At 59.6% G+C, this 50,854-nt stretch carries 51 protein-coding genes; 22 read left to right on the top strand and 29 right to left on the bottom strand.

Features of this window, described 5'->3' with window-relative positions:
* Positions 1-141: 141 nt before the first annotated feature.
* From AC07YV_RS23210 to AC07YV_RS23200, 3 genes are read right to left on the bottom strand one after another with little or no spacing between them, the layout of a single operon-like run.
* Positions 142-915 (bottom strand): MetQ/NlpA family ABC transporter substrate-binding protein, encoded by a 774-nt coding sequence (locus tag AC07YV_RS23210; protein WP_102701562.1) that lies wholly within the window; start codon positions 913-915, stop codon positions 142-144.
* Between the two features lie 60 nt (positions 916-975).
* A complete protein-coding gene (locus AC07YV_RS23205) occupies positions 976-1,650 on the bottom strand; it encodes a methionine ABC transporter permease (protein WP_008018443.1) in 675 nt (224 codons plus the stop codon).
* Positions 1,650-2,657, bottom strand: coding sequence for a methionine ABC transporter ATP-binding protein (locus AC07YV_RS23200; protein WP_102701561.1), 1,008 nt, complete (start codon positions 2,655-2,657; stop codon positions 1,650-1,652). The genes AC07YV_RS23205 and AC07YV_RS23200 overlap by 1 nt, the downstream gene beginning before the upstream one ends.
* A gap of 210 nt (positions 2,658-2,867) precedes the next feature.
* Here AC07YV_RS23200 and katE point away from each other — a divergent pair, with 210 nt between their 5' ends.
* The gene (katE, locus tag AC07YV_RS23195; RefSeq protein ID WP_102701560.1) at positions 2,868-5,006 is read left to right on the top strand and encodes a catalase HPII; all 2,139 of its coding nucleotides are present in this window, start codon (positions 2,868-2,870) and stop codon (positions 5,004-5,006) included.
* 103 nt (positions 5,007-5,109) lie between these two features.
* Here the strand turns inward: katE and AC07YV_RS23190 are convergent, their stop codons facing one another.
* Genes AC07YV_RS23190 through zur form a run of 4 tightly spaced genes read right to left on the bottom strand, consistent with a single transcriptional unit; the run spans position 5,110 to position 7,912 of the window.
* A complete protein-coding gene (locus AC07YV_RS23190; RefSeq protein WP_102701559.1) occupies positions 5,110-5,826 on the bottom strand; it encodes a PA5502 family lipoprotein in 717 nt (238 codons plus the stop codon).
* 37 nt (positions 5,827-5,863) lie between these two features.
* Positions 5,864-6,652: a zinc ABC transporter permease subunit ZnuB gene (gene znuB, locus AC07YV_RS23185; protein ID WP_015092904.1), complete on the bottom strand. Its 789-nt coding sequence runs from the start codon at positions 6,650-6,652 to the stop codon at positions 5,864-5,866.
* Positions 6,645-7,430, bottom strand: coding sequence for a zinc ABC transporter ATP-binding protein ZnuC (gene znuC / locus AC07YV_RS23180; protein ID WP_095967855.1), 786 nt, complete (start codon positions 7,428-7,430; stop codon positions 6,645-6,647). The genes znuB and znuC overlap by 8 nt, the downstream gene beginning before the upstream one ends.
* Complete coding sequence (gene zur, locus AC07YV_RS23175; RefSeq protein ID WP_007969799.1) at positions 7,430-7,912, bottom strand: zinc uptake transcriptional repressor Zur; 483 nt, start codon at positions 7,910-7,912, stop codon at positions 7,430-7,432. The genes znuC and zur overlap by 1 nt, the downstream gene beginning before the upstream one ends.
* A 66-nt stretch (positions 7,913-7,978) precedes the next feature.
* Between zur and AC07YV_RS23170 the strand changes: the two genes are divergently transcribed.
* Complete coding sequence (locus AC07YV_RS23170) at positions 7,979-8,899, top strand: zinc ABC transporter substrate-binding protein (protein ID WP_173900845.1); 921 nt, start codon at positions 7,979-7,981, stop codon at positions 8,897-8,899.
* An 83-nt stretch (positions 8,900-8,982) separates the two neighbouring features.
* Here AC07YV_RS23170 and AC07YV_RS23165 read toward each other — a convergent pair whose 3' ends face one another.
* Together AC07YV_RS23165 and AC07YV_RS23160 are read right to left on the bottom strand one after the other, a co-directional pair.
* Complete coding sequence (locus AC07YV_RS23165) at positions 8,983-9,933, bottom strand: homoserine kinase (protein ID WP_102701557.1); 951 nt, start codon at positions 9,931-9,933, stop codon at positions 8,983-8,985.
* 60 nt (positions 9,934-9,993) lie between these two features.
* Entirely contained in the window at positions 9,994-10,281 is a 288-nt protein-coding gene (locus AC07YV_RS23160; protein WP_102701556.1) for a DUF2782 domain-containing protein, read from the bottom strand.
* Between the two features lie 74 nt (positions 10,282-10,355).
* On the opposite strand from AC07YV_RS23160, the gene polA reads away from it, so the two are divergent.
* The gene (gene polA, locus AC07YV_RS23155) at positions 10,356-13,160 is read left to right on the top strand and encodes a DNA polymerase I (RefSeq protein WP_102701555.1); all 2,805 of its coding nucleotides are present in this window, start codon (positions 10,356-10,358) and stop codon (positions 13,158-13,160) included.
* A gap of 347 nt (positions 13,161-13,507) precedes the next feature.
* Here polA and yihA read toward each other — a convergent pair whose 3' ends face one another.
* The gene (gene yihA, locus AC07YV_RS23150; protein ID WP_102674491.1) at positions 13,508-14,152 is read right to left on the bottom strand and encodes a ribosome biogenesis GTP-binding protein YihA/YsxC; all 645 of its coding nucleotides are present in this window, start codon (positions 14,150-14,152) and stop codon (positions 13,508-13,510) included.
* 191 nt (positions 14,153-14,343) lie between these two features.
* On the opposite strand from yihA, the gene AC07YV_RS23145 reads away from it, so the two are divergent.
* The 7 genes from AC07YV_RS23145 to AC07YV_RS23115 all read left to right on the top strand — a co-directional run bounded on the left by AC07YV_RS23145 (position 14,344) and on the right by AC07YV_RS23115 (position 21,622).
* Complete coding sequence (locus AC07YV_RS23145; protein ID WP_102701554.1) at positions 14,344-14,634, top strand: c-type cytochrome; 291 nt, start codon at positions 14,344-14,346, stop codon at positions 14,632-14,634.
* A gap of 45 nt (positions 14,635-14,679) precedes the next feature.
* Positions 14,680-15,309, top strand: coding sequence for a c-type cytochrome (locus AC07YV_RS23140; RefSeq protein ID WP_102701553.1), 630 nt, complete (start codon positions 14,680-14,682; stop codon positions 15,307-15,309).
* A 199-nt stretch (positions 15,310-15,508) separates the two neighbouring features.
* On the top strand, positions 15,509-16,150 hold the full coding sequence (dsbA, locus tag AC07YV_RS23135) for a thiol:disulfide interchange protein DsbA (protein ID WP_095967849.1): 642 nt from the start codon (positions 15,509-15,511) through the stop codon (positions 16,148-16,150).
* 14 nt (positions 16,151-16,164) lie between these two features.
* Positions 16,165-17,043 carry an endonuclease/exonuclease/phosphatase family protein gene (locus tag AC07YV_RS23130; protein ID WP_102701551.1) on the top strand — a complete coding sequence of 293 codons (879 nt, stop codon included), beginning with the start codon at positions 16,165-16,167 and terminating at the stop codon, positions 17,041-17,043.
* Positions 17,040-19,049, top strand: coding sequence for a GGDEF domain-containing protein (locus tag AC07YV_RS23125; protein WP_102701550.1), 2,010 nt, complete (start codon positions 17,040-17,042; stop codon positions 19,047-19,049). Before AC07YV_RS23130 ends, AC07YV_RS23125 begins: the two co-directional genes overlap by 4 nt.
* A 100-nt stretch (positions 19,050-19,149) precedes the next feature.
* Entirely contained in the window at positions 19,150-19,929 is a 780-nt protein-coding gene (locus AC07YV_RS23120) for an N-acetylmuramoyl-L-alanine amidase (RefSeq protein WP_102701549.1), read from the top strand.
* 76 nt (positions 19,930-20,005) lie between these two features.
* Positions 20,006-21,622 carry an EAL domain-containing protein gene (locus AC07YV_RS23115; protein ID WP_102701548.1) on the top strand — a complete coding sequence of 539 codons (1,617 nt, stop codon included), beginning with the start codon at positions 20,006-20,008 and terminating at the stop codon, positions 21,620-21,622.
* A gap of 7 nt (positions 21,623-21,629) precedes the next feature.
* On the opposite strand, the gene AC07YV_RS23110 is transcribed toward AC07YV_RS23115, so the two are convergent.
* Both AC07YV_RS23110 and algB read right to left on the bottom strand, forming a co-directional pair.
* Entirely contained in the window at positions 21,630-23,420 is a 1,791-nt protein-coding gene (locus tag AC07YV_RS23110) for an ATP-binding protein (protein ID WP_102701547.1), read from the bottom strand.
* A 10-nt stretch (positions 23,421-23,430) separates the two neighbouring features.
* The gene (gene algB / locus AC07YV_RS23105) at positions 23,431-24,777 is read right to left on the bottom strand and encodes a sigma-54-dependent response regulator transcription factor AlgB (protein WP_007969783.1); all 1,347 of its coding nucleotides are present in this window, start codon (positions 24,775-24,777) and stop codon (positions 23,431-23,433) included.
* A 438-nt stretch (positions 24,778-25,215) separates the two neighbouring features.
* Between algB and AC07YV_RS23100 the strand changes: the two genes are divergently transcribed.
* The 4 genes from AC07YV_RS23100 to AC07YV_RS23085 all read left to right on the top strand — a co-directional run bounded on the left by AC07YV_RS23100 (position 25,216) and on the right by AC07YV_RS23085 (position 29,343).
* The gene (locus AC07YV_RS23100) at positions 25,216-25,503 is read left to right on the top strand and encodes a hypothetical protein (protein ID WP_102701546.1); all 288 of its coding nucleotides are present in this window, start codon (positions 25,216-25,218) and stop codon (positions 25,501-25,503) included.
* Positions 25,504-25,575: 72 nt separating this feature from the next.
* Positions 25,576-25,740 (top strand): DUF1328 domain-containing protein, encoded by a 165-nt coding sequence (locus AC07YV_RS23095; protein WP_003177151.1) that lies wholly within the window; start codon positions 25,576-25,578, stop codon positions 25,738-25,740.
* A gap of 840 nt (positions 25,741-26,580) precedes the next feature.
* The gene (gene gltP, locus AC07YV_RS23090) at positions 26,581-27,912 is read left to right on the top strand and encodes a glutamate/aspartate:proton symporter GltP (protein ID WP_057712586.1); all 1,332 of its coding nucleotides are present in this window, start codon (positions 26,581-26,583) and stop codon (positions 27,910-27,912) included.
* A gap of 201 nt (positions 27,913-28,113) precedes the next feature.
* Positions 28,114-29,343 carry a nucleoside recognition domain-containing protein gene (locus AC07YV_RS23085; RefSeq protein WP_102701545.1) on the top strand — a complete coding sequence of 410 codons (1,230 nt, stop codon included), beginning with the start codon at positions 28,114-28,116 and terminating at the stop codon, positions 29,341-29,343.
* Here the strand turns inward: AC07YV_RS23085 and AC07YV_RS23080 are convergent.
* Positions 29,325-30,422, bottom strand: coding sequence for an aminopeptidase (locus AC07YV_RS23080; protein ID WP_102701544.1), 1,098 nt, complete (start codon positions 30,420-30,422; stop codon positions 29,325-29,327). The two genes, AC07YV_RS23085 and AC07YV_RS23080, sit on opposite strands and share 19 nt — an antisense overlap.
* A 59-nt stretch (positions 30,423-30,481) precedes the next feature.
* Between AC07YV_RS23080 and AC07YV_RS23075 the strand changes: the two genes are divergently transcribed.
* Positions 30,482-30,904: a PA0061/PA0062 family lipoprotein gene (locus AC07YV_RS23075; protein WP_102701543.1), complete on the top strand. Its 423-nt coding sequence runs from the start codon at positions 30,482-30,484 to the stop codon at positions 30,902-30,904.
* Positions 30,905-30,944: 40 nt separating this feature from the next.
* Complete coding sequence (locus AC07YV_RS23070; RefSeq protein ID WP_102701542.1) at positions 30,945-31,367, top strand: PA0061/PA0062 family lipoprotein; 423 nt, start codon at positions 30,945-30,947, stop codon at positions 31,365-31,367.
* A gap of 4 nt (positions 31,368-31,371) precedes the next feature.
* Here the strand turns inward: AC07YV_RS23070 and AC07YV_RS23065 are convergent, their stop codons facing one another.
* Positions 31,372-31,605, bottom strand: a complete 234-nt coding sequence (locus tag AC07YV_RS23065) for a DUF1161 domain-containing protein (protein ID WP_102701541.1) — start codon at positions 31,603-31,605, stop codon at positions 31,372-31,374.
* A gap of 183 nt (positions 31,606-31,788) precedes the next feature.
* Positions 31,789-32,220, bottom strand: a complete 432-nt coding sequence (locus tag AC07YV_RS23060) for an OsmC family protein (protein WP_102701540.1) — start codon at positions 32,218-32,220, stop codon at positions 31,789-31,791.
* A 239-nt stretch (positions 32,221-32,459) separates the two neighbouring features.
* Between AC07YV_RS23060 and AC07YV_RS23055 the strand changes: the two genes are divergently transcribed.
* Complete coding sequence (locus AC07YV_RS23055; protein WP_095967837.1) at positions 32,460-33,461, top strand: LLM class flavin-dependent oxidoreductase; 1,002 nt, start codon at positions 32,460-32,462, stop codon at positions 33,459-33,461.
* Positions 33,462-33,529: 68 nt separating this feature from the next.
* Here AC07YV_RS23055 and AC07YV_RS23050 read toward each other — a convergent pair whose 3' ends face one another.
* On the bottom strand, positions 33,530-33,754 hold the full coding sequence (locus AC07YV_RS23050) for a DUF1161 domain-containing protein (protein ID WP_102701539.1): 225 nt from the start codon (positions 33,752-33,754) through the stop codon (positions 33,530-33,532).
* A 121-nt stretch (positions 33,755-33,875) separates the two neighbouring features.
* A complete protein-coding gene (locus AC07YV_RS23045; protein ID WP_015092929.1) occupies positions 33,876-34,091 on the bottom strand; it encodes a dodecin in 216 nt (71 codons plus the stop codon).
* Positions 34,092-34,248: 157 nt separating this feature from the next.
* Here AC07YV_RS23045 and AC07YV_RS23040 point away from each other — a divergent pair, with 157 nt between their 5' ends.
* Positions 34,249-34,572 (top strand): ElaB/YgaM/YqjD family protein, encoded by a 324-nt coding sequence (locus tag AC07YV_RS23040; protein WP_095967836.1) that lies wholly within the window; start codon positions 34,249-34,251, stop codon positions 34,570-34,572.
* On the opposite strand, the gene AC07YV_RS23035 is transcribed toward AC07YV_RS23040, so the two are convergent.
* The gene (locus AC07YV_RS23035) at positions 34,569-35,462 is read right to left on the bottom strand and encodes a LysR family transcriptional regulator (RefSeq protein ID WP_102701538.1); all 894 of its coding nucleotides are present in this window, start codon (positions 35,460-35,462) and stop codon (positions 34,569-34,571) included. The two genes, AC07YV_RS23040 and AC07YV_RS23035, sit on opposite strands and share 4 nt — an antisense overlap.
* Positions 35,463-35,586: 124 nt before the next feature.
* On the opposite strand from AC07YV_RS23035, the gene trpB reads away from it, so the two are divergent.
* Together trpB and trpA are read left to right on the top strand one after the other, a co-directional pair.
* Positions 35,587-36,807 (top strand): tryptophan synthase subunit beta, encoded by a 1,221-nt coding sequence (gene trpB, locus AC07YV_RS23030; protein ID WP_008002146.1) that lies wholly within the window; start codon positions 35,587-35,589, stop codon positions 36,805-36,807.
* The gene (gene trpA / locus AC07YV_RS23025) at positions 36,807-37,619 is read left to right on the top strand and encodes a tryptophan synthase subunit alpha (RefSeq protein ID WP_015092933.1); all 813 of its coding nucleotides are present in this window, start codon (positions 36,807-36,809) and stop codon (positions 37,617-37,619) included. The genes trpB and trpA overlap by 1 nt, the downstream gene beginning before the upstream one ends.
* Before the next feature lie 161 nt (positions 37,620-37,780).
* On the opposite strand, the gene AC07YV_RS23020 is transcribed toward trpA, so the two are convergent.
* The 11 genes from AC07YV_RS23020 to AC07YV_RS22970 form a co-directional block, all read right to left on the bottom strand.
* Positions 37,781-39,742, bottom strand: coding sequence for a DUF7844 domain-containing protein (locus tag AC07YV_RS23020; protein ID WP_102701537.1), 1,962 nt, complete (start codon positions 39,740-39,742; stop codon positions 37,781-37,783).
* Positions 39,739-40,059 (bottom strand): DUF2388 domain-containing protein, encoded by a 321-nt coding sequence (locus tag AC07YV_RS23015; protein WP_007969755.1) that lies wholly within the window; start codon positions 40,057-40,059, stop codon positions 39,739-39,741. The genes AC07YV_RS23020 and AC07YV_RS23015 overlap by 4 nt, the downstream gene beginning before the upstream one ends.
* 28 nt (positions 40,060-40,087) lie before the next feature.
* On the bottom strand, positions 40,088-40,405 hold the full coding sequence (locus tag AC07YV_RS23010; RefSeq protein ID WP_102701536.1) for a DUF2388 domain-containing protein: 318 nt from the start codon (positions 40,403-40,405) through the stop codon (positions 40,088-40,090).
* A gap of 107 nt (positions 40,406-40,512) precedes the next feature.
* Positions 40,513-40,833 (bottom strand): DUF2388 domain-containing protein, encoded by a 321-nt coding sequence (locus tag AC07YV_RS23005; protein ID WP_095967832.1) that lies wholly within the window; start codon positions 40,831-40,833, stop codon positions 40,513-40,515.
* 145 nt (positions 40,834-40,978) lie between these two features.
* Positions 40,979-41,188 (bottom strand): DUF1127 domain-containing protein, encoded by a 210-nt coding sequence (locus AC07YV_RS23000; RefSeq protein WP_102701535.1) that lies wholly within the window; start codon positions 41,186-41,188, stop codon positions 40,979-40,981.
* A 258-nt stretch (positions 41,189-41,446) separates the two neighbouring features.
* Positions 41,447-41,662 (bottom strand): DUF1127 domain-containing protein, encoded by a 216-nt coding sequence (locus tag AC07YV_RS22995; RefSeq protein WP_007969750.1) that lies wholly within the window; start codon positions 41,660-41,662, stop codon positions 41,447-41,449.
* A 320-nt stretch (positions 41,663-41,982) separates the two neighbouring features.
* Complete coding sequence (gene scpC / locus AC07YV_RS22990) at positions 41,983-43,476, bottom strand: succinyl-CoA:acetate CoA-transferase ScpC (RefSeq protein ID WP_102701534.1); 1,494 nt, start codon at positions 43,474-43,476, stop codon at positions 41,983-41,985.
* A 213-nt stretch (positions 43,477-43,689) separates the two neighbouring features.
* Positions 43,690-45,123: an NAD(P)(+) transhydrogenase (Re/Si-specific) subunit beta gene (locus AC07YV_RS22985; protein ID WP_095967830.1), complete on the bottom strand. Its 1,434-nt coding sequence runs from the start codon at positions 45,121-45,123 to the stop codon at positions 43,690-43,692.
* Positions 45,120-45,476, bottom strand: coding sequence for an NAD(P) transhydrogenase subunit alpha part 2 (locus AC07YV_RS22980; protein ID WP_007992881.1), 357 nt, complete (start codon positions 45,474-45,476; stop codon positions 45,120-45,122). Before AC07YV_RS22980 ends, AC07YV_RS22985 begins: the two co-directional genes overlap by 4 nt.
* Positions 45,477-45,487: 11 nt before the next feature.
* Entirely contained in the window at positions 45,488-46,609 is a 1,122-nt protein-coding gene (locus AC07YV_RS22975; protein ID WP_102701533.1) for a Re/Si-specific NAD(P)(+) transhydrogenase subunit alpha, read from the bottom strand.
* Positions 46,610-47,044: 435 nt separating this feature from the next.
* A complete protein-coding gene (locus tag AC07YV_RS22970; protein WP_102701532.1) occupies positions 47,045-47,944 on the bottom strand; it encodes a LysR family transcriptional regulator in 900 nt (299 codons plus the stop codon).
* 157 nt (positions 47,945-48,101) lie between these two features.
* Between AC07YV_RS22970 and AC07YV_RS22965 the strand changes: the two genes are divergently transcribed.
* Both AC07YV_RS22965 and AC07YV_RS22960 read left to right on the top strand, forming a co-directional pair.
* Positions 48,102-49,283 carry an acyl-CoA dehydrogenase gene (locus tag AC07YV_RS22965; protein ID WP_007969743.1) on the top strand — a complete coding sequence of 394 codons (1,182 nt, stop codon included), beginning with the start codon at positions 48,102-48,104 and terminating at the stop codon, positions 49,281-49,283.
* Between the two features lie 13 nt (positions 49,284-49,296).
* Complete coding sequence (locus AC07YV_RS22960) at positions 49,297-50,517, top strand: CaiB/BaiF CoA transferase family protein (RefSeq protein WP_102701531.1); 1,221 nt, start codon at positions 49,297-49,299, stop codon at positions 50,515-50,517.
* Positions 50,518-50,854 lie beyond the last annotated feature (337 nt).

Genomic DNA, 50,854 nt, shown 5'->3' with positions numbered 1-50,854 from the left:
CGCGAAGGCGGTGGTTCAGCCGACATTGATAGTGGCTGACACACCGCCTTCGCGAGCAAGCCCGCTCCCACAGGGATCTATTTTTCAAGGCACAAAAAAGGGGACGCACTTGGCGTCCCCTGTTTCGTTTCCGCAGTTCAATCAGAACGCCGGCACTACCGCGCCTTTGTACTTCTCGAGGATGAAGGACTTCACTTCCGGGCTGTGCAAAGCTGCAACCAGCTTCTTCATCGCGTCGCTGTCCTTGTCATCCGGGCGAGCTACCAGGATGTTCACGTACGGCGAGTCGTTGCCTTCGATGACCAGCGCGTCCTTGGCCGGATCGAGCTTGGCTTCCAGCGCGTAGTTGGTGTTGATCAGCGCCAGGTCGACCTGGGTCAGCACGCGCGGGATGGTCGCGGCTTCCAGTTCGCGGATTTTCAGGTCCTTGGTGTTCTCGGTGATGTCCTTCACGGTCGACAGGATGTTGTTCGAATCCTTCAACTTGATCAGCCCGGCCTTGGCCATCAGCAACAGTGCACGGCCGCCGTTGGTGGCGTCGTTCGGGATCACCACGTTGGCGCCGCCAGGCAATTCAGCAAGGGTCTTGTACTTGCTCGAGTAAGCGCCCAGGGGTTCCAGGTGCACACCGGCGACAGATACCAGGTTTGTACCCTTGGCCTTGTTGAACTCATCCAGGTACGGCTGGTGCTGGAAGAAGTTGGCGTCCAGGCGCTTTTCCGCGACCTGCACGTTCGGCTGGATGTAGTCGGTGAAGACCTTGACCTTCAGGTCCACGCCTTCTTTGGCCAGAGTCGGCTTCACGAATTCGAGGATCTCGGCGTGGGGCACTGGGGTGGCCGCGACGGTCAGGGTGTCAGCCGCGTGGGCCGAGAATGCGGCAACGGCAGCGAAGGCGACGAGTAGTTTTTTCATTCAGCTAACTCCTTGTGAGGCGCCCGTTTGGCGCCTGCCAGCGAATGGCCGGCTCATGTATTACTTACGGGAAAAGTGGACGACCAACTTGTCGCCAACGGTTTGTAGTACCTGGACCAGGACCAGCAGCAACACCACCGTCACGACCATCACATCGGTCTGGAAGCGCTGGTAACCGAAGCGGATCGCCAGGTCACCCAAACCACCGGCACCCACGACACCCGCCATCGCGGTGTAGGACACCAGTGTAATGGCGGTCACCGTAATCGCCGCGAAGATGCCCGGACGCGCCTCCGGCAGCAAGGCATTGGTGATGATCTGCCGTGTGGTTGCACCCATGGCCTGGGTCGCTTCGATGATGCCGCGATCCACTTCACGCAGGGCGGTTTCCACCAGACGCGCGAAGAACGGCGTGGCACCCACCACCAGCGGCGGGATCGCCCCTGCGACACCGAGGGATGTGCCGGTGATCAACACGGTGAACGGAATCATCACGATCAACAGGATGATGAACGGCAGCGAACGCAGAATGTTCACCACCAGCGACAACATCGCGTAGACGCCTTTGGCTTCCAGCAACTGGCGTGGGCTGCAGAGGAACAGCAGCACGCCCAGCGGCAAGCCGAGCAGTACGGTGAACAACAGCGAACCGCCGAGCATCAGCAGGGTGTCGCCAGTGGCCAGCCAGATTTCGAGCCAGTCGATATTGGCGAAAAAACTTGTCAGGGCTTCCATTAGCGCAGCACCTCCATGTGGACGTCGGCTGCGATGAAGCGGGCGAACGCCGCTTCCATGTCACCGCCGGTCACGGCCAGGGTCAGTTGCCCGTAAGGGATGTCTTTGATGCGGTCGATACGGCCGGCCAGGATGCTGTAGTCCACCCCGGTTTCCCTGGCGACGGTGCCCAGCAACGGCGCGTAGGTCGCTTCGCCCTGGAAGGTCAGACGCACGATGCGACCCGGTACGTGAGCGAAGTCGTCACGCTGTTCGCTTTCGTCGATCTGCTCGTCTTCCTGCACAAAACGTTTGGTGGTCGGGTGCTTCGGATGCAGGAACACCTCGGCCACCGAGCCTTGCTCGACGATCACACCGGCGTCCATCACGGCCACCTGGTCGCAGACCCGGCGGATTACGTCCATTTCGTGGGTGATCAACACGATGGTCAGTTTCAGTTCGCGATTGATCTCGGCCAGCAATTGCAGGACCGATGCAGTGGTTTGCGGGTCGAGGGCGCTGGTGGCTTCATCGCACAGCAGGATTTTTGGCTTGGTCGCCAGGGCGCGGGCAATGCCCACACGCTGCTTTTGCCCGCCGGACAATTGCGCCGGGTATTTTTTCGCGTGGTCGGACAAACCGACCCGCGCCAGCAACTCGGCCACGCGCGAATCGATTTCGCTGCGCGACAGTTCGCCGGCCAGGGTCAGTGGTAGTGCGACGTTGTCGGCGACGGTCTTGGAGGCCAGCAGGTTGAAGTGCTGGAAAATCATCCCGACCTGCTGACGGAAGCGGCGCAGGCCGTTGGCGTCGAGCGCGGTGACTTCTTCACCGTCGACGGTGATCTTGCCGCCGCTGGCGTTTTCCAGGCGATTGATCAGACGCAGCAGGGTACTTTTTCCTGCGCCGGAATGACCAATCAAGCCGAAAACCTGTCCGTTCTCAATCGTCAGACTGGTCGGATGCAGCGCGGGGATTTCCTTACCGGCGACGCGGTAGGTTTTATGGACGTTTTGAAACTCGATCACGTAGCGAACCTTGTGGGGCGCGTTAGAAAAGGGTCAGCGGTTAGCCGGGCGCGCATTTTAGCCTGTCCGTATAGAGGTTCTTAGCATTTATTTCGCATTTGTCCTGTCATTTGGCAATAACGCGATCAAAGGTCAGAAAAAAGGAACGGCTGAATAAGCTCGTCAGTCACTACTTAGGCCACTGGAATATGCCTGAGGAGTTCACGCCTGATGAGTACCAAGAAGCCTGCCGCCACCAAGAGCGTCCTGGCCGGGACCGATACCCCGGATCGCCACAACACCAATGCCAAGCTCGACAGCCTGGAAACATTTCGCTCCGATGCCACTGAGCAGGCCTTGCGCACCAACCAGGGCGTGAAGGTGGCGGACAACCAGAACACCCTGAAGGCCGGGGCCCGCGGGCCGTCGCTGCTGGAAGATTTCATCATGCGTGAAAAGATCACGCATTTTGATCACGAGCGCATTCCCGAGCGCATCGTTCACGCTCGCGGCACCGGCGCCCATGGTCATTTCCAGAGCTATGAAAACCACTCGGTGCTGACCAAGGCCGGTTTCCTGCAGGACCCCGCGAAGAAAACCCCGGTGTTCGTGCGCTTTTCCACGGTACAGGGGCCGCGAGGGTCAGGCGACACCGTGCGTGATGTGCGGGGTTTTGCCGTGAAGTTCTTCACCGACGAAGGCAACTTCGACCTGGTGGGCAATAACATGCCGGTGTTCTTCATACAGGATGCGATCAAGTTTCCCGACTTCGTGCACGCGGTCAAACCCGAGCCGCATAACGAGATCCCTACCGGCGGCTCGGCCCACGACACCTTCTGGGACTTTGTTTCGCTGGTGCCGGAGTCGGCGCACATGGTGATGTGGGCGATGTCCGACCGGGCGATCCCGAAAAGCCTGCGCAGCATGCAGGGCTTCGGCGTGCACACCTTTCGCCTGATCAATGCCGAGGGCAAGTCGCGCTTCGTCAAATTCCACTGGCGCCCTACGGCCGGCACTTGCTCCCTGGTGTGGGACGAAGCGCAGAAGCTTGCGGGAAAGGACGCCGACTACCATCGGCGGGATCTGTGGGAGTCGATTGAGATCGGCGACTATCCGGAATGGGAGTTGGGGGTGCAGGTCATCGAAGAAGAAAATGAACACGCCTTCGATTTCGACATCCTTGACCCGACCAAGCTGATCCCCGAAGAACTCGTGCCCATCACGCCGTTGGGCAAGATGGTGCTGAATCGCAACCCGGACAACTTCTTCGCCGAAACCGAGCAGGTTGCCTTCTGCCCCGGGCATATCGTTCCGGGGATCGATTTCTCCAACGACCCTCTGCTGCAAGGCCGATTGTTTTCCTACACCGACACGCAAATCAGCCGACTCGGCGGGCCGAACTTTCACGAGATTCCGATCAACCGTCCGGTGTCGCCGTTCCACAACGGTCAGCGGGATGCGCAGCACCGCACCACCATCGACAAGGGACGTGCGTCTTATGAGCCGAACTCCATCGATGGTGGCTGGCCAAAGGAAACGCCTGTTTCGGCGCAGGATGGAGGATTCGAGAGCTATCCGGAGCGCATCGACGCCAACAAAATTCGCCAGCGCAGCGAATCGTTCGCTGACCACTTCTCCCAGGCTCGTTTGTTTTTCCACAGCATGAGTGAGCACGAACAGGAGCACATCATCTCGGCCTACAGCTTTGAGTTGGGCAAGGTTGAGCGTGAGGCGATCCGCGTCCGGGAAGTGAACGAAATTCTCGCCAATATCGATCTGGAGTTGGCCAAGCGCGTGGCGCAGAACCTTGGATTGCCTGCGCCGGCTCGAGGAACCGTCGAGGTGCGCAAAACCGCACCGGATCGCTCTCCGGCATTGAGCCAGGCCAATCTGTTGCCGGAGAACATCAAGACGCGAAAAGTCGCGATTCTGGCGGCCAATGGCGTTGATAGCGCTGCGATTGATGCGATGAAGAAAGCGCTTGCGGCAGAGGGGGCTCACGCGAAATTACTGGGGCCGACCTCTGCACCCGTGAAAACCGCCGATGGCAAAACTCTGCCTGTCGATGCTTCGATGGAGGGTTCACCGTCGGTGGCATTTGACGCGGTGTTCGTGCCGGGCGGAGCCGCGTCGATCAAGGCGCTGAGTACGGATGGCGTGGCGTTGCATTACCTGTTGGAGGCATACAAACATCTCAAGGCTATCGCCTTGCAGGGTGAAGCGAAGCAGTTGCTGGATGTATTGAAGCTGGAGGCTGATGCGGGATTGATCCTGGGGGCGGATGCGAAGTTGATCAAAGCGTTTTTCGCCGCGATCGGGCAGCATCGGGTTTGGGGCAGGGAGGCGAAGGCCAAGGCGATTCCGGCCTGATGATCTTCGGAGCCAGATAGATCATCGCGAGCAGGCTCGCTCCCACATTGGATCTGTATAACGACGCAGAACCATTGTGGGAGCGAGCCTGCTCGCGAAGCTTTTAAGGTTTACGCGGACTCAGAACCATCTGCGCCGGAACACTGCGCAAAATCTGCCGCTCCAGCTTCAGGTCAAACTCAGGGTCGAGCTTGTTCACCCGTTTTGTCAGCAGTGTCGCCAGCCAAGGGTAATCATTGGTGCGTGGAGCCTGGATGCTCACGTCGCACTGAAAATTCACCACATCGGCGGCGATGGCATCCAGTTGGCGACGCAGTTTGCCCATATCGTTGATATTCAGCGAGACCGTAGTGCTTTCAGCCGTGAGATCGATGACCTTGGCTTTTGGCTTGGCTTCGGCAGCCTTCAGGGCCGCTTCGGCTTTTTCCAGCTCGGCCTTGCGCGCCTGGGCAATCGAGCCGTTGACTCCGCCGGTCAGTGCCGGAGCCTTGGGCATCAACGAGCGGGCACGGCTCAGGGCGGTCGCAGCGGCATCCACATCACCCTTTTGCAGCACGATCTGGCTGCGGCGCAGATAGGCTTCGGCCAGCTGCCGTTGGTACTGCTCAAGGGAAGCATCGTTGGGCGATTCGGCCTGCAAGGCCGCCAATTGGTCTTCGGCGGTGGCCAGTTCATCGCTGGCGATGTTTTGTTCCAGCTGTACGATGGCCGTGGCTCGCGCATTGGCGGCCTCGGTGGCCGCCGGTGGCGTGCTTTGGCAGGCGCCCAGCAGCAAAGAAAATGCGACAAGGAGCAGATAACGGGAGGCGAACGACTTCATTCCTGCGACTCTCTATTTGCGCAAAAAACGAGCAAGTCTACACCCCTCGACGGGGCAGAACAAAACTCAGCAGAAACAGCGCGGCGGCTGCCACCACAATCGACGGGCCGGCCGGGGTGTCCTTGAACCAGGACAACGCCAATCCGCCACACACGGCGAGTATGCCCAGCAGGCTCGCGCCCAGTGCCATCTGTTCCGGCGAGCGGGCGTGACGTTGTGCCGCCGCCGCCGGGATGATCAGCAACGAAGTGATCAGTAACACGCCAACGATTTTCATCGCCACGGCAATCACCACGGCGATCAGCAACATCAGCGCCAGGCGCAATCCGGCTACCGGAAGGCCTTCGACCCTGGCCAGTTCTTCATGCACCGTGATCGCCAGCAATGGCCGCCACAATGCAACCAGCAAGGCCAGCACGGCCGCACTGCCGCCAAGAATCCAGGCCAGATCGGTTGGACTGATTGCCAGCAGGTCGCCGAACAGATAAGCCATCAGGTCGATCCGCACTTCGTGCATGAAGCTTAGTACCACCAGGCCCAGTGAGAGCGTGCTGGGTGCGAGAATTCCCAAAAGCGTGTCGGATGCCAATGGCTGGCGTTGTTGCAAGGTCACCAGTAACACCGCCAACAGCAAGCAGCCGACGGTCACGGCAACCGTCGGGCTGACGTCCAGCAGGAAGCCCAGGGCTACGCCGAGCAATGCCGCGTGGGACAGGGTGTCGCCAAAATAAGCCATGCGCCGCCAGACCACGAAAGACCCCAAAGGGCCTGCGACAACGGCCAGGGCCAGGCCTGCAAGCAGGGCGTAGAGCAGAAAATCAGCCATGCTTGCAGCCATCTCCGTGAACATGGGGTTGGCCCGATGCGGGCGCCTTGACCACCGAGCCATGCAAGTCGTGGGCGTGGTCGTGATGGTGGTGATAAATCGCCAGGCTTTGTGCGTTTTTTCCGAACAGCTCAACGAACGCCGGATCGCCGCTGACCTGCTCGGGATGGCCGGAGCAGCAGACGTGACGATTGAGGCAAACCACTTGATCCGTGGTGCTCATCACCAGATGCAAATCGTGGGAGACCATCAGCACACCGCAACCGTGACGGTCGCGCAGGCGGGTGATCAGGCTGTACAACTCAGCCTGGCCGGCCACGTCGACACCCTGTACCGGTTCGTCGAGTACCAGCAGTTCCGGTTCGCGCAACAAGGCCCGGGCCAGCAGCACGCGTTGCATTTCGCCACCGGAAACGCTTTGCACCGGGCTGTCGATGACCTGTTCGGCGCCGACTTCCTTGAGTGCCGCCAAGGCCATCGCACGGTCTACGCCTGGCACCAGGCGCAGGAAGCGCAATACCGACAGCGGCAGGGTCGGGTCGACATGGAGTTTTTGCGGCATGTAGCCGACTCGCAGTTTCGGCTTGCGCCAGACGTTGCCGCTGTCCGGTTTCAACAGCCCGAGCACGGCACGCACCAGTGTGGTTTTGCCGGCGCCGTTGGGGCCGATCAGGGTCACGATCTGCCCCGGCTCGACACTCAGCTCAATGTTGTCCAGCACCGGTTGCCCGGCGAACGTGACGGCAACCTGCTCTAGACGGATCAGCGCGTTGCTCATCAAGCCCCCTGGCAACCCGAGCACAGACCGACCACTTCGACGGTCTGGCCTTCGACGATAAACCCGACATCCCTGGCGCTGGCGATGATCGCGTCGCTGATGGACTTTTGCTCGAGCTCGATGGCGGCGTGGCACACACGGCAGATCAGGAACTGGCCCTGGTGTGCATGTTCCGGGTGATTGCAGCCGATAAAGGCGTTGAGCGAGGAAATGCGATGGACCAGGCCGTTTTCCAGCAGGAAGTCCAGCGCGCGGTACACCGTCGGCGGCGCGGCGCGGCGACCGTCCTGCTCGCTGAGGACCGCGAGAATGTCGTAGGCACCCAGCGGCTTGTGGCTTTGCCACACCAGTTCCAGCACCCGCCGGCGCAATGCGGTCAGGCGCAGGCCTTGACGAGCGCACAGGGCATCGGCCTCGGACAAAGCGCTGTGAACGCAATGCGAGTGGTCGTGGGGGCGGCTGGCAATCGGTGTTTTTAGCATGAGCGGCGACGAGTTTTGTGAGAGACGTTATTATGTTACCCGTTCTCGCCTCTTCGAGTGGTCATCGTGTCCCGTCTTTTTTCTATCTTTGTCGCATTTTTCGCAAGTTTTCTGCTGATCGGTCCGGCGCAGGCCGAGGTCAAGGTCCTTACCAGCATCAAGCCACTGCAGTTGATTGCCGCTGCGGTGCAGGACGGCGTGGCGATCCCTGAGGTCTTGCTGCCACCGGGTGCCTCGCCGCACAACTATGCGCTGCGCCCCTCCGACGTACGCAAGGTGCAATCGGTGGACCTGCTGTACTGGATCGGCCCGGACATGGAAGGTTTCCTGCCTCGCGTGCTCAATGGTCGTACGCTGCCCAGCGTCGCCGTGCAGGATTTGCCAGGCATGAAACTGCGCCGTTTTGCCGAAGATAGCCACTCCCACGCCGAAGAAGCCGACGACCACGACCACGATCATCGCCCAGGCAGCCTGGATGCGCATTTGTGGCTGTCGCCGGTCAACGCCCGGGTCATCGCCACGAAAATGGCGGCAGACCTGAGTGCCGTCGATCCTGACAACGCCGTGCGCTATCAGAGCAACCTTAAAGCCTTCGACGAGCGTCTCGATGCGTTGGATGTGCGCCTGAAGAAACGCCTGGCCGATGTTCAGGGCAAGCCTTACTTCGTGTTCCACGAAGCGTTCGATTACTTCGAAGACGCCTACGGCCTCAAGCACGTGGGTGTGTTCAGCGTCGCGGCCGAAGTGCAACCCGGTGCCCAGCATGTCGCGGCGATGCGCGCGCGCTTGCAGGAAGTCGGCAAGACCTGCGTGTTCAGCGAACCACCGCTGCGTCCGCGCCTGGCGGAAACCCTGGTGGCGGGTTTGCCGGTGAAGCTGGCGGAACTGGATGCGTTGGGCGGGTACACGCCGGCGACGGCCCAGGGCTATGAGCAGGTGCTGGAGAAATTGGGGAATGATCTGGCGGGGTGTCTGGAGTCGTTGTAACCGCTGAAACAAAAGATCGCAGCCTTCGGCAGCTCCTACAGAGATCGGTGTAGGAGCTGCCGAAGGCTGCGATCTTTTGCTTTTTAAAGGGCGAAAGGCAACGGCGTATTGACCGTCTGCCGCTGCGCCAGGCGCAACTGGAACTCCATCGGATCGTGAATCAACACATCCTGCCCGGCGAACGACTCTGCCGCGATCAAGCGTGACAACCAGAAGCGTACGCAAGCCACCCGCAGCATGGTCGGCCACAACTCGGCTTCGGCAGCGGTGAACGGTCGCAGGGCCGCATAAGCGCCCAGCAAGGCCCGTGCTCGCGGTCCATCGATCACGCCCTCGTCGTCCGAGCACCAGTCGTTCAAGGCAATCGCCACGTCGTAGAGCATCGGCCCGGAGCAGGCGTTGTAGAAGTCGATCAGTCCGGTCAGGTGGGTGCCTTCGAACATCGCGTTGTCGCGGAACAGGTCGGCGTGAATGTTCGCCCGCGGCAGAGCGAGGATTTTTTCTTTCTGTCGGGTGATTTCTTCCAGCGCCCGTTGCAGCAGGTCCTTCTGTTCGGCACCGAGGTGCGAGAGGAACTGCGTGCCCTCTTCCAGCATCCAGTCCAGGCCGCGATCGGTTTTGCGCTTGATCATGTTGGCCTGGGTCGCCAGGTGCAGATGGCCGAGCAACTCACCGACCTGTGCGCAATGTTGCGCATTGGCTTGCTTGATGTGCTTGCCGGCCAGGCGCGGTTGCAGCAACGCAGGTTTGCCCGCCAGTTCGCGCAAGGCCACGCCGTCGGTGGTGCGCAGGGCGTAAGGCACCGGCAGGTCGGCGCCGTGCAGTACGTCGAGCAGTTCGATGAAGAACGGCATTTCCTGAACCGGGCCGCGCTCTACCAGGGTCAGGACAAATTCGCCCTGCTCCAGGCTGACAAAGAAATTGGTGTTTTCGCTACCGGCGGCAATCCCCTGGAAATCAAGCAGGCGGCCGAGGCCATAAGGGGCGAGAAAAGCTTCCAGCTCGGGCCGAGCCAGGGGGGTGAACACAGACATGTTTAAACTGCCAGTACGGGCGCCGCTGTTGAGCCAGCGCCGATTAAAGTTAAGGACGACTTACCACTTAAAAATTTCCCACGCCGGAATCAGCATATCCGGGTAATCAGAGCGGATGAAGTTACCTTCTGATCCGTCGGCGCGTACCAGGAAATACGGCTTGCCGCCTTTGGGCGTGACTTTGATCGCATACAGAAAACCGTTTTGGCGGTATTCCTGGATGACCTTGTCCCCTTCCGTGCGGATCGTGACATCTGGCTCCGGTGTCGGCGCATCGTCCGCTGCCATGACGGCCAGGGGTGTGATTGCAAACAAGCCAGCCAGCAACAGGCGATTTAGTGTGCGCATGATAACCTTGTCCCTTTGTCGTCAACGGTCCCGCTATTCTAGCGCCGGACCCGCCGAAAAGGTTGATCCTGCACATGAGCCAAGCCCCCCTCGTCCTGGTGGACGGTTCTTCTTACCTGTACCGCGCCTTTCACGCGCTGCCACCGCTGACCACGTCCAAAGGCCTGCCGACCGGTGCGGTCAAGGGCGTGTTGAACATGCTCAAGAGCCTGCGCAAGCAATATCCGAACAGTCCGTTCGCCGTGGTGTTCGACGCCAAGGGTGGGACTTTTCGCGATGACATGTACGCCGAGTACAAGGCCAACCGTCCGAGTATGCCTGACGACATGCGCGTGCAGATCGAGCCTCTGCACCAGAGCGTGATTGCCCTGGGCTTCCCGCTGCTGTGCGTCGAAGGCGTCGAGGCCGATGACGTGATCGGCACCCTGGCACGCAGCAGCGCGGCGGCGGATCGTCCGGTGATCATCTCCACGGGCGACAAGGACATGGCGCAACTGGTCGATGGTCACATTACCTTGGTCAACACCATGACCGGTAGCAGCATGGACGTGGAGGGCGTGAAGGAGAAATTCGGCGTCGCTCCGGAGCAGATCATCGATTATCTGGCGCTCATGGGCGATTCTTCCGACAACATTCCGGGCGTTCCGGGGATTGGCCCGAAGACCGCTTCCGGTCTGCTGGTCGGTGTGAACGGCGGCCTTACCGAGCTCTATGCACAGCTCGACATCGTGCCGACCCTGCCGATTCGCGGTGCCAAGACCCTGCCGGCCAAGCTCGAAGAGCACAAGGAAATGGCCTTCCTGTCCTATCAGTTGGCGACCATCAAGGTCGATGTGCCGCTGGACATTGGCCTCGACGACTTGCAAATGGGCGCGGAAGATCCGGCGAAACTCTACGAGTTGTACAGCCTGCTGGAGTTCAAGAGCTGGCTGAACGACCTTGATCGTGACGCCAAGCGCCTGGAACTGAGCGCAGCCGCCGAGCCTGCACTGGCCGCCGATCTGTTCAGCGAACCAGAGGCCGAAGCACCGGCCGCCGCTGCTGAAGCCGCCTATGAAACCATCCTCGATCAGGCGCGTTTCGATGCCTGGCTGGAAAAGCTGAACAACGCCAAGCTGTTCGCCTTCGACACCGAAACCACCGGCATCGACGCGCAGCAGGCGCAACTGGTGGGGCTGTCGTTCGCGGTTCAGGCTAACGAAGCGGCCTACATCCCGTTGACCCATTCCTACATCGGCGTGCCGCAGCAGCTGGACCGCGACACGGTCCTGCGCGCGCTCAAGCCGATTCTGGAAGACCCGAACAAGCTCAAGGTCGGGCAGCACGCCAAGTTCGACATGAACATCCTGGCCAACTGCGCCATCGGTGGCGTACAGGACAACGGCATCACCGTTCGCGGCATCGCCTTCGATACCATGCTCGAGTCCTACGTGCTCAACTCCACGGCCACGCGCCATGACATGGACAGCCTGGCGCAGAAGTATCTGGACCACACCACGGTGAGTTTCCAGGACATCGCCGGCAAAGGCGTGAAACAGCTGACGTTCGATCAGATCGCCCTTGAGCAGGCCGGGCCTTATGCCGCCGAAGATGCGGACATCACCCTGCGTTTGCACCAGGCCTTGTTCGAAAAACTCTCGGCGATTCCGAGCCTGGCCAGTGTGCTGACTGACATTGAAATCCCGTTGGTGCCGGTGCTGGCGCGTATCGAGCGCCAGGGCGCATTCGTCGACGCCGCCTTGCTGGGTGTGCAAAGCATCGAGCTGGGCGACAAGATGGTTGCACTTGAGCGCGAAGCCTTCGAGATCGCCGGCGAGGAATTCAACCTCGGTTCACCCAAGCAACTCGGCGTGATCCTGTACGAGAAGCTCGGCCTGCCGGTGCTGAAAAAGACTGCCAAGGGCCAGCCGTCCACGGCCGAAGAGGTGTTGGCCAAACTGGCGGAAGACGACTATCGACTACCGAAAGTGCTCATGGAATATCGCTCCATGAGCAAGCTGAAAAGCACCTACACCGATCGTTTGCCGGAACAGATCAACCCGCGCACCGGGCGGATCCATACGTCGTACCACCAGGCTGTCGCCTCCACCGGGCGCCTGTCCTCCAGCGATCCGAACCTGCAGAACATCCCGGTGCGCACCGCCGAAGGGCGTCGTATCCGCCAGGCCTTCGTGGCCCCGACCGGTTACAAGCTGCTGGCGGCGGACTACTCGCAGATCGAATTGCGGATCATGGCGCACCTGTCACGGGATGAAGGGCTGATGAACGCCTTCCGCCACAATCTGGACGTGCACACCGCGACCGCCGCCGAAGTGTTCAAGGTCGAACTGGCCGAGGTGACCTCCGACCAGCGCCGCAGCGCCAAGGCGATCAACTTCGGCCTGATCTACGGCATGGGGGCGCAGAAGCTCGGCAAGGACATTGGCGTCGACACCAAGACCGCCAAGGCCTACATCGATACCTACTTCGCCCGATACCCCGGCGTACGCCAGTACATGGACCGCACGCGGGCCCAGGCCGCCGAGCAAGGTTATGTCGAGACGTTCTTCGGTCGTCGCCTGTACCTGCCGGACATCAACTCCAACAAACCGCAAGAGCGCGCCGCCGCCGAACGCACGGCGATCAACGCACCGATGCAAGGCACCGCTGCGGACATCATCAAGAAAGCCATGGTCGCTGTGGATAACTGGCTGACCGCGTCCGGCCTCGACGCCAAAGTCATTTTGCAGGTGCACGATGAACTGGTGCTGGAGGTACGTGAGGACCTGGTCGAACAGGTTCGCGATGAAATTCGCGTACACATGAGCGAAGCCGCGAAACTGGATGTGCCGCTGCTGGTCGAAGTGGGTGTTGGAAATAACTGGGATGAGGCTCACTGAGCCTTCCTGTAGGAGCTCGCTCGCTCCTACAGAAAAGAGTCGTGTTTTGCTGCGGCATGGTGCCGCGGCAGAAGGGCGCAAACAGCTTAGTCCGCAAGGCTATCGAAGTTATTTCAAAGCTATTTGAAAAAAATCTGAACTAATCTTGCGAAGCACCACTCAGAGGTACTGAATGGCTGGTGAAGCCCTTCGATGCTCCTATGTTGTGTTAAGTGTTGGCAGATATCTGGACCCCGCCCTAGCGGTCTAGAGCTTGAACCCCGGAACTTCTCCCTCCCCATATGAAGTCCGGGGTTTTTTTTGCCTGCAGAAAGCTGTCCGGGGCGTCCCAGACAGCTTTCGCAGCCTTACTGGGCTTCTACCTCGACACCCTTGTCCGCCAGCTCCATCCAGCCTGCCAGTACGGTATAGGCTTCTTCCAGGCCCATGCGTTTCGGGGCCGAGAACAGCTGAATCGTCACCAGATCGCCCCAGCCCTTGCGGATTTCCGCCTGGACCTTGAGCAGCGTGTTCTTGGCCGCGCCATAGGTCAGCTTGTCCGCTTTGGTCAGCAGAATGTGCATCGGCATGCCAGCAGCGACGGCCCAATCGAGCATCAGCAGGTCGAAATCGGTCATCGGATGGCGGATGTCCATCATCAGGATCAGGCCTTTCAAACTCTCGCGACCACCCAAGTAGGCTTCCAGGTGACGCTGCCAGTGTTGCTTGAGCGGGATCGGTACTTTTGCATAACCGTAGCCCGGCAGGTCGACCAGACGGCGTTCATCGTCTAGCTTGAAGAAATTCAACAGTTGCGTGCGCCCCGGGGTTTTCGAGGTGCGCGCCAGGCTGGCGTGGGTCAGGGTGTTCAATGCACTCGACTTGCCGGCGTTGGAACGCCCGGCGAAGGCGACTTCGAAGCCCTCGTCATCCGGACATTGGTCGACTTTGGCGGCGCTGAGCATGAAGGTGGACTGTTGGCACAGACCGAGGATGGGATTCTTGAGTTGCATGGGATTTCCGATGTGGGCGGCGCCAGGAATGGGTGCGGCAAGCAGTGTCGCTTCCGTTTCAGTGACGCCAGTATATAATGCCGCAGATTTTGTGTGCGCTTTGTCCCAGCGTAGGATGAAGTTCACGAGAGCGACAGACCTTGATTGCGCACTAGAACGCAGCACGCTCTCAACCCTGAAAAGGTCGTTTTATGACGAAATGGCTGCTAGCTGCCGGTGTCTTGATACCGCTTTACAGCGCTCAGGCTACACAGGATCCGGAAGCTGTGTACAACCGTGTTTGTGGTGCCTGTCATTCCGGCCAATTACCCATGGCGCCGAAAAAAGGCGATCAGGATGCTTGGACGCCGAGGTTGGCGAAAGGTATGGAGACGCTGGTGCAACACGTGACCCAGGGTTTCAAGGCGATGCCGCCGCGTGGTTTGTGCATGGACTGCAGTGCCGAGGATTACCAAGCCATCATCCTTTGGATGAGCGAGTAAGCCCGGTCCATAACTCTTAACCCTTAGCCGTAGTTGGATTAGCTGATGAAGAAATTGATCGTGAGTCTGCTGTTGACCGTGGGCATCTCCGGCATGGCCCATGCTGCAGGTGAGGCAGTACAACCGGGTGATGCAAAAGCCGGTCAGGCCAAAGCCGCCGTCTGTGGCGCCTGCCACGGCCCGGATGGCAACAGCATGGCACCAAACTTTCCAAAACTGGCCGGTCAGGGTGAACGCTACCTGACCAAGCAATTGCACGACATCAAGTCGGGCAAGCGCACGGTTCTGGAAATGACCGGCCTGCTGACCAACCTGAGCGATCAGGACCTGGCGGACATCGCCGCCTACTTCGCCAGCCAGAAAGGCAGCGTCGGTGCCGCCGATCCTAAAGTCGTCGCTCGCGGTGAAGCCCTGTTCCGCGGTGGTGACCTGGCCAAGGGCCTGCCATCCTGCACCGGCTGCCACTCGCCAAATGGCGCAGGTAACGCCCCGGCGGGCTTCCCGCACCTGGGTGGCCAGCACGCTCAATACATCGCCAAGCAACTGACCGATTTCCGCAAGGAAGACGGCGGCCGTACCAACGACGGCGATACCAAACCCATGCAGAGTATTGCCAAGAAGCTGAGCGACGAAGACATCGCCGCGGTGTCCAGCTACATCCAGGGCCTGCATTAAGGCCGGCGGGTCGGGCGTTGAACGGGGTACATATCGCCCGCAACGTTAACGCTCGATTAATCCGTTGCAACGAGTATAAAAAGGGTGGCCTTGGCCGCCCTTTTTTGTGGCCGCTGCCGTTACACTACAGAACTCAAGCCCGCCAGGACCTGTCTGAAAACACGTCGCGCGAGGCGAAAAATTTGTCCAGGAGTAAAGCATGCGTAATCTGATCATCAGCGCCGTTTTTGCCGCTGCCAGCCTGTTCGGCATGACTGCCCAGGCTGCTGAAGCCCCCGCCGCACCTTATGTCGAACTGAGCAATCCGGTTCCGGTCGCCGTGCCTGGCAAGATCGAAGTGGTGGAGCTGTTCTGGTATGGCTGCCCGCACTGCTATCACTTTGAGCCGACAATCAATCCCTGGGCCGAAAAACTGCCATCGGATGTGAACTTCAAGCGTATTCCAGCGATGTTCGGCGGTCCTTGGGATGCTCATGGCCAAATGTTCCTGACTCTTGAATCCATGGGGGTTGAGCATAAGGTTCATGCTGCGGTGTTCGACGCGATCCAGAACAAAAAAATGAAGCTGACCGATAAGAATGATATGGCCGACTTCCTGGCTACCCAGGGCGTAGACAAGGAAAAGTTCCTGGCCACTTTCGACTCCTTTGCAATCAAGGGACAGGTCGTTCAAGCCCGTGAACTGGCCAAGAAATATGAGATCTCTGGCGTTCCAACCCTGATTGTGAATGGCAAATATCGCTTCGACGTGGGCTCCGCCGGCGGTGCCGAACAGGCCCTGCAACTGGCCGACAAACTGATCGACAAAGAGCGAGCGGCTAACAAGGCTGCCGCCAACTAAGGGCAGTCACTGCCATGCGCCGATGGGGTACTGAACGCATCGTTGGCCTGCATGATCCGCGGGTCAACGAGCATCATCTGGAGTCCACGGGCCTGCCCGCAGACAGTCGTCTGCGCTTGCTCAGTTTCAATATCCAGGTCGGCATCAGCACCGAGCGCTACCGGCATTACCTGACCCGGGGCTGGCAGCATCTGCTGCCGCACACCGGGCGTGCCGACAATCTGCAGAAAATCGGCAATCTGCTGGGCGACTTCGATCTGGTCGCCTTGCAGGAGGCCGATGGTGGCAGCCTGCGTTCAGGCTACGTCAATCAGGTTGAGCATCTGGCCCATCTCGGCGCCTTCCCCTACTGGTATCAACAACTCAATCGCAATCTCGGTCGCCTGGCCCAGCACAGCAATGGCGTGCTCAGCCGATTGCGTCCGTGGGCCATTGAAGATCATCCGTTGCCGGGCCCAAAGGGGCGCGGAGCCATCCTGGTACGGTTCGGCGAAGGCCCGGAAGCACTGGTGGTCGTCATGATGCACCTGGCACTGGGCGCCCGGGCGCGCAGCCTGCAACTGGCCTACATCCGCGATCTGATTGGCGACTACAAACACCAGGTACTGATGGGCGACATGAACACCCATGCCAGTGACCTGCTGCAAAATTCCGCGTTGCGCGATCTCGGCCTGCTCGCGCCGCAACTGGAAGCAACGTTCCCCAGCTGGCGCCCCCAGCGCTGCCTGGATCATATCCTGCTGAGCCCGAGCCTGACCCTGGAAAAGGTCGAGGTGCTGGCACAGCCCATTTCCGATCACCTGCCGGTCGCGGTAGAGATTCGTCTGCCGGGTTCGCTCACGGTCGATGCATTGCCCGCGTTGAGTCCTGCCCCACGCGGAACCCATGAATGAGCGACGAAACACAGCGCTGGAAAGAGAAATACCTCCAAAGCATCGAACAACAGGAAAAGCTCGAACGTCGCTGGGACGCGCGGCTCGACTTGCTGCGTCGCGGGCTGGTGCGCAGCACCCTGGCGGCGGAAGGTACTGACCGCGCGGTTGACCAATGCATGAAGGAAATGCGCGAGGTCGTGCGCACCGACGACATGGACGCTGGCCTGGCCGCGCTGATTCCACGCCTGGAAAAAGCCGTGCTCGACTCCGAACAGCGTCGGGAAACCCGGATCAACCAGACCAGTGCCGCCCTGACTGCACTGGTCACTCAACTGCAAACATTGCCGCTGCCACGGGATGTGAGCCGGCCACTCAAGAGTTTCGCCAAGCAACTGGATGCGCGGGTCAGTCAGGCGCGTGAGATACCCTTGTTGCTCAGCGAGCTGAGTGGCTTGCAAGGCAAGGCCCTGAGCCAACTGGAAACCCCGACGGAGCCTGGTCGGCCGGGCTTGCTGCAGCGATTGTTCGGCGGTCGTGAGACAGAAGAGACGGTGGCATCAACGCCTGCTTCTCCTGCGCCGGCGGCCCCCGTAGCCGGGAGCCCTGCGGCGGTTATTGAGTCGGCCCCGGACGCGATTGAGACGGCAAACTGCGAAGTACCCACGGCTGAGCGAGTGGAAGAGGAGTCCGCGCCGACCGAGCCAGTCGAGGCTTCCCCTGCTCCGGCAGTCGTGGACTTGGCACCTTCGGCTGCCCAGCCTCAACCCGCCATGGCAGGCGCGGCAGAAACCAGGTCGGCCGAGAAGCCGACGCCGGAAACACCTCTTGAGTCGCAAGTGAACCCCGACGAGCTGACCGTGCCAGCATCGCCGGATAGCCAGGCCTTGCTTGCGACTCCGACAGAGGAGGTGGTCGCCGTAGATCAGCTTCTATCCGGGCACGACACTTTCTACGCACTCCCGGATTCCCCCGAGCCCTCCTACAGCTCGGTGGCCAGCCACATCGAACACACGCTACTGGGGCTGCTCGAAGACCTGACATTGCCCGAGCGCCATCGCCCGCAAGCCGAATCCATGCGCGATCGTCTGAAAAACGGTTTGAACTGGTACGAATTACTACCGATTCTCGACGACTTTGCCACGTTGATGCTGGCTATTACCGACAGCGGCCAGCATGAGTTCGAAGCCTACCTGCAACGACTGAACGAGCGACTCGAATCGTTCCAGAGCAACTTGCAGGCCGCCACCGCTGGGCACGCCGACAACCGTTCGGCTGCGAGGCAGATGGACACGCAGATCCGCGAACAGGTTGATGGCTTGCAAAGCAGCATGCAGGAAGCCGCGGACCTGGAAGATCTCAAGCACGTTCTGGAAAACCATCTCGAAGGCTTGCTGGGCACCATGGACCAGCACCAGAAACAACGTGATGAGCGCGAGCAAGAGGTCGCTGCGCGCCTGCACAGCCTGGCCGAGCGCGTCGCCCATATGGAACAGGAGGCCCAGGGTTACCGCGAGCATCTTGAAGAGCAACGGCAGAAGGCGTTGGTTGACCCGTTGACCGGCCTGCCCAACCGCGCGGCCTGGAGCGAGCGCCTGGATCATGAAGTCAAACAATGGCAGCAACATGGCAATACGCTGTTGCTGGCCATGCTCGACCTCGATCATTTCAAGCGCATCAACGATAACTACGGGCACCTGGCCGGTGACAAGGTGCTGAAGATCATTGCCAGCGTGTTGCGCAAGCGTCTTCGCGGAACGGACTTCATTGCCCGGTTCGGCGGCGAAGAGTTTGTGCTGTTAATGCCATCCACGGTGCCGGCGGCGGGGCTGAAGTTGCTGGAAAGCCTGCGTGCCGCCATCGAGGCCTGTCCGTTCCACTTCAAGGGGGAGCCGGTAACCATTACCGTGTCTGTCGGAATGTCGGCGTTCAGGCCGGGTGAGCACAGCGATCAAGTGCTTAAAAGAGCCGATCAGGCGTTGTACCGTGCAAAAAATGCCGGACGCAACCGCGTGGAGCCGGGCTGAGCATTTGTTCCATTTTGTTTAATTCGCGGCGATTGCCGTCAGCCCGCAAGGCATTACGTTACACTGTTGCATTATTGTCTTGTGTGTACTGCCTTTCGCCATGAAATATCTTGCTCTGATCGTGTCACTTGTTTTGCTGGCCGGCTGCGCCAGCGGTCCCCGTTATGACACCAGTCACCCTTCAGCCAATTACGACAGCCGTGTGCAGTTCGTGGTGGTGCATTACACCAACGCCTCGCTGGAGCGTTCGCTGCAACTGCTGACCCACGGCGAGGTCAGCAGTCATTACCTGATCGGTGACGACAAGGGCGCCACCATCTACAAGCTGATGGATGAAAACGTTCGCGCCTGGCACGCCGGGGAGAGCGAATGGGATGGCCGGACCTGGCTGAATTCCAGTTCCATTGGTATCGAAATCGTCAACCCGGGATTCAAGGACACTCCAACCGGGCGCGTGTGGTACCCCTACAGCGAAGATCAGGTTCAGTCCTTGATCGTATTGCTCAAGGACATCAGCAAGCGTCATGGCATCAAGCCTCGCGACATCATCGGCCATAGCGATATTGCGCCGTTTCGCAAACTGGACCCGGGGCCGCTGTTCCCCTGGAAGCGTCTGGCTGCCGAAGGTCTGGGTATCTGGCCGAACGAACAGGCAGTCGCGCGCGAGCAAATGCTGTTCGCCGATCAGTTGCCGAGCATCAGTTGGTTTCAGGCGCAATTGGCCCACCTGGGTTATGCCGTGCCACAAACCGGCGAGCTCGATGTTGCGACACGACATGTGATCGCGGCCTTCCAGATGCACTTCCGCCCGGCGCGCTTCGATGGCACGCCGGATGCGCAAACAGCCGCGCTGCTTTTGGTGTTGAATCAGACAAAATAATGGCGCCCGCCCGGCGGTCAGGGCTTTTTCCCAATCAGCAGCTATAACTCATTGGTAATCCATCGGATATTACGCAATGACTGCTGCTCGAGAGACCTTCCGTAGTTGGTTCCATCGCCCCTGGTTCCTGGGGCTGATGTCGGCTGTCTTGAGCGCAACGTTATTGATGGCCGGCAGCCTCTTTGTCGCCATTCATCAGGTCGAGCAAAACGAAAGCGAAGAAATGAATGCTCAGGGTGAGCGCTTTCTCGCCCGCCTGGAACAGCTCTTCGGGCAACTGCGTGAAAGCCTGGACGACCTTGAAGCGCAACCGTTGCGCGGTTGCGATGCTGAAATGATCGCGACCTTGCAACAGGTTACGTTCAATTATCGCTTCGTCTACGAAGCCGCCTACATGGACTCCTCGCGAATCTGTTCCAATCGCCCCCGCCAGGAAGGGCTTTCGCTGATTCGATCGCCAGACATCAAGGGTCCGACCTACAGCTATTGGCTCAACACTACCACCGAACCCGATGAAAACCGCGCCGCCCTGATGCTCGGGCGCGGGAATTTCCGGGTCGCGACCTCTCGCGGGCATTTGACCGATATGGTCGACCTGTCGCCGGGCAGCAGCCTGCTGGTAGTCCTGGACCATGGCACGCGCGCGATTCCGGTATTGGGCTCTTCCCAGATCTGGCCGCCGGTCGAGGCCTGGCCGCCAAAAAACCGTGATGCGCTGCAGATCACCCAGTCACGCCTGATATACCGCATGCCCACCGACAACCCGGAGTATCAATTGGTGTTGATCAGCCTGCGTACGGGCATGCATATCCCGTCGGTCTGGTGGTGGCTGCTACCGGCCAGCCTGGCGCTGGGCATATGCGTCGGGTTCCTGGTGTTCCTGCTGGTGCAACAGCGGCAGTCGCTGGATGCCGAACTGGCCGGAGCGATTCGCCGGGGCGAGTTGCAGGTGCTGTATCAACCGATCTTCGACCTCGATAGCCGCAACTGTGTCGGGGCTGAAGCGCTGCTGCGCTGGCGCAGGCCGGACGGTACCCTGACCAGTCCCGACCTGTTCATTCCGATGGCGGAGGATACCGGGCAGATTCGCCAGATGACGGATTTTGTCTTGCAACGCTTGCTCGAGCAACTCGGCCAGTTGCTGCGCGCCAACCCGCAACTGTACATCTCAGTCAATCTCGCGGCGTGTGATGTGATGGTTCCGAGAATCGGCCAGGTGATGGCGAGGCTGCTGACCCTGCACCGCGTCGCTGCGCGGCAAATTGCCTTCGAGGTCACGGAGCGTGGGCTGGTCGATGTGGTGGTGGCCCGGGAAAACCTGCAATCGCTGCGGGATGTCGGGCACCAGGTGTTGATCGATGATTTTGGCACCGGCTACTGCAGCCTCGCCTATTTGCAAACCCTGCCGGTGGACTGCCTGAAAATCGACAAGGCGTTCATTGATGCGTTGGGCCATGACGCCGCCAGCAGCGGTGTGGCCCCGCACATCATTCACATGGCCCAGTCGCTGCATCTGAAGGTGATTGCCGAGGGTATCGAACATGAGGCCCAGGCCGAGTTCTTGAGCAGTGAAGGCGTGAAGTTCGGCCAGGGCTGGCTGTTCGCCCATGCGCTGAGCGCGGTTCAGTTCATTGAATTGATAACCCGAGGGCGACGTCGGGCGGGCGGCCGGCGCCTGGATGACGAAGCGTGACCGCGATCTAAACCGTCAGCGCCATGTAGAACTGAGTGCCTTGCCCCGGCCGTGAATAGACGCCCATCCGCCCGCCATGCAATTGCACGATTTCCTTGCACAATGCCAGGCCGAGACCGGCTCCGCCTTTCTTGCGTCCGACCTGCACGAACGGCTCGAAGATCCGCCCCTGCTGACCGTAGGCAATGCCTTCGCCGTTGTCCTCGACACTGATGATGACCCGATCGCCGTGGCGCCGGGCGTGCAGGCGTATCCGCCCGCCGGAACCGGTGTGGCGCAAGGCGTTGTCGAGCAAATTATCGAGTACCCGCTCCAGTTGTGGCTGATCGGCCTGCAAACGCGGCAAAGGCCCCTGCACTTCCACCAGCAGACTGATGTCCTTCTCGGCGGCCGATGCGGCAAAGCGTGACTCAGCCTGTTCCAGCAGCGCCTCGATGGAACACGGCGCCAGGGTGAGTTTCTGCAAACCGTTCTGGTAACGGGAGAAATTCAGCAGGTCATTGATCAGCTGCATCAACCGCTGCATCTCTTCATTCACGGTATCGAGCAGGTCGGCTTCCCGGGAGTCCGGGGCAAAGTGCGCGCGCTCGCGGAATAATCCGAAGGCCATGTGCATGCCGGTGACCGGTGTGCGCAATTCATGGGAGGCGCGCAATACAAACTCGCTGCGTACCCGTTCGAAGGCACGCTGCTCCGTAACGTCATGCAGCACCATCACGGCACCGAGAATATGGCCCTGGGTGTGGCTGACCGGGGTCAGGCTATAGGTCAGCAGTCGCGACTCGCCGTCGACTTCGACACTCAAGTCCTCCGGCGCCCGCTCCAGAGTGCCGCCGCGCAGCACCAGTTGCAGCTGCTCATCGAGTTCAGGGCGCTCCAGTGCCGTGCCCAATCCCTGCCCCAGGCGATCGGACTCCCAGCCCAACTGACGCTGGGCCACAGGGTTAAGGTGTTCCAGATGGCCCTGACGGTCGATCATCAGCAGCCCGTCGTCGATGCTGTCGAGCACGGCCTGCAAACGCTGCTGGCCGGCCAGCAACTCATCGACATTGGTGGCCTGATGTTCACGTAGCGCCTGGGCCATGATCCCGAAACGCCGGGTCAACTGGTTGAGCTCCACTGCCGAGGAGATCGGCAGGGTGACATCGAAATTGCCCTGGCCGATATTGTCCGCTGCCTTGGCCAAGGCTTCGATGGGCGCCCCGAAACGCCGGGCAATGGCCTGCGCGGTCACGAAGCCGATGATCAGCACCGCCAACCCCACCAGGGCGAGCAGCCCGGCGATCAGCAGTGCCCGCTCCCGAGCCTGGCGCTCGGTATCGTTGATGTTATCCAGCGCGCGCTTGTGCTCGGCGATCAGACCATTGCGCAGTGCGTTGAATTTTTCCGTCAGGTTGTCATGGCTGCTGAGCACACTCGAGGGATCCGGGGACGCCTCATAAGCTTCGATAAAGCGCTCGTAGTCAGCCTTGGCTTTCCTGAAGCCGTAGTCGTTTGCGTTCTGTGCGGGCTCCTGGGCGATGCCTTCCTCCAGCAATTGGAAGTAACGCTGCTTCGAGGCGGCGAAAGCGGCGGAGTCAGGCTTCTCGCTGAGCATGATGATCAGCTGATCACCCAAGGTCTGGCGCAGCTTGAGTCCCAGGTCCAGGGTGATGAAGTTACTGCGGGTCAGCGCTTCCTGGCTGCCGGCCATCTGCATCACGCTGACCAGCCCGAGCAGGAGCCCGAGCAAGGCGACGGTGATCAGTGCGGAGATGCTCAGGAAAAGCCGGGTCCGCAATTTCATCGCCAGTTTCATCGCCTATTGCTCACAAGTTGTACTGCTTGCGTTTGCGGTACAGCGTCGAAGCATCGATGCCCAGGGTTTTTGCCGCTTGGTCCAGCGTGTCGGCGGTGGCGAGGACCGCGCCGATGTGGGCCTTTTCCAGCTCATCCAGGCTCAGCGCTGCGCCGATGCGCGGTGCGTTGTTGACCGGGGTTTCGGCCATGCCCAGATGACTGATCTCGACCCGCTCCTGCGGACAGATGATGCTCGCGCGTTCGATCACGTTACGCAGCTCACGGATGTTGCCCGGCCAGCGATAGCCCAGCAGGGCTTCCCGGGCCTCGTCGCTCAACGCGCGCGCGGGGCGGGCATACTCCTTGACGAAGCGCGCCAGGAAACGATCGGCCAGGTTGAGAATATCTTCACGGCGTTCGCGTAGCGGTGGCAGGTGCAGGGTAATGACATTCAGGCGATAGAGCAGGTCTTCACGGAAACGACCATCGCGGACCATGTCCTCGAGGTTGAGGTTGGTGGCTGCAAGGATGCGCACATCGGCACGGCGGGTCACCGGGTCACCGACGCGCTCATATTCTTTGTCCTGTATGAAACGCAGCAATTTCGGCTGCAATGTCAGCGGAAAGTCGCCGATTTCGTCGAGAAACAGCGTCCCGCCGTCCGCCTGGTTGACTCGGCCCAGGGTGCTTTCGCTCGCGCCGGTGAAGGCGCCACGACTGTGGCCGAAGAGCTCGCTTTCCATAAGCTCGGCGGTCAGCGACGGGCAGTTGATCGTGACGCAGGATTTCTTCGCGCGTTTGCTCCAGCCGTGAATGGCTTGGGACAGCTCGCCCTTGCCGGTGCCGGACTCACCGAGAATCAGGATATTGGCATCGGTCGTGGCCACCTGGCGCGCGGTTTCGAGTACCACTTTCATGGCCGGGCTGTGGGAGTCCAGACCATCCTTGGGCTTGCGCACTTCACCTTCCAGGGCTTCCAGCCGCGCCGACAGCTGCCGCACTTCCAGTTGCTTGGCGGTTGCCAACCGCAATTGATCGGGGCTGCACGGCTTGACCAGATAGTCAGCGGCACCGGCCTGAATGGCATCCACCGCCGTGTCGACGGCTGAGTGCGCAGTGACGATCACCACCCGCATCCAGGGCGCCTGGATACGCATCTGGGCCAGCACATCGAGGCCGTTGTCTTCACCCAGACGCAAATCGAGGAAGCACAGGTCGAAGACCTGGCGCTGCAACAGGGCTTCTGCCTGCGCGGCGCTGGTGGCGGTGGCCACGCTGTAGCCTTCGTCTTCGAGGCAGTAACGGAAAGTACGCAGGATGGCAGACTCATCATCCACCAGCAGAATGCGGCCTTGGTGCTCAGTGGCGGATTCCATTTTCCTACGCTCCTTAATGAATGATCTTGATTTAGTCCCGGAGAAATCGGGCAAGTTGCATGATTGATTCTGAGCCATTCCTGTCGTGGCAGGGTAGCTTTCATCCGATGTATCGGTTTGCCAGCTGATGTGGTGGGTCTTTTAATAGATGCCCGGTTTCCGACAGCGGCCAGCGTGTATTTCTGACATCCGCGTCCTCCTCTCAATTCAAAAAATTTACGCCTTCCTTCAAATGAATCGTGCAATACGCACGACCACACAAGTGGCATCGTGCAGGATGCGTACGATGTGATTTCTTTGTTGATCTTAAGTTATTGATATTAAAGGGAATTAATTCGATTCAATGCTGGCATGCAGGCTGCAATTGTCTGGTTAACCAGGGCATTCAAAAACAAGCGCCCGCTATCGAATACCGACCCGAGTGGTAGGAGCTCCAGGATGAACCGTCAACGTGCCGCCCACCTGCACCTCTCGCCTGTGCATATTCAACAAGGACTGTTTGCTCTTCTGGCGCTGTTGCTCACCCTTATCGGCGGCCAACAGTTCCTGCGCTGGGAGCAGAGTCAGCAGCCGCAAGCGCCACAACTGTCGATTCAGCATCCGACCCAAACCCATTTCAGCGCTGTTGGCAGCCTTCAAGCCGATAGCACCCCGATGCGCATGATGGACGTCGACCAGGCCGGGCCTGCAGGCGAGATACGTCATCAGGAGCGCTGGGTGTTCTAGGTAAACAATTTCCGCCGCAGCGATGTGCCGGAAAACGCAATACCTCTAAATAGAAGCGTAAGGAGAATCACCATGTTGAGCTGGGCAATCACATTCCTGATCATTGCCATCATCGCCGCAGTACTGGGCTTCGGTGGTATCGCGGGCACCGCCACGGGTATCGCCAAGATTCTGTTTGTCGTGTTCCTGGTGATGTTCATTGCTTCCTTCTTCTTTGGCCGTCGCGGTCGAGGCTGACATGAACGGTTTGTTCAAGACGCTGGCAGCCGCCCTGCTATCAGGGCGGTAGTGCCATGGCAGGCGGGCTGAGGTTTCTCCGGCATGCCTGAGGCTCTCATGCAGGGCTTGTCGATGGAACAGAATTTGTACACGAAGGAGGTCACAGCGCCTCTTTCTATCTGCGTCACCTGAGGAAGGCTGGCGCATGACCAAGGGGTCGGGACGTTCTGCCTGTTTCAGGGGCGGAGTGACCTACGGGTACAGGGAGTACCTGCGTAAGGGCCGGGTCAGGAAAAGCTGCTGCGCAAGTTCGCCGGACCACCATGGCTCGACGAGCTTGCGAAGGGCTGGATCACGCAACACATTGAAATAGAGCGCTCGTCTCGATTTCCTCACTGTTATCGCGTCCTTGTCCCTGTTACGTCGGAAATTACTTTTCCCGGTGTTTCACAGGCGACCGTATATCGAGAAAAATCCCTTTTTTTTGGCCGCGATTTTTCGCTTTGTCCTACGGGATTCTGCTGAAAAATCAACGCTCGGCCACTGCTCAAAAAACATTCAATCTGCTCTGTGATGACCGGTTCACGGCACTTATGCCCGCCGAAATGTCGCATTCGAACCGATTGCGACGTCGCATTCAGTGAAAAAACCTCATGCCGATTCGGCATAGGGTAGGCGTTTACGGCATTAGACGGCGCTTCCTTGCATCGGAATAGTTGCGCCTTTTTTCGCCTGCCAGAGAGCCGCAAACACGCGTTCCGGGGCACCTTATACGGGGGGTAGATGCACTAGACTTTTTCGCCACGAGCGTTCCAGTTCGCGCATCTCTCTGAGTCAAACGCAAGTAAGGGTAAAGATATGAAGAAGGCAAAGCTTAGCCTCGCCTGGCAGATCCTCATCGGTCTGGTATTGGGGATAGCAATCGGTGCACTGCTCAACCATTTCAGTGCCGAAAAAGCCTGGTGGATCAGCAACGTCCTGCAACCAGCAGGCGATATCTTTATCCGTCTGATCAAGATGATCGTGATCCCGATCGTCATCTCCTCTTTGATCGTCGGCATTGCCGGCGTCGGTGACGCCAAGAAGCTGGGGCGCATCGGCTTCAAGACCATCATCTACTTCGAAATCGTCACGACCATCGCCATCGTGGTCGGTCTGCTGCTGGCCAACCTGTTCCATCCGGGTGCCGGCATCGACATGAGCACCCTGGGCACTGTGGACATTTCCAAGTACCAGGCGACTGCCGCCGAGGTCCAGCATGAACACGCGTTCATCGAAACCATCCTCAACCTGATCCCGTCGAACATCTTCGCGGCCATGGTTCGCGGCGAAATGCTGCCGATCATCTTCTTCTCCGTATTGTTCGGTCTCGGGCTGTCGAGCCTGCAGGCGGACCTGCGCGAACCGCTGGTGAAGATGTTCCAGGGCGTGTCGGAAAGCATGTTCAAGGTCACTCACATGATCATGAACTACGCCCCGATCGGCGTGTTCGCACTGATCGCGGTGACCGTGGCCAACTTCGGCTTCGCTTCGTTGATACCGCTGGCCAAACTGGTGATCCTGGTTTACGTCGCCATCGCCTTCTTCGCGTTCGTGATCCTGGGCCTGATCGCTCGCCTGTTCGGTTTCTCGGTGATCAAGCTGATGCGCATCTTCAAGGATGAGCTGGTACTGGCCTACTCCACCGCCAGCTCCGAAACCGTGCTGCCGCGCGTGATCGAGAAGATGGAAGCCTACGGCGCGCCGAAAGCCATTTGCAGCTTCGTGGTCCCGACCGGTTACTCGTTCAACCTCGACGGTTCGACCCTGTACCAAAGCATTGCGGCGATCTTCATTGCCCAGTTGTACGGCATCGATCTGTCGATCAGCCAGCAACTGCTGCTGGTCCTGACGTTGATGGTCACCTCCAAAGGCATCGCCGGCGTACCGGGCGTGTCTTTCGTGGTCCTGCTGGCCACCCTCGGCAGCGTCGGTATTCCACTGGAAGGCCTGGCGTTCATCGCCGGTGTCGACCGCGTCATGGACATGGCCCGTACCGCACTGAACGTGATCGGCAACGCCCTGGCTGTTCTGGTTATCGCTCGTTGGGAAGGCATGTACGACGACGCCAAGGGCCAGCGTTACTGGAACTCCCTGCCGCACTGGCGTAGCAAGGAAAAGCTGCCAGCGGGTGAAACCTCCAGCAACTGATACAAAACCTGTGGGAGCGAGCTTGCTCGCGAAGGCGTCATGTCAGCCAGTTCAATGCTCAATGACACACCGCTTTCGCGAGCAAGCCCGCTCCCACATTGGAATTGTGCAGGCAGTAACAGACAAACCCCGGAGAAATCCGGGGTTTGTCGTTTCTGGTCACCCCGCTATCATTCGCGGATCTTTTGGGGGATTTGACTGATGCTCAATGGCCTTTGGCTTGGCTTCTTCATCGTGGCAGCCGTTTCGGCGCTGGCGCAGTGGCTGATTGGTGGCAACGCCGGGATATTCGCGGCGATGGTGGAGAGCATTTTTGCCATGGCCAAGCTGTCGGTCGAGGTCATGGTGCTGCTGTTCGGCACCCTCACCCTCTGGCTGGGTTTTCTGCGCATTGCCGAGAAGGCCGGCATCGTCGAATGGTTGGCCAGGGCCTTGGGGCCGTTGTTTTTGCGCCTGATGCCTGAAGTCCCGCCTGGTCATCCGGCCATCGGCCTGATCACCCTGAACTTCGCCGCCAACGGCCTCGGTCTGGACAACGCCGCCACGCCTATTGGCCTGAAGGCCATGAAAGCGCTGCAAGAACTCAACCCCAGCGCTACCGTCGCCAGCAACGCACAGATCCTGTTCCTGGTGCTCAACGCCTCTTCGCTGACCCTGCTGCCGGTGACCATCTTCATGTATCGCGCCCAGCAAGGCGCGCCTGACCCGACGCTGGTGTTCCTGCCGATCCTGCTGGCGACCAGTTGCTCGACCATTGTCGGTTTCCTGTCGGTGGCGTTCATGCAGCGCCTGCGCGTCTGGGACCCGGTGGTGCTGGCCTACCTGATCCCCGGCGCCCTCGCCCTCGGTGGTTTCATGGCGTTGCTGGCGACCCTTTCGGCGACCGCGCTGGCGGGCTTGTCATCGATCCTCGGCAACCTGACGCTGTTTGGCCTGATCATGCTGTTTTTACTGATCGGTGCGCTGCGCCAAGTGAAGGTCTACGAGGCCTTCGTTGAAGGTGCCAAGGAGGGTTTCGACGTCGCCAAGAATCTGCTGCCTTATCTGGTGGCGATGCTCTGCGCGGTGGGTGTCCTGCGGGCCTCCGGGGCGCTGGACTTTGGCCTGGACGGGATTCGTCATCTGGTGGCGTGGGCCGGTTGGGACACGCGCTTTGTCGATGCGCTGCCGACGGCGATGGTCAAACCCTTCTCCGGCAGTGCCGCCCGGGCGATGCTGATTGAAACCATGAAGACCTCGGGCGTGGACAGCTTCCCGGCGCTGGTGGCGGCGACAATCCAGGGCAGTACCGAGACTACGTTCTATGTGCTGGCGGTGTACTTCGGTGCTGTGGGCATCCAACGTGCGCGCCATGCAGTTGGCTGCGCATTGCTGGCGGAACTTGCCGGGGTGCTGGGTGCAATCGGCGTTTGCTACTGGTTCTTTGGCTGATCGACGCCGTCAGCCAACTTCTTAAGTGCGGCCTTGCGCTCATCCGTCGGCAAGCCACCGAGCTTTTCCACGGCGGTATAGAACCTGGGCCAATCGCCATCCACCTGATGGAACAGTGCGTCAAATGCCGGTACCCACTGGTCGTACAAGCCAAACGGCAATAGCCGGGCATTGTTCATGGGTGCATGGATCCAGGCGTCGTAGCGTTTGTCTCCAGCCCACTGACTGTCGCGCAGTTGCCGGTATTCGCTACGCAGTCGCTCGAACTCGGCCGCCTTGCGCCGGCGCATCTGTTCGGCTGGCAATGGCAAGGCGTAGAGCTTTTCCAGCCGGGCGCGGGTTTCCAGCACCAACTCCGTGAACTGGTCGCGCTGACGCGCCTGCGCATTGTTGTCCGGTGGCAGGTGGCGATAGGCACGCCATTGGCGAGTACCTTCCTGCTCGACGAAGGTGGCAAAGGACTCGTTGAACTCGGTGTCGTCCTTCACATAGACGCGCTGATGGGCCAGCTCGTGAAAGATCAGCGTGGCCAGTCGCTCATCCCCCCAGCCCACCATCGAACTGATGATCGGGTCGTTGAACCAGCCGAGTGTCGAATAGGCCTCGACGCCGCCAATCGACACGTCCATGCCCTGCAAGCGTTGCAAGGCTGCTTCGCCGCGAGCTGCGCTCTGGCTGTAGTACCCGCGGTAGGCCACGCAGCCGGCGATGGGAAAGCAGTGGTTTACAGGCTTGAGGGAAAATTCTGGCGTGACGAAGACATTCCAGACGACGAAGGGACGGCCAATGTCCGCGTACAAGCGGTAACTTTGGTTATCCGGCAGGTGCAATTGCCGGCTGGCGAACGTTCGGGCCTTTTGTGATTGCTCCAGGTGTATACGCAGTTTTTGGTCGCGCGCCGGGTCGGCAATCACGCTGGAAACCGGTTCCCTGGCCTGCAGCAACTGCATTTGGCCGCTGGCCAGTTGGCTGTAATAGCTGATGCTGGTGCAACCGTTGAGCAACAAAAACAACACGCCCGGAAACAAAACGCGAAAAACGCGATCAAGTAACCCAAGGCTAGGAAGCGGCCTGATCACAATAATTCTTCCTTGGAGAGTCTTCCCGCAAGACTATCCCGCCTCACTGGAGCTCCGCTATGCGCACGATGATACTGACAGGAAGTCTGCTGTTGCTGGCCGGCTGTGCCGGATTCGGATTACCCCGCCATGATCCTGCGCAAGCCTGGATCGACCTGGACTCGAAGCAAGAAGATACGGCGTTGCAGGCATTGGAGGTCGATGACAAGGCCACCGACGATAAACGCTACTTCGAGGTTCAGCCCGGTAGCCATGAATTGACAGTCCGCTACCAGTTTCCGGTGCAGCCCACCAACATCGGCCCCGACGCCGAGCCATTGTGGCGCGATTGTCAGTTGAACGTGAAATTCAAGGATTTCAACGCCGGCGAACGTTATCAACTGCAAGCGGGGAACATCGGTTTTCGGCCGTGGGCCAAGCTCTATGATCAGCAGCAAAAAGTGATCGGCCATGGCACCCCTGCGGGCTGCCAACGGACCTGATCGGCGTTATGCTGGATGCATATCCCCTGGGACATCCATCATGCGCAGGTTGATGCTGTTGCTCGCCGTCGGAGTCGTCGCGGGCTGTCAAAGCCCGATGCCGACACCTGATCCAAAAATGGCCTGGGTTGATTTTTCGACGCCCTTCCCTAACGACAAGTTGTTGATGGCTGAACGCCTGGACAAACAACGATTGCGCGATGGGCGTTATTTCGAAGTGACGCCCGGCAGCCACGAACTGATCGTGCGTTTCGACTTTGAAGTCCCCGGCGGCGGTGGCTTGAGTATGATGAGCGGGCCCTCTGAGCGGCTGTGCTACCTGACCATCCGTTATGATCATTTCGAAGCCGGTCAGCGTTATGTACTCGAAGGCCGCTCCATAGCGTTTACCCCCGGCGCCCGGCTGTACAACGCCAAGCGCGAGATCGTCGCTGAAGACCGGGAAGCCTACTGCCTGATGTGAGATGTCAGCGGTCGTTCTTCTGGTAGATGATTTTTTTGGTTCCGTTTTCGCACGAGCCAACGACCATGTTCTGGTCGTGCACTTCGTCGTTGGTGACGATTTCAAGCGTGTAGGAAGTGACGCCACTGGCCTGGATCTTGGCTTCGATCTCGGCCTTGAGCTCTTCGCAGGGCTTCGGTGCTGCAAAGGCCGACGTGGCCAGCGCGCAACAGATAACCGCCAGGGCAAAACGTTTCATGGTTGAAGCTCCTTTGAGGCAGCACGCCGATTCACGGGTTTTCGCTGCTGTCATTTATTCGACCATATTATTAGCGGGCAAATCTGTCACGGCGTAAAAAAGATCGCAGCCTTGGGCACCTCTTGCCGAATGATCCCGGCAAGTTGCGCAAGGCTGCGATCTTTTCTTTGCAAAAATGAAGATCTAGCTGACCAATGTTGCCTCCAGGCTGATCTTGGCATTCAGCACTTTGGACACCGGGCAGCCCTCTTTGGCCTTGTTGCTGAGTTCTTCGAACTGCGCCTGGGTTGCCCCGGGGATTTTCGCCTGCAGAATCAATTTCACTGCGGTGATCGAAAAACCGCCGTCCACTTGATCCAGAGTGACTTCTGCCTGGGTATCGATGCTATCGGCCTTCAGGCCGGCATCACCGAGAATCATGGAGAACGCCATGGAGAAACAGCCGGCGTGGGCAGCGCCGATCAACTCTTCCGGGTTGGTGCCCCGGCCGCCTTCGAAGCGCGCCTTGAAGCCGTAGGGGGCTTCCCGAAGCACGCCGGTTTCTGTGGAAATCGAGCCGATGCCGGTTTTCAGATCACCTTCCCAATGTGCCGATGCTTTCTTGACGATAGCCATGCCTGCCTCCTGAAGGTCGGCGCGAAAGGTCGCGCCTGTGGGGTTTTCGGTTGCCAGGGTTGTGAGGATAGACGAAGGGGCAAAGTTCACTTCGTCCGATCAATCTGCTTTTTTCGCGGGATTTTTTACCGGGCTATTGAAACTCGGGTATATGCCCACATTGCATGAACAGGCTTTTGGATTCGGCAGGTTTGCGTTCGCAAGAACAAACCTGCACCCTCAATTGGAGAAGCAGGTTTATGAAACGACTGTCCGATATCAAGTTCTCTACCCTCGATCTGGTGCCGGTGCGCGAGAACGGCAGCGCGGCCCAGTCGCTGCGCAACTCGCTGGACCTGGCGCAGCATGTCGAGAAGTTCGGTTACAACCGCTTCTGGGTGGCTGAGCACCACAACATGGACGGCATCGCCAGCTCCGCGACTTCGGTTCTGCTCGGTTATCTGGCCGGTGGCACGTCGACCATTCGTGTCGGTTCGGGCGGTGTGATGTTGCCCAACCACGCACCCTTGGTGATTGCCGAGCAGTTCGGCACCCTGGAAAGCCTGTATCCGGGCCGGATTGATCTGGGCCTGGGGCGCGCACCCGGTTCCGACCAGATGACCGCACGTGCCTTGCGCCGCGAGCGCTCCGGCAGCGCCGACGACTTCCCGGAAGATGTGGCGGAACTGGTGCGCTACCTCGGGCCACGTACCCCGGATCAACGGATCATCGCCATGCCGGGAACCGGGACCCATGTGCCGGTCTGGTTATTGGGGTCGAGCCTGTTCAGTGCACAACTGGCCGGTGAACGCGGTTTGCCTTACGCCTTCGCTTCGCATTTCGCGCCGCGCTACATGCATGAAGCGATTCGGGTCTACCGCAATCACTTCAAGCCCTCAGCCGTTTTGGATAAACCCTACGTGATGCTCGGCGTGCCTTTGGTGGCGGCCGATACCGATGAGCAGGCCGATTACCTGGCGACTTCGGTGTTCCAGCGGATTCTCGCCCTGATGCGCGGCCAAAGCCTGGTACAGCGTCCACCGGTCAAGACCATGGACGGCCTGTGGCTGCCCCATGAGAAAGAGGCTGTGCACGATTTTCTTGGTCTGGCCATGATTGGCAGCCCACAGAAAATCCGCGCCAAACTCGAGGTCCTGATCGAACAGACCCAGGCTGACGAGCTGATTTTCACCTGTGACCTGTACGAACATTCGGATCGCGTGCATTCCTACGAGCTGCTGGCGCAGGTCATGCGAGGCTGATACTCAAACGGCAGGCATGAAAAAGCCGGCGCCAGGGCGTCGGCTTTTTCAATCGGGCGAGGACCGGCCTACTTTTTGTAGACGATCACTTTGGCGCCCTTTTCGCATTTACCAACAACTTTTCCGCCAGCGGCGCTACCTTTATCGACAATCTCCAGCGAATAACCGGAAACGCCCTTGGCATCAAGTTTCGCTGCGATTTCGGCTTTCAGCTCTTCGCATGGCTTGCCACCATCTGCCAATACGGTCCCCGCAAGGCTCAATAAACCTACCGCCAACATAAACTTCTTCATCGGTTGCATTCCCTGGTCGGATCATAGGGGTAACCAGCCGTCAGCCGGACGCACTCATGCAGCGCTGTGCCATTCCCTATGGCATTCGGCCGGCGTGCAAGTTCAGAAGACTAGCCCAAAGTCAGCTGCTGGCAATCCGGAATCCGACTTTCAGGGTCACCTGAAAGTGCGCGGCCTTGCCGTCCCTGATGTGCCCACGGGTCTCGGTGACTTCGAACCATTCCATGTACTTGATGCTTTTGCTGGCTTCGGTCAGGGCGTTGTTGATCGCATCCTCGATACTGCTGGTGGACGAGCCAACCAGCTCGACTTTCTTGTAGGTGTGATGGTCAGACATGGCGTTCTCCTTGGCGTGTGAATTACAGCCTAGCAGTGATTTTTCCTATTTCTTCTGTTGGCCGTACTGAGAGTGAAGTTCAGATTTTCTGCACTTTCTCGAACCCCTGAAGTCCCAACCAACACACGCCACTCATCACCAATGCAGGAGAGCCACCATGGCCAACACCTCGTTACGCAAAGCCTCATTGCAAAGCATGGAAGCCGAGATCGAGAGTCTGCTCAAGTCTTTGGAAAACCTGAAGGACGACGCCTCGGACGAGTCGCGTAAAACCCTCAAGACCCTGAAAGGCAACGCCGAGAATGCCTTGAAGCACTCGCGCCATCTGCTGGCCGACGCCTATGAAGAGGTCAAGGTCAAAACCCGTGAAACCGGGATTGCCACCCGGGACTACGCCCAGGAGCACCCCTGGACTACAGCCGGTGTCGCCGTGGGCGCATTGGGCCTGCTGGCCGCTTATCTGTTGTGCAAGCGCGATTAATCTACCCGGCGCAGCTCGTTTTTCAGCCACTGCGCCAGTTGCCTGGCGCGCCCGTCCGCGGCGCGCTTGGGTAGCCACAACGCCAGTTGTGCCGGGGTTTCACTGAAGCCCCATGGCGCAACCAGGCGGCCGGCCTTCAAGTCCTCCGCCACCAAGGGTTCGGGGGCAATCGCCACGCCCAGACCCGCGACAGCGGCTTCCAGCAAGTAATACAAATGTTCGAATCCCTGACCGTACTTCAATGCCCTGGCGTCGAGGCCGCATTGTTGCGCCCAGTTTGGCCAGGCTTGCGGGCGTGAGGTGGTGTGCAGCAAGGGTTCGTTCAGCAGTGCGCTTTCCGGCGCTTGCTTGAGCCGCTCATAGCCGGCGAACCGAGGGCTCATGACCGGACCGATACGTTCGCTGGCCAGCTCGAAAACCTGCATGTCCGCCGGCCAGGGGGGCTCGGCAAAGACCAGCAAGGCATCCAGTCCCGGTCTTCGCGGATCGAAATCGCCTTCTCCGGCCGACAGGTGCAGGCGCAAGTCCGGCAGGTCGGCATTGAGTCTCCCCAGTCGCGGGATAAACCAGCGCGCCAACAGGCTTCCCGAGCAACCGAGCACGAACGGGGCGTCGGCCGTGCTTTGTGTGAGTTCCGCGCAGACGTTGCGCAGGCGCTCGAAGGCTTCGCTGCTGGCGTCTCGCAGGCGTAAGCCGGCATCTGTGAGTTTCAGGCCGCGACCGTCCTTGATGAACAGGCTGACGCCGAGGTGTTCTTCAAGCACCTTGAGCTGCCGGCTGACCGCACCATGGGTGACATGCAGCTGCTCGGCGGCCTGACTGACGCTGTTCAAGCGGGCAGTGGCTTCGAAGGCGCGAAGCGCATTCAGCGGAGGAAGGTCATGGCTCATGGGATCTGTGAGTTTTCCTGACAGGTTGTGGCGATCTTATCGGTTTTCAGGCCGGGGCGTCAGGGGTAGAGTGAAGCCCACTATCTCTTCATGCATCACTTCACGCATTCAACTGGAGCGCCAAATGACCCAGACTAATCTGCGCAACGGCCCTGATGCCAACGGCCTGTTTGGCGCGTTCGGTGGCCGCTACGTTGCCGAAACCCTGATGCCGTTGATCCTCGACCTGGCCCGTGAATATGAATTGGCCAAGGAAGATCCTGCATTCAAGGAAGAACTGGCCTACTTCCAGCGTGACTACGTCGGACGTCCAAGCCCGTTGTACTTCGCCGAGCGTCTGACCGAGTTCTGTGGCGGCGCGAAGATCTACCTCAAGCGCGAAGAGCTGAACCACACCGGCGCCCACAAGATCAACAACTGCATCGGCCAGATCCTGCTGGCGCGACGCATGGGCAAGAAGCGCATCATCGCCGAGACCGGCGCCGGCATGCACGGCGTGGCCACTGCCACCGTGGCTGCACGTTTCGGTCTGGATTGTGTGATCTACATGGGCACCACTGACATCGAACGCCAGCAGGCCAACGTGTTCCGCATGAAGCTGCTGGGCGCCGAGGTTATCCCGGTGGTCGCCGGCACCGGTACGCTGAAGGATGCAATGAACGAAGCCCTGCGTGACTGGGTGACCAATGTCGACAGCACCTTCTACCTGATCGGCACTGTGGCCGGTCCGCACCCTTACCCGGCGATGGTCCGTGACTTCCAGGCCGTGATCGGCAAGGAAACCCGCGAGCAGTTGCAAGCCCAGGAAGGTCGCCTGCCGGACAGCCTGGTGGCGTGCATTGGCGGTGGCTCCAACGCGATGGGCCTGTTCCATCCGTTCCTGGACGACAAGAGTGTCGAGATCATCGGCGTTGAAGCGGCCGGTTACGGCATCGAGACCGGCAAGCATGCGGCCAGCCTGAACGGCGGCGTTCCAGGCGTGCTGCACGGCAACCGCACGTTCCTGCTGCAGGACGACGATGGCCAGATCATCGACGCCCACTCGATCTCCGCCGGCCTCGACTACCCGGGCATCGGCCCGGAACACGCCTGGTTGCACGACATTGGCCGCGTCCAGTACACCTCGGTGACCGACGACGAAGCCCTCGCTGCATTCCACCAGTGCTGCCGCCTGGAAGGGATCATCCCGGCCCTGGAAAGCGCCCATGCCCTGGCTGAAGTATTCAAGCGTGCACCGACCTTGCCAAAGGATCACCTGATGGTGGTCAACCTGTCCGGCCGTGGCGACAAAGACATGCAGACCGTGATGCACCACATGGAACAATCCAAGCAGGAGAAACACTGATGAGCCGCCTGCAAACGCGTTTTGCCGAACTCAAGGAACAGAACCGCGCCGCCCTGGTGACCTTCGTGACCGCTGGCGACCCGGGTTATGACACCTCCCTGGCCATCCTCAAGGGCTTGCCGGCGGCTGGCGCCGACGTGATCGAGCTGGGCATGCCCTTCACCGACCCGATGGCTGACGGCCCGGCCATCCAGCTCGCCAACATCCGTGCGTTGGGTGCCAAGCAGAATCTGGCGAAAACCCTGCAAATGGTTCGCGAGTTCCGCCAGGACAACAACGAAACGCCGCTGGTGCTGATGGGGTACTTCAACCCGATCCACATGTACGGTGTACCGCGCTTCATTGCCGAAGCCAAAGAGGCCGGCGTTGATGGCCTGATCGTGGTCGACCTGCCGCCGGAGCATAACGGCGAGCTGTGCGACCCGGCGCAGGCTGCGGGCCTGGACTTCATCCGCCTGACTACGCCAACCACCGACGATGTGCGCCTGCCGACTGTTCTTAACGGCAGCTCCGGTTTCGTCTACTACGTGTCGGTAGCCGGTGTGACCGGCGCCGGTGCCGCCACGCTGGAACACGTCGAGGAAGCGGTCGCCCGTCTGCGCCGCCATACCGACCTGCCGATCAGCATCGGTTTCGGTATCCGGACTCCGGAACAGGCAGCGTCCATTGCACGCCTGGCTGATGGCGTGGTGGTGGGTTCGGCGTTGATCGATCACATCGCCAATGCCACGTCCCCGGAACAAGCCGTGGATGGTGTGCTGAGCCTGTGCTCGGCATTGGCCGAAGGCGTGCGTAAGGCCCGCGTCAGCTGAAGGCAACGTTCCTGATTAAGAGACTGAACAGCAAAACGCTGTAAACCTTGTGGGAGCGAGCTTGCTCCGGGCGGCGATCCGACGATAGCGGCGTGTCAGCCGACATCAATGCTGGATGTGCAGCCCTCATCGCGAGCAAGCTCGCTCCCACAGGTTGCGGGTCAAGGCAACTCTATGCCGCCTGCTGCCTTGTGCAGTTTGCGCAAATGCTCGCCAATCTGCTTCACGTTGGCTTCGTTGGCGGCCATTTCGGCGGCACGACCCGGTTCGAGCAACGCTCTCACTTCCTTGTCCAGGTCCCCGGACAGCGCCAGAAGCTGCTTCTGGCGCTGGCTGCTTTCCGATTCCAGATGCTCCCACTCGCTCGGCTGTGGCAAGCCATAACCGTTGGTGCCCAGCAGTTCCGCCGGACGGCTGAGGAAGCCACTGTTGGCGAGAATGTCCTTGAGCGTCTCGTTGGCCTTGTCCATGCCGCCATTCTGCAGTTCCCGGGCGCCCAGATAGCGCTGCTTCACTTCATCCTGAGCCAGCAGCAACTGCTGTCGGAAACTGGCCTGTTCCAGCAGGAGCAACGCCGCGCTGGTGCGCAGGTCCGCCTGCTCGAACCATTGCCGACGATCCGCGGCTTTCAAGTCCAGCCAGTCTTCGACGGTTTCCTGTTTGATCGGCAAGTGCTTTTTCAGGATTTCGAACATCGCCTGATAGCGTTCGCGGAAGGAATCGAAACGATAACCCAGGCGCAAGGCTTCCCGCGGATCGTCCAGCACACTGGTGTCCGCCAGCCCTCGACCTTTGAGCACTTCCAGCAAACCGTTGGGCATGATGTTGTCGAGCCCTACCAATTTCGGGTTATTGGTGCCGCCACGCAGCAATTTCAGTTCTTCCACTGCGCAGTTGTTCGACAGGAAGAAATAGTTGCCGTCGTAGCTCCAGTGCATCTCGGCGGCACGTTCCACCACGTCTTCAATCTCTGTGCGCGACAGGTTCAGGGGCACGGAGGCCAGGCTGCGCAGTTCGGTCTTGGTATATTCGTCGATGACCTGGGACAGCGGCAGGATAAACAGCCGCGACGGGTATTTGCCGACCAGGCCATCCCAGCTCGACAACTGCACGTCGCCGACGAAGGCGCGATACGACAGCACCAGGTGCTGGTCCAGGTCCAGGCGGCAATCCGGACCACGGGGGCGGCCCGGCGCGCAGATCACCAGACGCAGCATGCTGTGGCCCCAACGGCTGAACAGGTTCTGGTTAGCCTCGGCCAGCAAATAGTCAACGGCATAGACCCGCTCCGGATCGACCTGCCCCAGCGGTGTCTTGGCGAAGTCGTTGCCGGCATTGAGGAACGCAACGGTTTTGCTGCAGGTGTCACTGGCGGCGGGCGCCCAGCCGAAATGCTCTTTGTAGTAGCGATACAGTGCGGGACGGCGGCAGGCGTAGCTCGGGTCGAGGAGGAAATACTCCATGTTGACCGCGACGAATTCCTTGGGACTGCTGGTCTCGTAGATATCCGGACTGCGGGCGATCTGGCGATTGTGCTGTTCGCGTTCACCCCGACGGCCTACGTATTGCTGCCAGCCGGCCAGGTCGAGCAGGCGCGGATCGTCGCTGAGGGTAAAGCGCCGATCGGACTGGCCCCGACATTGGTCGGGTATGCCGACCAGCCCTGAGCTGTTGTTGCGCCGGGTGCAGCGCTGAATCAGCTTGCGCCCGTCATCCGGCCACAGGCGCGAACGGTCGTAGATGTGAGTCAGCTCGTGCAACACAGTGGCCAGCATTTCCCGGCGCACGGTGCCATGGGGGCGATGGGTTTTTTTGCTCGCGGCGCTGCCATCGGTGAGGCCGGCCAGCAGGTTGCGGTTCAGATCGAGCTCGGACACCAGTGATGCCTGGCCGTAGGCATTGCGCGGCATGTCATCGGTCCAGCCGACGACGATACGTCGGTCCAGGTGCTCGATGAAGCGTGGTGGCAACGCCTGCATGGCTTCATCAAGCAACGCCTGGCTGGCTTGCTGTTGCGCGGGCGTCAGGCCTTCGGTCTTGAGTTGTAACTGAAGGCCTGCGTGGGCCGTGTTGCCGAGCAGCAACAGGGCCCCGGTCAGCAGCCAGGCGCGTGGACACCTCACAGTGCGAGGATGGCTTCGGCGAGATCCTGATCGCTGGCGTCGCGTGCTTCGGGCACGCGGGTGCGCAGCAAGTTGAAAGCGGACTCCAGGTGAGCGCCGCGAATGTCGCCATCGCTGGCGACGAAACTGGCGGCGTCGTCCTGGGCTTCGCGCACGATTTTCGAATCGCGAATGGACGTGGTGGTGTCGGAGGTGAAATCGAGGGTGCGCTGGGTCGCACGGATCAGGATGTTACTGGTGGCAACCAGAGTATGTGCCTGGGCCACATCGGCCAACAGCAGCAGGCCGAGGATGGCAGCAATCAGCGGGTTACGCATGGATCGAACTCCAGAAAAGCAGGGATAACTATTGGACGAGAATTGCTTGCGCCAGTTCAAGGTCGCTGGCATGAAGTTTTGCCTGGGTCTGGCGCAGATACCGAAGGGCCGACTCCAGTCGTGCGCCTCTCAGTTGGCCGTCACTGGCAATGAATGCCGCGGCGTCATCGTGGGCGGCGAGCAATAGTTTATGGTCGAAGGGAGCGGAGGTCACGAGGCTTGTGGCGTAACCACTGGCGACGGTGCCCTGGGTGGACAGGTTGAAGGCGTCATAAGCGTGGGCTGATGCGCAGTAACCCAAGGTGAGAAAGACTGGAGTGATCAGGAAACGGGTAAGAAAGCGCATGAGACTCGACAGTTGAAAGTGAGTCCCAAGGCTAGCGCAAGGGCCGGTCTAGAGCCAGTGCCGAAACATTGGGGCACGCCGGGCGTGCCCCATGTCTGTACCGCCGTTTAGATGGTCAGGATCGCCTGAGCCAGTTGTGCGTCTGTTGCACTCAGTTGCGGCGCCTTATGGCGAATGTGATCGAGGGCGCTTTCCAGCTTCACACCGCGGATGGAGCCTTCGCTGGCGACGAAGCTGGCAGCGTCGTCACGGGCGGCGAGGACGATCTTGTCATCCTTGAACGACGACGAAACGATGTTGGTAGTCGCATCGGAAGTGGCCTTGAGCGCGTTGACCACAGCATCCGTGGTCACGATGAAGCTGGTGGCTTGGGCACTGGCAGCCACGGCAAACAGGGCCGCGGCGCTAAGCAGGCGAAGACGGGACATGGGGTAACTCCTTTTGGTAGACCATTTGAAATATGGCGCAGTGTCTGCAAAGTCTGACGCCAGGCACTCGGCGTTCGCCACGTTCTGAAGTGATATTAGGCCTGTCTGTGTCGGTTCGAACAGTCCCGGCCCTGCACGCAGGAAGTCAGCGCCAGAACGGTTTATCCAATTCATTGCTGCGGTCGGCGTGGCTGATACCCAGATCCGATAGCTGGCGATCATCGAGTTGAGCCAGCAAACGTCGCGTTCTCGCCCTTTCCAGGCCAGCGCAGAGCCCCTTCAGCAGCCCTCGAAGCCTCTGCTGGCAAGGTTTCGATTGAACCGAGGGAATGGAAAAATCCAGTACGTTCTTCATGGCACGATCCCTGTCCTGATAAGTGGAGGGCTCCATGCTGACACCCGTCGAATATCCACTACAGACACACTGAGGCAATATTGTACTCATGCAGTTTGTACTTTTCACAAACTGTACTGGTGCTCAGGTTTCTCTTCTGTAAGACCGGGTTTGACAGGCCAAAACGACAAAACCCGTCGTGGTTGCCCACGACGGGTTCTGTTTTTTCAATTCGGGTTGCTGGCGGTGGACCTTAAGGTCAGAGCCAGCGACGCTAACTTAGCGCCAGAACGGCTTGCTCAGCTCTTCGTAGCGTTGTGCTTCGCTAATCCCGGCGTCAGCCAGCAGACGCGAATCCAGGCGAGCCAGTTGATGGCGGCTGGTAATGCGGCGCTGCCACAACATCAGGTTGGCGATAACGCGCAGAGGCAGGGAAGCCTGGGTTTTTGCAGCAGTGTCTTCGAAGAACAGATCGGAACTGAGTGTACGTTCCATGGTGGTCATCCTTCCGCTTGTGGCGGGATTAGGTAGTGGTTTAACTGGTGCCCATGATCCTCTTGTTTGCCTAGTCTCTGTAGATACAGTTCATCTGTATTGTGAGAGCTCAGTTAACTGTTTATAGGGGGTGTACTGGTCAAAATTGAGGCAACTGTACTTGTCTGCACTGTTTGAGTGCAAAAATGCTGTTTTACCCCGACTAGGCAGGAATTTTCCGTAGGAAATGACCAGTACAGCAGTACAGTTTTTTTCATATTGCGAGGGTGGCAAGCGCAAGCTGGCGAAACTGTGTTTGCGCCAGCTGCTATCTGTAGCAATTACTTCTTCAGCATCTGCCCGGTTTCTTCCAGGTTTATGTGCCAACTGAGTGCGTCACGCAGGATGTGCGGGGTATGTCCGCCGATGGCGCACGCAGCAGTGAAGTAATCATTCAGCGCCTGGCGGTAATCCGGGTGCACGCACTTGTCGATGATGATCCGGGCACGCTCCCGGGGCGCCAGGCCTCGCAAGTCTGCCAGGCCCACTTCGGTCACGAGGATGTCGACGTCATGTTCGGTATGGTCGACATGGCTGACCATCGGCACCACGCTGGAGATCGCGCCGCCCTTGGCGATCGACTTGGTCACGAACACGGACAGGTGCGCGTTGCGCGCGAAGTCGCCCGAGCCACCGATGCCGTTCATCATCCGGGTGCCGCAGACGTGAGTGGAGTTGACATTGCCGTAGATGTCGAACTCCAGCGCCGTGTTGATGCCGATGATGCCGAGGCGGCGCACGACTTCAGGGTGGTTGGAGATTTCCTGCGGGCGCAGGACCAGCTTGTCCTTATAACGCTCCAGGTTGCCGAACACATCGGCGTTGCGCCGGCTCGACAGGGTGATCGAGCTGCCCGAAGCAAAGCTCAGTTTGCCGGCGTCGATCAGGTCGAAAGTCGAGTCCTGCAGCACCTCGGAATACATCGTCAGGTCTTCGAACGGCGAGTCGATCAAGCCACACATCACCGAATTGGCGATGGTGCCGATACCGGCCTGTAGTGGACCGAGCTTGTTGGTCATGCGTCCGGCAGCCACTTCCTGTTTGAAGAAGTCGATCAGGTGGTCGGCAATGGCTTGGGTCTCAGCGTCTGGCGCCAGCACCGTGGAGGGTGAGTCAGCCTGGTTGGTGACCACGATGGCGACGATCTTTTCCGCCGGAATCGGGATGGCGGTGCTGCCAATGCGGTCGTCGACTCTGACCAATGGAATCGGAGTGCGGGTCGGGCGATAGGTCGGGATATAGATGTCGTGCAGACCTTCGAGGTTCGGATTGTGCGCCATGTTGATCTCGACGATCACGTGCTTGGCGAAAATCGCAAAGCTGGCCGAGTTGCCTACCGAAGTGGTTGGCACGATATGCCCTTGCTCGGTGATCGCAACGGCTTCAATCACGGCGATGTCCGGTAGTTTCAATTGCTGGTTGCGCAATTGCTCCACGGTTTCCGACAAGTGCTGGTCGATGAACATGACTTCACCGGCGTTGATCGCCTTGCGCAGGGTGCTGTCGACCTGAAACGGCATGCGTCGCGACAGCACGCCAGCTTCGGTCAACTGCTTGTCAAGGTCGTTGCCCAGGCTTGCGCCAGTCATGAGGCTGATTTTCAACGGCGTGACCTTGGCGCGCTCGGCCAGCGCCTGAGGAACGGCCTTGGCCTCGCCGGCGCGAGTGAAGCCACTCATGCCGACGGTCATGCCGTCTTCAATCAGGGCGGCAGCGTCAGCAGCACTCATCACTTTGTCCAACAACGAAGGCAGGCGAATACGGTCACGGTACATGGATTATTATCTCGGGCAACAGGTAGCAGGACGTGCAGTCTAGTGAATTGCGCCGGCTTCTGTCCCGCTACCAAGGTCGCAATCGAGGTGTCTATTCCGGGCCTTTCAAGCAAAACACCGTTACCGGATCGGTAACAAAAGAATAGTTTGTCCGACGATTTGCGCAAACAAAAACGCCCCGACGAGTCGGGGCGTTCTGTGTGCCGCAGAGGATTAGTCGACGGCTTTTACCATGTCTTCGATGACCTTTTTGGCGTCACCGAACACCATCATGGTTTTGTCCAGGTAGAACAGTTCGTTGTCCAGGCCGGCATAGCCGCTGGCCATCGAACGCTTGTTGACGATGATGGTCTTGGCCTTGAACGCTTCGAGGATCGGCATGCCGGCAATCGGCGATTTCGGATCGTTCTTCGCGGCCGGGTTGACCACGTCGTTGGCGCCCAACACCAGCACCACGTCGGCCTGACCGAACTCGGAGTTGATGTCTTCCATCTCGAACACCTGGTCGTAAGGCACTTCGGCCTCCGCCAGCAACACGTTCATGTGGCCCGGCATACGACCGGCAACCGGGTGGATCGCGTACTTCACGGTCACGCCGCGATGGGTCAGCTTCTCGGTCAGTTCCTTCAACGCATGCTGCGCCCGTGCTACCGCCAGGCCATAGCCCGGAACGATGATCACGGTGTCGGCGTTGGTCAGCAGGAAGGTCGCGTCGTCAGCCGAACCGGATTTCACCGGACGGGCTTCCTTGGCGCCTGCCGGACCTGCGTCGGCTGTATTTCCGAAACCGCCGAGCAGTACATTAAAGAAGGAGCGGTTCATCGCCTTGCACATGATGTACGAGAGGATCGCACCGGACGAACCTACCAGCGAACCCGCGATGATCAGCATCGAGTTGTTCAGCGAGAAGCCGATACCTGCCGCTGCCCAGCCGGAGTAGCTGTTGAGCATCGATACGACCACTGGCATGTCCGCGCCACCGATCGGGATGATGATCAGCACACCCATGATGAAGGCCAGGGCCAGCATCAAGGCGAAGGCGCTGAGGTCGCCGGTCAACATGAAGGTGATGCCCAGGCCCAGAGTGGCCACGCCGAGCAGCAGGTTCAGTTTGTGTTGACCGGTGAACTGTACCGGTGCGCCCTGGAACAGGCGGAACTTGTACTTGCCCGACAGCTTGCCGAAGGCGATTACCGAACCGGAGAAGGTGATCGCACCAATGGCGGCACCGAGGAACAGCTCCAGGCGGTTACCGGCCGGGATCGCGTCACCCAGCTGCGCAACGATACCCAGCGACTGCGGCTCGACAACCGCTGCAATGGCGATGAACACCGCGGCCAGGCCGATCATGCTGTGCATGAAGGCGACCAGTTCGGGCATCTTGGTCATTTCAACGCGTTTGGCCATGATCGAACCGGCAGTGCCGCCGATCAGCAGGCCGACGATCACGTAGACGATACCGTCCTGGGCCAGTTCGGCACCGAGCTTGTAGATCAGGCCAACCGTGGTGAGTATCGCCAGGCCCATGCCGAGCATGCCGAACAGATTACCGCGACGCGACGTGGTGGGATGCGAAAGGCCCTTGAGCGCCTGGATGAAGCAAACCGAGGCGATCAAATACAGGGAAGTAACCAGGTTCATGCTCATGCTTGCTGCACCTCAGCCTTGACTGCTTCGGCCTTGGCGGCCGGAGCTTTTGCCGGGGCCGCTTTCTTCTTGAACATTTCCAGCATGCGCCGGGTGACCAGGAAGCCACCAAACACGTTGACGGCGGCCAGGGCCACGGCCAGGGTGCCCATGGTCTTGCCCAGCGGGGTCACAGTGAGGGCGGCGGCGAGCATGGCGCCGACGATCACGATGGCCGAGATGGCGTTGGTAACAGCCATCAGTGGCGTGTGCAGTGCAGGTGTTACGTTCCAGACCACGTGGTAGCCGACATAGATGGCCAGCACGAAGATGATCAGGTTGTAGATACCGTGAGAGATCAGCATGTCTTCCATTGTTTTTATCCTCAGCCGTTCTTGCGCACGATCTGGCCGTCGCGGCACATCAGGCACGCGGCGACGATATCGTCTTCAAGGTTGATCACCAGTTGTCCTTCTTTATCGAACAACAGTTTCATGAAGTCCAGCAGGTTGCGTGCGTACAGCGCCGAAGCATCGGCCGCCACTGCGCCCGCCAGGTTGGTCGGGCCAACGATGGTCACGCCGTTTTCGACGACCACCTGATCGGCCACGGTCAGCGGGCAGTTACCGCCCTGGGCGGCCGCGAGGTCGATGACCACCGAACCCGGTTTCATCTGTGCCACGGTTTCTGCGCTGAGCAGCGTCGGTGCCTTGCGGCCGGGAATCAGCGCTGTGGTGATAACGATGTCAGCCTGCTTGGCTCGCTCGTGCACGGCCGCGGCCTGGCGCTGCATCCAACTGGCTGGCATCGGCCGGGCGTAACCACCGACACCAACGGCGCATTCACGCTCTTCGTCGGTCTCGTAAGGCACGTCGACGAACTTCGCGCCGAGGGATTCGATCTGCTCTTTCACCGCAGGACGCACGTCAGAGGCTTCGATCACCGCACCCAGGCGTTTTGCCGTAGCAATGGCCTGCAATCCGGCCACACCGGCACCCAGGATCAGCACGCGCGCCGCTTTCACGGTGCCCGCAGCCGTCATCAACATCGGCATGAAACGAGGGTAATGGTGAGCGGCCAGCAAGACAGCCTTGTAACCGGCAATGTTGGCTTGCGACGACAGCACATCCAGGCTTTGGGCGCGGGAGGTACGTGGCGCAGCCTCCAGGGCGAAGGCGGTAATGCCGCACTCGGCCATCTTGGCGATGGTTTCGTTGTTGAACGGATTGAGCATACCCACCACAACGGTGCCGCTTTTAATCAGCGTCAGCTCGCTGTCGCTGGGGGCGACCACCTTCAAAATCAGCTCTGCTCCAAACGCATCATTGGCGCTGCCAATGGTTGCGCCTGCCGCTTCATAGGCACTGTCGACAACGCTGGCATTCACGCCGGCGCCGCTTTGTACAGTGACCTTATGACCCTGGCTGATCAGCTTCTTGATGGTTTCCGGGGTTGCAGCAACCCGTGTTTCACCGGTCTGGGTTTCGAGAGGAACACCAATGTGCACGTCAAATCTCCTGCGTGATCTTATTGAGTAAACCCATGCACTACGGATGGTGCGGCTGGGGCGGCCGATCAGCACGATCCCGCCAAATCAGGGCGGGGCGCGGCATTTTGCAGGCGAACTTTGTGCCCTTCAAGGGATTATGACGGGTGACGGAAAATTAACTACAAGTCACCCCGTGACCGAATGTCGCAACCACCCGGCTCAATCCCTTGCAGACCGTGCTTTACAAGGATTCTGGCCGAAACTGAAGAATTTACACATCGGCCGTATGAATGATGCGGCATCGCCTCGAAATAGTGGCGCAAAGCCGCGTGATCAGGCGCTTGTGGGACGTTTGTACGACTTTTCGATACAGTTTGCTGTCATGCGACAAATACGTATATCTGTAGGGCTTTGTTTTTGTTGACTACGGGGTCAAGTAACGTTGGAGAGCCTTTACTCCTCTAGGCTGTAGCTGTGCGCCTGGTTCACCAGCCAGTCACGAAATGCCCTTAAAGACGCGGATTCGAGCTTTCGCTCAGGAATCATCAGGTAATAAGCCTTGATGCTGGACAGTGCTTGCGGGTTGGCGATCACCAGGCGTTTTTCTTTCAACTCCCTTTGAATCAGGAACGGCGGAATCAGGGCAATGCCCATGTCATGCATGGCCGCCTGGGCGAGCATGGAGAATAGCTCGTAGCGGGGGCCTGTCATGTCTCGCGGGACATTCAGGTGTTGGGAATCGAACCACTGGCGCCAGGCATAAGGGCGGGTGGTTTGTTGCAGCAGGGGCAAATCGGCGATTTCGCCGGGCGTGAGGCTGGTCTTGTTTGCGAGCAGGTTGGGGCTGCAAACGGGCATCGGATTTTCACCCATCAGCCTGTGGGATTCTGTACCCGACCAATCCGCGTCGCCGAAGTAGATCGCGGCATCGAAATCAGTGTCGGCGAACAGGAACGGGCGTGTGCGGTTGGTCAGGTTGACCGTCACTTCCGGGTGTTTCTGCTGGAAGTCCTTGAGTCGTGGCAGCAGCCATTGGGTACCGAAGGTCGGAACCACGGCCAATTCGATGACGTTGGTGCCCTGCTGGCCCATCACGGACAAGGTGTCGCGCTCAACCGCATCGAGTTGAGTGGCGACCCGACGGCTGTAGGAAAGCCCGGCTTCCGTCAGCTTCACTCCGCGCCGCGAACGTCGGAACAGTTCTACGCTGAGGAACTCCTCAAGGCTGGCGATCTGTCGGCAAATCGCCCCCTGGGTCAGCGAAAGTTCCTGGGCGGCCTTGGTGAAGCTTTCATGGCGCGCTGCGGCCTCGAAGCTGATCAGGGCGGTGGTGCTGGGTATCTTCCTGCGCATGTACGTCAACCTCACTAATGCATCGCATAAAAGCTCTTTTACGACGTTTCGGAGTGAGAAATTAGCACAACAGTATGCGAAATCCTCGTTTGCCGTAGCGCCGATCCAGGCCTAGGATCACTCCACGTTATTTGACCCGATTCGAGAGGACACACTCATGGGCGGTAAAGCTAGCTTCAACTGGATTGATCCCCTGCTGCTGGATCAACAGCTCACTGAAGAAGAACGCATGATTCGCGACACGGCTGCGCAGTTCGCTCAGCAGAGCCTGGCGCCGCGCATTCTTGAAGCTTTCCGCCATGAGAAGACCGACCCGGCGATCTTCCGCGAAATGGGCGAAGTGGGTCTGTTGGGCGCAACCATTCCTGAGCAGTACGGTGGCAGCGGCCTGAACTACGTCAGCTATGGCCTGATCGCCCGTGAAGTCGAGCGTATCGACTCCGGTTATCGCTCGATGATGAGCGTTCAGTCCTCACTGGTGATGGTGCCGATCAATGAGTTCGGTACCGAAGCGCAGAAGCAGAAGTACCTGCCGAAACTGGCCTCGGGCGAGTGGATCGGCTGCTTTGGCCTGACCGAGCCTAACCACGGTTCCGACCCGGGTGCGATGATCACTCGTGCGCGCAAAGTGGAGGGCGGCTACAGCCTCACCGGCAGCAAGATGTGGATCACCAACAGCCCGATTGCCGATGTGTTCGTGGTCTGGGGCAAGGACGATGCCGGCGACATCCGCGGCTTTGTTCTGGAGAAAGGCTGGAAAGGCCTGAGCGCTCCGGCGATTCACGGCAAGGTCGGCCTGCGGGCATCGATCACCGGTGAAATCGTGATGGACAACGTGTTCGTGCCGGAAGAGAACATCTTCCCGGATGTCCGTGGCCTGAAAGGTCCTTTCACCTGCCTCAACTCGGCGCGGTACGGCATCTCCTGGGGCGCACTGGGTGCAGCCGAGTTCTGCTGGCATACCGCTCGCCAGTACACCCTGGATCGTCAACAGTTCGGCCGTCCATTGGCAGCCACTCAGTTGATCCAGAAGAAACTGGCCGACATGCAGACCGAAATCACCATGGCGCTGCAAGGCTGCCTGCGTCTGGGTCGTATGAAGGATGAGGGCACTGCGGCGGTCGAAATCACTTCGATGATGAAGCGCAACTCTTGCGGCAAGTCCCTGGACATCGCGCGCATGGCTCGCGATATGTTGGGCGGCAATGGCATCTCCGATGAGTTCGGCGTTGCTCGCCACCTGGTGAACCTGGAAGTGGTGAATACCTATGAAGGTACTCATGACGTCCACGCGCTGATCCTCGGTCGTGCGCAAACCGGCATCCAGGCGTTCTATTAACAGGAGGACGTCCATGGGCGCGCTATCGCATCTACGGGTACTGGATTTATCGCGGGTGCTGGCTGGGCCTTGGGCCGGGCAGATCCTGGCCGACCTCGGCGCCGAAGTGATCAAGGTCGAGCGCCCCGGTAACGGTGATGACACGCGCGCCTGGGGGCCACCGTTCCTTAAAGACGCTTATGGGGAAAACACCAGCGAGGCCGCCTATTACCTGTCGGCCAATCGCAACAAGCAATCGGTCACCATCGACTTCACTCGCCCCGAAGGGCAGAAGCTGGTGCGTGAGCTGGCGGCGAAGTCGGACATCCTGATCGAAAACTTCAAGGTTGGTGGTCTGGCAGCCTATGGCCTGGACTATGAATCGCTGAAGGCGATCAATCCGGACCTGATCTATTGCTCGATCACCGGGTTTGGCCAGACCGGTCCTTACGCCAAGCGTGCGGGTTATGACTTCATGATCCAGGGGCTGGGCGGTCTCATGAGCCTCACGGGGCGACCTGAAGGCGAGGAAGGTGCGGGGCCGGTGAAGGTTGGTGTGGCGCTGACGGACATCCTGACCGGGCTGTACTCGACTGTGGCGATCCTGGCTGCGCTGGCGCATCGGGATCACGACGGCGGTGGTCAGCATATCGACATGGCGCTGCTGGACGTGCAGGTGGCCTGTCTGGCCAACCAGGCCATGAACTACCTGACGACAGGCAATGCGCCTAAACGCTTGGGTAATGCTCATCCGAACATTGTGCCCTATCAGGACTTTCCTACGGCGGATGGCGATTTCATCCTTACTGTCGGGAACGACGGGCAGTTCCGCAAGTTCGCGGAAGTGGCCGGGCAGCCGCAGTGGGCGGATGATCCGCGCTTTGCCACCAACAAGGTGCGGGTGGCGAACCGCGCGGTGCTGATTCCGCTCATTCGCCAGGCAACGGTATTCAAGACCACCGCTGAATGGGTGGCGCAGCTGGAGCAGGCGGGAGTGCCATGCGGGCCTATCAATGACCTGGCGCAGATGTTTGCCGATCCTCAGGTCAAGGCGCGCGGGTTGGCCATCGAGCTGCCGCATGCGCTGGCGGGAATGGTGCCTCAGGTGGCGAGCCCTATTCGTCTATCTGAAACCCCAGTGGAGTACCGGTTTGCACCGCCTTTGCTGGGTGAGCATACGCTGGAGGTACTGCATCGGGTCTTGGGGCTGGATGCTGGCTCGGTGTCTGCGCTCAAGGCGTCTGGCGTGCTTTGATTTCTCCCTCCTATATAGAGAAGCGCTTTTGCTTCTCTATATAGGCTTCAAACCTGGCGTTTTGGCGCTTTCAGTAAGTTATTGATAGAAGAGCAAAATCAGTGCTTGACGGCAGATTATAGATGTCTATAATTCGCCCCACTTCCGGCGCAGTCGAAACATAAAACTCCTTGATAAACAAAGAGTTACGCAGTTTTCGGCAGCAGGTTGCTTCAGGTCATCGAAGCCGAAAGGAAGTTGAAAAAGAGGTGTTGACAGCGGCGAGTAACGCTGTAGAATTCGCCTCCCGCTGACGAGAGATCGAAAGCGCAAGTGGTTGAAGTTGTTAAGGATTCCT

It is taken from the genome of Pseudomonas sp. GW456-E7, assembly GCF_059424105.1.
Note: the sequence above shows the minus strand (reverse complement) of the source record. Positions and strands in the feature narration are given on the sequence as shown.

Coding starts and splice junctions, on each gene's coding strand:
- AC07YV_RS23210 (WP_102701562.1), bottom strand. CDS start 915: ATGAAAAAACTACTCGTCGCCTTCGCTGCCGTTGCCGCATTCTCGGCC.
- AC07YV_RS23205 (WP_008018443.1), bottom strand. CDS start 1,650: ATGGAAGCCCTGACAAGTTTTTTCGCCAATATCGACTGGCTCGAAATC.
- katE (WP_102701560.1), top strand. CDS start 2,868: ATGAGTACCAAGAAGCCTGCCGCCACCAAGAGCGTCCTGGCCGGGACC.
- AC07YV_RS23190 (WP_102701559.1), bottom strand. CDS start 5,826: ATGAAGTCGTTCGCCTCCCGTTATCTGCTCCTTGTCGCATTTTCTTTG.
- znuB (WP_015092904.1), bottom strand. CDS start 6,652: ATGGCTGATTTTCTGCTCTACGCCCTGCTTGCAGGCCTGGCCCTGGCC.
- znuC (WP_095967855.1), bottom strand. CDS start 7,430: ATGAGCAACGCGCTGATCCGTCTAGAGCAGGTTGCCGTCACGTTCGCC.
- zur (WP_007969799.1), bottom strand. CDS start 7,912: ATGCTAAAAACACCGATTGCCAGCCGCCCCCACGACCACTCGCATTGC.
- AC07YV_RS23165 (WP_102701557.1), bottom strand. CDS start 9,933: ATGTCTGTGTTCACCCCCCTGGCTCGGCCCGAGCTGGAAGCTTTTCTC.
- AC07YV_RS23160 (WP_102701556.1), bottom strand. CDS start 10,281: ATGCGCACACTAAATCGCCTGTTGCTGGCTGGCTTGTTTGCAATCACA.
- polA (WP_102701555.1), top strand. CDS start 10,356: ATGAGCCAAGCCCCCCTCGTCCTGGTGGACGGTTCTTCTTACCTGTAC.
- yihA (WP_102674491.1), bottom strand. CDS start 14,152: ATGCAACTCAAGAATCCCATCCTCGGTCTGTGCCAACAGTCCACCTTC.
- AC07YV_RS23145 (WP_102701554.1), top strand. CDS start 14,344: ATGACGAAATGGCTGCTAGCTGCCGGTGTCTTGATACCGCTTTACAGC.
- AC07YV_RS23140 (WP_102701553.1), top strand. CDS start 14,680: ATGAAGAAATTGATCGTGAGTCTGCTGTTGACCGTGGGCATCTCCGGC.
- dsbA (WP_095967849.1), top strand. CDS start 15,509: ATGCGTAATCTGATCATCAGCGCCGTTTTTGCCGCTGCCAGCCTGTTC.
- AC07YV_RS23130 (WP_102701551.1), top strand. CDS start 16,165: ATGCGCCGATGGGGTACTGAACGCATCGTTGGCCTGCATGATCCGCGG.
- AC07YV_RS23125 (WP_102701550.1), top strand. CDS start 17,040: ATGAGCGACGAAACACAGCGCTGGAAAGAGAAATACCTCCAAAGCATC.
- AC07YV_RS23120 (WP_102701549.1), top strand. CDS start 19,150: ATGAAATATCTTGCTCTGATCGTGTCACTTGTTTTGCTGGCCGGCTGC.
- AC07YV_RS23115 (WP_102701548.1), top strand. CDS start 20,006: ATGACTGCTGCTCGAGAGACCTTCCGTAGTTGGTTCCATCGCCCCTGG.
- AC07YV_RS23110 (WP_102701547.1), bottom strand. CDS start 23,420: ATGAAACTGGCGATGAAATTGCGGACCCGGCTTTTCCTGAGCATCTCC.
- algB (WP_007969783.1), bottom strand. CDS start 24,777: ATGGAATCCGCCACTGAGCACCAAGGCCGCATTCTGCTGGTGGATGAT.
- AC07YV_RS23100 (WP_102701546.1), top strand. CDS start 25,216: ATGAACCGTCAACGTGCCGCCCACCTGCACCTCTCGCCTGTGCATATT.
- AC07YV_RS23095 (WP_003177151.1), top strand. CDS start 25,576: ATGTTGAGCTGGGCAATCACATTCCTGATCATTGCCATCATCGCCGCA.
- gltP (WP_057712586.1), top strand. CDS start 26,581: ATGAAGAAGGCAAAGCTTAGCCTCGCCTGGCAGATCCTCATCGGTCTG.
- AC07YV_RS23085 (WP_102701545.1), top strand. CDS start 28,114: ATGCTCAATGGCCTTTGGCTTGGCTTCTTCATCGTGGCAGCCGTTTCG.
- AC07YV_RS23075 (WP_102701543.1), top strand. CDS start 30,482: ATGCGCACGATGATACTGACAGGAAGTCTGCTGTTGCTGGCCGGCTGT.
- AC07YV_RS23070 (WP_102701542.1), top strand. CDS start 30,945: ATGCGCAGGTTGATGCTGTTGCTCGCCGTCGGAGTCGTCGCGGGCTGT.
- AC07YV_RS23065 (WP_102701541.1), bottom strand. CDS start 31,605: ATGAAACGTTTTGCCCTGGCGGTTATCTGTTGCGCGCTGGCCACGTCG.
- AC07YV_RS23060 (WP_102701540.1), bottom strand. CDS start 32,220: ATGGCTATCGTCAAGAAAGCATCGGCACATTGGGAAGGTGATCTGAAA.
- AC07YV_RS23055 (WP_095967837.1), top strand. CDS start 32,460: ATGAAACGACTGTCCGATATCAAGTTCTCTACCCTCGATCTGGTGCCG.
- AC07YV_RS23050 (WP_102701539.1), bottom strand. CDS start 33,754: ATGAAGAAGTTTATGTTGGCGGTAGGTTTATTGAGCCTTGCGGGGACC.
- AC07YV_RS23045 (WP_015092929.1), bottom strand. CDS start 34,091: ATGTCTGACCATCACACCTACAAGAAAGTCGAGCTGGTTGGCTCGTCC.
- AC07YV_RS23040 (WP_095967836.1), top strand. CDS start 34,249: ATGGCCAACACCTCGTTACGCAAAGCCTCATTGCAAAGCATGGAAGCC.
- AC07YV_RS23035 (WP_102701538.1), bottom strand. CDS start 35,462: ATGAGCCATGACCTTCCTCCGCTGAATGCGCTTCGCGCCTTCGAAGCC.
- trpB (WP_008002146.1), top strand. CDS start 35,587: ATGACCCAGACTAATCTGCGCAACGGCCCTGATGCCAACGGCCTGTTT.
- trpA (WP_015092933.1), top strand. CDS start 36,807: ATGAGCCGCCTGCAAACGCGTTTTGCCGAACTCAAGGAACAGAACCGC.
- AC07YV_RS23015 (WP_007969755.1), bottom strand. CDS start 40,059: ATGCGTAACCCGCTGATTGCTGCCATCCTCGGCCTGCTGCTGTTGGCC.
- AC07YV_RS23010 (WP_102701536.1), bottom strand. CDS start 40,405: ATGCGCTTTCTTACCCGTTTCCTGATCACTCCAGTCTTTCTCACCTTG.
- AC07YV_RS23005 (WP_095967832.1), bottom strand. CDS start 40,833: ATGTCCCGTCTTCGCCTGCTTAGCGCCGCGGCCCTGTTTGCCGTGGCT.
- AC07YV_RS23000 (WP_102701535.1), bottom strand. CDS start 41,188: ATGAAGAACGTACTGGATTTTTCCATTCCCTCGGTTCAATCGAAACCT.
- AC07YV_RS22995 (WP_007969750.1), bottom strand. CDS start 41,662: ATGGAACGTACACTCAGTTCCGATCTGTTCTTCGAAGACACTGCTGCA.
- scpC (WP_102701534.1), bottom strand. CDS start 43,476: ATGTACCGTGACCGTATTCGCCTGCCTTCGTTGTTGGACAAAGTGATG.
- AC07YV_RS22985 (WP_095967830.1), bottom strand. CDS start 45,123: ATGAGCATGAACCTGGTTACTTCCCTGTATTTGATCGCCTCGGTTTGC.
- AC07YV_RS22980 (WP_007992881.1), bottom strand. CDS start 45,476: ATGGAAGACATGCTGATCTCTCACGGTATCTACAACCTGATCATCTTC.
- AC07YV_RS22970 (WP_102701532.1), bottom strand. CDS start 47,944: ATGCGCAGGAAGATACCCAGCACCACCGCCCTGATCAGCTTCGAGGCC.
- AC07YV_RS22965 (WP_007969743.1), top strand. CDS start 48,102: ATGGGCGGTAAAGCTAGCTTCAACTGGATTGATCCCCTGCTGCTGGAT.
- AC07YV_RS22960 (WP_102701531.1), top strand. CDS start 49,297: ATGGGCGCGCTATCGCATCTACGGGTACTGGATTTATCGCGGGTGCTG.